At 56.8% G+C, this 56960-nt stretch carries 54 protein-coding genes and 1 tRNA gene (2 of these 55 running past the window's edge); 21 read left to right on the top strand and 34 right to left on the bottom strand.

Features of this window, described 5'->3' with window-relative positions; translation table 11 throughout:
• Positions 1–81 carry the 5' portion of a glutathione S-transferase N-terminal domain-containing protein gene (locus HO274_RS05850; RefSeq protein ID WP_031596405.1) on the bottom strand. The gene continues 528 nt to the left of window position 1, outside the view, so only the first 81 of its 609 coding nucleotides appear in the window; its start codon is at positions 79–81; its stop codon lies off the left edge, out of view.
• Between the two features lie 504 nt (positions 82–585).
• On the opposite strand from HO274_RS05850, the gene HO274_RS05845 reads away from it, so the two are divergent.
• Together HO274_RS05845 and dcm are read left to right on the top strand one after the other, a co-directional pair.
• A complete protein-coding gene (locus tag HO274_RS05845) occupies positions 586–1476 on the top strand; it encodes an NYN domain-containing protein (RefSeq protein ID WP_273122105.1) in 891 nt (296 codons plus the stop codon).
• Between the two features lie 362 nt (positions 1477–1838).
• Positions 1839–3224 (top strand): DNA (cytosine-5-)-methyltransferase, encoded by a 1386-nt coding sequence (gene dcm / locus HO274_RS05840; RefSeq protein ID WP_273122103.1) that lies wholly within the window; start codon positions 1839–1841, stop codon positions 3222–3224.
• Between the two features lie 174 nt (positions 3225–3398).
• Here dcm and purB read toward each other — a convergent pair whose 3' ends face one another.
• The 3 genes from purB to HO274_RS05825 all read right to left on the bottom strand — a co-directional run bounded on the left by purB (position 3399) and on the right by HO274_RS05825 (position 6198).
• Complete coding sequence (gene purB, locus HO274_RS05835; RefSeq protein ID WP_420537394.1) at positions 3399–4769, bottom strand: adenylosuccinate lyase; 1371 nt, start codon at positions 4767–4769, stop codon at positions 3399–3401.
• Positions 4770–4832: 63 nt separating this feature from the next.
• Positions 4833–5960 (bottom strand): tRNA 2-thiouridine(34) synthase MnmA, encoded by a 1128-nt coding sequence (mnmA, locus tag HO274_RS05830; RefSeq protein ID WP_273122099.1) that lies wholly within the window; start codon positions 5958–5960, stop codon positions 4833–4835.
• 16 nt (positions 5961–5976) lie between these two features.
• On the bottom strand, positions 5977–6198 hold the full coding sequence (locus HO274_RS05825; protein ID WP_273122098.1) for a hypothetical protein: 222 nt from the start codon (positions 6196–6198) through the stop codon (positions 5977–5979).
• A 210-nt stretch (positions 6199–6408) separates the two neighbouring features.
• On the opposite strand from HO274_RS05825, the gene icd reads away from it, so the two are divergent.
• Positions 6409–7650: an NADP-dependent isocitrate dehydrogenase gene (gene icd / locus HO274_RS05820; protein WP_031597978.1), complete on the top strand. Its 1242-nt coding sequence runs from the start codon at positions 6409–6411 to the stop codon at positions 7648–7650.
• 168 nt (positions 7651–7818) lie between these two features.
• On the opposite strand, the gene smpB is transcribed toward icd, so the two are convergent.
• Positions 7819–8262 (bottom strand): SsrA-binding protein SmpB, encoded by a 444-nt coding sequence (gene smpB, locus HO274_RS05815; protein WP_031597977.1) that lies wholly within the window; start codon positions 8260–8262, stop codon positions 7819–7821.
• Between the two features lie 48 nt (positions 8263–8310).
• On the opposite strand from smpB, the gene HO274_RS05810 reads away from it, so the two are divergent.
• Together HO274_RS05810 and HO274_RS05805 are read left to right on the top strand one after the other, a co-directional pair.
• Complete coding sequence (locus HO274_RS05810; protein ID WP_273122095.1) at positions 8311–8745, top strand: type II toxin-antitoxin system RatA family toxin; 435 nt, start codon at positions 8311–8313, stop codon at positions 8743–8745.
• Positions 8746–8748: 3 nt separating this feature from the next.
• The gene (locus tag HO274_RS05805) at positions 8749–9018 is read left to right on the top strand and encodes an RnfH family protein (protein ID WP_031597974.1); all 270 of its coding nucleotides are present in this window, start codon (positions 8749–8751) and stop codon (positions 9016–9018) included.
• Here HO274_RS05805 and HO274_RS05800 read toward each other — a convergent pair whose 3' ends face one another.
• Positions 9019–9474 (bottom strand): MarR family winged helix-turn-helix transcriptional regulator, encoded by a 456-nt coding sequence (locus HO274_RS05800; RefSeq protein WP_273122093.1) that lies wholly within the window; start codon positions 9472–9474, stop codon positions 9019–9021. It lies immediately after the preceding gene.
• A gap of 75 nt (positions 9475–9549) precedes the next feature.
• On the opposite strand from HO274_RS05800, the gene HO274_RS05795 reads away from it, so the two are divergent.
• From HO274_RS05795 to mutM, 4 genes are all read left to right on the top strand, one after another.
• A complete protein-coding gene (locus HO274_RS05795; protein ID WP_082783229.1) occupies positions 9550–9771 on the top strand; it encodes a CDGSH iron-sulfur domain-containing protein in 222 nt (73 codons plus the stop codon).
• Positions 9772–9842: 71 nt separating this feature from the next.
• Positions 9843–11297, top strand: coding sequence for a protein adenylyltransferase SelO (locus tag HO274_RS05790; protein ID WP_273122089.1), 1455 nt, complete (start codon positions 9843–9845; stop codon positions 11295–11297).
• A gap of 50 nt (positions 11298–11347) precedes the next feature.
• Positions 11348–12016 (top strand): queuosine precursor transporter, encoded by a 669-nt coding sequence (locus tag HO274_RS05785; RefSeq protein WP_420537393.1) that lies wholly within the window; start codon positions 11348–11350, stop codon positions 12014–12016.
• A gap of 3 nt (positions 12017–12019) precedes the next feature.
• A complete protein-coding gene (gene mutM, locus HO274_RS05780) occupies positions 12020–12859 on the top strand; it encodes a bifunctional DNA-formamidopyrimidine glycosylase/DNA-(apurinic or apyrimidinic site) lyase (RefSeq protein WP_031597966.1) in 840 nt (279 codons plus the stop codon).
• Here mutM and can read toward each other — a convergent pair.
• The 17 genes from can to HO274_RS05695 all read right to left on the bottom strand — a co-directional run bounded on the left by can (position 12825) and on the right by HO274_RS05695 (position 30517).
• Positions 12825–13517: a carbonate dehydratase gene (gene can / locus HO274_RS05775; RefSeq protein WP_273122084.1), complete on the bottom strand. Its 693-nt coding sequence runs from the start codon at positions 13515–13517 to the stop codon at positions 12825–12827. The genes mutM and can overlap by 35 nt on opposite strands.
• A 64-nt stretch (positions 13518–13581) precedes the next feature.
• On the bottom strand, positions 13582–14364 hold the full coding sequence (locus HO274_RS05770) for a phosphatase PAP2 family protein (RefSeq protein WP_273122082.1): 783 nt from the start codon (positions 14362–14364) through the stop codon (positions 13582–13584).
• The gene (locus HO274_RS05765; protein WP_031597962.1) at positions 14361–15917 is read right to left on the bottom strand and encodes an ArnT family glycosyltransferase; all 1557 of its coding nucleotides are present in this window, start codon (positions 15915–15917) and stop codon (positions 14361–14363) included. Before HO274_RS05765 ends, HO274_RS05770 begins: the two co-directional genes overlap by 4 nt.
• Before the next feature lie 19 nt (positions 15918–15936).
• Entirely contained in the window at positions 15937–17232 is a 1296-nt protein-coding gene (locus HO274_RS05760; protein WP_051862500.1) for a DEAD/DEAH box helicase, read from the bottom strand.
• 283 nt (positions 17233–17515) lie between these two features.
• A complete protein-coding gene (locus HO274_RS05755) occupies positions 17516–19159 on the bottom strand; it encodes an AMP-binding protein (protein ID WP_273122079.1) in 1644 nt (547 codons plus the stop codon).
• 134 nt (positions 19160–19293) lie between these two features.
• Positions 19294–19995: a M48 family metallopeptidase gene (locus HO274_RS05750; protein WP_273122077.1), complete on the bottom strand. Its 702-nt coding sequence runs from the start codon at positions 19993–19995 to the stop codon at positions 19294–19296.
• Positions 19992–20753 carry a lysophospholipid acyltransferase family protein gene (locus tag HO274_RS05745; RefSeq protein WP_273122076.1) on the bottom strand — a complete coding sequence of 254 codons (762 nt, stop codon included), beginning with the start codon at positions 20751–20753 and terminating at the stop codon, positions 19992–19994. Before HO274_RS05745 ends, HO274_RS05750 begins: the two co-directional genes overlap by 4 nt.
• A 2-nt stretch (positions 20754–20755) precedes the next feature.
• Positions 20756–21295, bottom strand: a complete 540-nt coding sequence (gene gmhB, locus HO274_RS05740) for a D-glycero-beta-D-manno-heptose 1,7-bisphosphate 7-phosphatase (protein ID WP_031597953.1) — start codon at positions 21293–21295, stop codon at positions 20756–20758.
• 27 nt (positions 21296–21322) lie between these two features.
• Entirely contained in the window at positions 21323–23392 is a 2070-nt protein-coding gene (gene glyS / locus HO274_RS05735; protein ID WP_273122073.1) for a glycine--tRNA ligase subunit beta, read from the bottom strand.
• Positions 23389–24282, bottom strand: a complete 894-nt coding sequence (gene glyQ, locus HO274_RS05730) for a glycine--tRNA ligase subunit alpha (RefSeq protein WP_273122071.1) — start codon at positions 24280–24282, stop codon at positions 23389–23391. Before glyQ ends, glyS begins: the two co-directional genes overlap by 4 nt.
• Positions 24283–24285: 3 nt before the next feature.
• Positions 24286–24786 (bottom strand): disulfide bond formation protein B, encoded by a 501-nt coding sequence (locus HO274_RS05725; RefSeq protein WP_273122069.1) that lies wholly within the window; start codon positions 24784–24786, stop codon positions 24286–24288.
• A complete protein-coding gene (gene lnt / locus HO274_RS05720) occupies positions 24783–26276 on the bottom strand; it encodes an apolipoprotein N-acyltransferase (RefSeq protein WP_273122067.1) in 1494 nt (497 codons plus the stop codon). The genes HO274_RS05725 and lnt overlap by 4 nt, the downstream gene beginning before the upstream one ends.
• Complete coding sequence (locus HO274_RS05715) at positions 26273–27115, bottom strand: HlyC/CorC family transporter (RefSeq protein WP_273122063.1); 843 nt, start codon at positions 27113–27115, stop codon at positions 26273–26275. Before HO274_RS05715 ends, lnt begins: the two co-directional genes overlap by 4 nt.
• Entirely contained in the window at positions 27108–27587 is a 480-nt protein-coding gene (gene ybeY, locus HO274_RS05710; protein WP_273122061.1) for an rRNA maturation RNase YbeY, read from the bottom strand. Before ybeY ends, HO274_RS05715 begins: the two co-directional genes overlap by 8 nt.
• A complete protein-coding gene (locus HO274_RS05705) occupies positions 27580–28551 on the bottom strand; it encodes a PhoH family protein (RefSeq protein WP_062188161.1) in 972 nt (323 codons plus the stop codon). Before HO274_RS05705 ends, ybeY begins: the two co-directional genes overlap by 8 nt.
• Entirely contained in the window at positions 28551–29909 is a 1359-nt protein-coding gene (gene miaB, locus HO274_RS05700; protein WP_273122058.1) for a tRNA (N6-isopentenyl adenosine(37)-C2)-methylthiotransferase MiaB, read from the bottom strand. The genes HO274_RS05705 and miaB overlap by 1 nt, the downstream gene beginning before the upstream one ends.
• A 35-nt stretch (positions 29910–29944) precedes the next feature.
• Positions 29945–30517, bottom strand: coding sequence for a DUF1134 domain-containing protein (locus tag HO274_RS05695; RefSeq protein ID WP_156472661.1), 573 nt, complete (start codon positions 30515–30517; stop codon positions 29945–29947).
• Positions 30518–30623: 106 nt separating this feature from the next.
• On the opposite strand from HO274_RS05695, the gene HO274_RS05690 reads away from it, so the two are divergent.
• Positions 30624–30700: transfer RNA gene (locus tag HO274_RS05690), tRNA-Met, on the top strand.
• Between the two features lie 34 nt (positions 30701–30734).
• Here the strand turns inward: HO274_RS05690 and HO274_RS05685 are convergent.
• Entirely contained in the window at positions 30735–31121 is a 387-nt protein-coding gene (locus HO274_RS05685) for a type II toxin-antitoxin system VapC family toxin (RefSeq protein ID WP_273122056.1), read from the bottom strand.
• The gene (locus tag HO274_RS05680; protein ID WP_273122054.1) at positions 31118–31369 is read right to left on the bottom strand and encodes a type II toxin-antitoxin system Phd/YefM family antitoxin; all 252 of its coding nucleotides are present in this window, start codon (positions 31367–31369) and stop codon (positions 31118–31120) included. The genes HO274_RS05685 and HO274_RS05680 overlap by 4 nt, the downstream gene beginning before the upstream one ends.
• A 203-nt stretch (positions 31370–31572) precedes the next feature.
• On the opposite strand from HO274_RS05680, the gene HO274_RS05675 reads away from it, so the two are divergent.
• Positions 31573–34626, top strand: a complete 3054-nt coding sequence (locus HO274_RS05675) for a PAS domain S-box protein (protein ID WP_273122052.1) — start codon at positions 31573–31575, stop codon at positions 34624–34626.
• Positions 34623–35816 (top strand): EAL domain-containing response regulator, encoded by a 1194-nt coding sequence (locus HO274_RS05670; RefSeq protein WP_062188144.1) that lies wholly within the window; start codon positions 34623–34625, stop codon positions 35814–35816. The genes HO274_RS05675 and HO274_RS05670 overlap by 4 nt, the downstream gene beginning before the upstream one ends.
• Before the next feature lie 51 nt (positions 35817–35867).
• Here the strand turns inward: HO274_RS05670 and HO274_RS05665 are convergent, their stop codons facing one another.
• Positions 35868–36347 carry a ferritin-like domain-containing protein gene (locus HO274_RS05665; RefSeq protein WP_031596038.1) on the bottom strand — a complete coding sequence of 160 codons (480 nt, stop codon included), beginning with the start codon at positions 36345–36347 and terminating at the stop codon, positions 35868–35870.
• Between the two features lie 299 nt (positions 36348–36646).
• On the opposite strand from HO274_RS05665, the gene HO274_RS05660 reads away from it, so the two are divergent.
• From HO274_RS05660 to HO274_RS05650, 3 genes are read left to right on the top strand one after another with little or no spacing between them, the layout of a single operon-like run.
• Complete coding sequence (locus HO274_RS05660) at positions 36647–37990, top strand: chloride channel protein (protein ID WP_273122050.1); 1344 nt, start codon at positions 36647–36649, stop codon at positions 37988–37990.
• Complete coding sequence (locus HO274_RS05655) at positions 37991–39505, top strand: sensor histidine kinase (protein WP_273122048.1); 1515 nt, start codon at positions 37991–37993, stop codon at positions 39503–39505.
• Entirely contained in the window at positions 39502–40125 is a 624-nt protein-coding gene (locus tag HO274_RS05650) for a hypothetical protein (RefSeq protein ID WP_273122046.1), read from the top strand. Before HO274_RS05655 ends, HO274_RS05650 begins: the two co-directional genes overlap by 4 nt.
• Here the strand turns inward: HO274_RS05650 and mdoH are convergent.
• The 3 genes from mdoH to HO274_RS05635 form a co-directional block, all read right to left on the bottom strand.
• Entirely contained in the window at positions 40039–42012 is a 1974-nt protein-coding gene (mdoH, locus tag HO274_RS05645; protein WP_273122045.1) for a glucans biosynthesis glucosyltransferase MdoH, read from the bottom strand. The two genes, HO274_RS05650 and mdoH, sit on opposite strands and share 87 nt — an antisense overlap.
• A 219-nt stretch (positions 42013–42231) precedes the next feature.
• On the bottom strand, positions 42232–43581 hold the full coding sequence (locus HO274_RS05640) for a sigma-54-dependent transcriptional regulator (protein WP_031596043.1): 1350 nt from the start codon (positions 43579–43581) through the stop codon (positions 42232–42234).
• Complete coding sequence (locus tag HO274_RS05635; RefSeq protein WP_273122042.1) at positions 43578–44531, bottom strand: S1/P1 nuclease; 954 nt, start codon at positions 44529–44531, stop codon at positions 43578–43580. Before HO274_RS05635 ends, HO274_RS05640 begins: the two co-directional genes overlap by 4 nt.
• On the opposite strand from HO274_RS05635, the gene grxD reads away from it, so the two are divergent.
• Positions 44530–44838, top strand: coding sequence for a Grx4 family monothiol glutaredoxin (gene grxD, locus HO274_RS05630; protein WP_031596045.1), 309 nt, complete (start codon positions 44530–44532; stop codon positions 44836–44838). The two genes, HO274_RS05635 and grxD, sit on opposite strands and share 2 nt — an antisense overlap.
• A 14-nt stretch (positions 44839–44852) precedes the next feature.
• Here grxD and HO274_RS05625 read toward each other — a convergent pair whose 3' ends face one another.
• From HO274_RS05625 to mltA, 5 genes are all read right to left on the bottom strand, one after another.
• On the bottom strand, positions 44853–45821 hold the full coding sequence (locus HO274_RS05625) for a hypothetical protein (RefSeq protein ID WP_062188147.1): 969 nt from the start codon (positions 45819–45821) through the stop codon (positions 44853–44855).
• A gap of 81 nt (positions 45822–45902) precedes the next feature.
• A complete protein-coding gene (prmC, locus tag HO274_RS05620; protein WP_273122039.1) occupies positions 45903–46730 on the bottom strand; it encodes a peptide chain release factor N(5)-glutamine methyltransferase in 828 nt (275 codons plus the stop codon).
• A 3-nt stretch (positions 46731–46733) separates the two neighbouring features.
• Positions 46734–47822, bottom strand: coding sequence for a peptide chain release factor 1 (gene prfA, locus HO274_RS05615; protein ID WP_273122037.1), 1089 nt, complete (start codon positions 47820–47822; stop codon positions 46734–46736).
• Positions 47819–49087, bottom strand: a complete 1269-nt coding sequence (hemA, locus tag HO274_RS05610) for a glutamyl-tRNA reductase (protein ID WP_273122035.1) — start codon at positions 49085–49087, stop codon at positions 47819–47821. The genes prfA and hemA overlap by 4 nt, the downstream gene beginning before the upstream one ends.
• Before the next feature lie 57 nt (positions 49088–49144).
• Complete coding sequence (gene mltA / locus HO274_RS05605; RefSeq protein WP_273122033.1) at positions 49145–50395, bottom strand: murein transglycosylase A; 1251 nt, start codon at positions 50393–50395, stop codon at positions 49145–49147.
• Between the two features lie 83 nt (positions 50396–50478).
• Between mltA and rpe the strand changes: the two genes are divergently transcribed.
• The 5 genes from rpe to HO274_RS05580 form a co-directional block, all read left to right on the top strand.
• Entirely contained in the window at positions 50479–51138 is a 660-nt protein-coding gene (gene rpe, locus HO274_RS05600) for a ribulose-phosphate 3-epimerase (RefSeq protein ID WP_273122031.1), read from the top strand.
• On the top strand, positions 51135–52610 hold the full coding sequence (gene trpE / locus HO274_RS05595; protein ID WP_273122028.1) for an anthranilate synthase component I: 1476 nt from the start codon (positions 51135–51137) through the stop codon (positions 52608–52610). Before rpe ends, trpE begins: the two co-directional genes overlap by 4 nt.
• 24 nt (positions 52611–52634) lie before the next feature.
• A complete protein-coding gene (locus HO274_RS05590) occupies positions 52635–53579 on the top strand; it encodes an LOG family protein (RefSeq protein ID WP_273122026.1) in 945 nt (314 codons plus the stop codon).
• A 196-nt stretch (positions 53580–53775) separates the two neighbouring features.
• Positions 53776–54795 (top strand): UDP-glucose 4-epimerase GalE, encoded by a 1020-nt coding sequence (galE, locus tag HO274_RS05585; RefSeq protein ID WP_273122024.1) that lies wholly within the window; start codon positions 53776–53778, stop codon positions 54793–54795.
• Positions 54747–56960 carry the 5' portion of a bifunctional glycoside hydrolase/polysaccharide deacetylase family protein gene (locus HO274_RS05580; protein ID WP_273122022.1) on the top strand. It continues 561 nt past the right edge of the window, so the window shows 2214 of its 2775 coding nt (coding positions 1–2214); it begins with the start codon at positions 54747–54749; the stop codon falls past the right edge of the window. The genes galE and HO274_RS05580 overlap by 49 nt, the downstream gene beginning before the upstream one ends.

The raw sequence follows: 56960 nt of genomic DNA, 5'->3' as shown, positions 1-56960 counted from the left end.
TTCAAAATCGATATGTTTTTCAATCAAGACGATGCGCACTTTGCGGACAAAGGGGCTGGTGACGGAACCCAGAAGTTTCATGACAAATGATCCTGTGATGGAAGAGTTGAGGAATTATACACGGTAGTCCTTTCTCCACCGCCTTGATGACCTCTGCGAAACTCAATACCCTCGGCCCAGGAACTTAGTTCTCTGATTTCACAGTCTGTATGATACCGGCCTTGCGCCAAAGGATATGCCATGAGCACTCGTTATAACTCGGCAAAATTCACCGTCCATCAGTGTGCCGGGAATTTGGGTAAGACTGTTTCCAACAGCCAGTTAATTATTGGTGCCAATAAATTAGTGGGTAGGGTACCTCGAAAAACGCAAAAATTTTCGTCACTATATCTACTAACTAATTGATTATCTGATATAATAAAACATGAAGGTAATTTTTATAGGTGTGCTATTGATGCTTCTGGTATCAGGTGCTACAATCCAATCCTCGCTGCTGCGTCCACTACGTTATATGGCGCAGTAGCCTACACAAAGCCCCGAAAGGGGCTTTACTATTTCTTATTCTTAACTCCGAAAGGATACATAATGGACCGTTACGCCATCTTCGTCGATGCCGGCTATTTTTTCGCTGCTGGCGCTCAAGCCGCCTTTGGCGACCACACACCACGCAAACAAGTCACCTTGAAATCGTCAACTGCAATGCTGGTTGCTCTTTGTGCAAAAGCCTCGGCCATAGCAGACAATCTCCCGCTTCTCCGTACCTATTGGTACGATGCAATGCCCGGCCCACGTCTCACCCTGGAACAATCCGAACTCGCCATGCTGACCGGTGTCAAATTGCGGCTTGGTGCCCTAAATAGTGCTGGCGAACAAAAGGGGGTTGATTCCCTGATAGTGACGGACATTATCGATCTGGCACGGAATCGAGCTATCGCCAATGCCGTTGTGGTGACGGGCGATGAGGACTTGCGTATTGCCGTCCATGTAGCTCAGTCATTCGGCGTCCGCGTGCATATTCTCGCTGCTGGCGATCCAGCGAAAAATGTCAGCCCATCCTTGCAGATGGAAGCCGATTCCGTGGACACTCTTGATGGAGACTGGTTCTCCAATCATCTGAAGTTAATTCCCACAGTACGGAAGGCCAGTGCTTCTGCCACTCCGGTTGTTCCTGTCTCTCACATACCTACTACCGATAAGACAACAACTGAAGAAATTGACACGGCAGTTGCCCCAGTTATCAAAGAGATTCTGGAAAACATCGCATCGGAGCAACTGGCACAGTTAATTCAGCACTTCTCGACCCAGAAAATCGTTCCTCCAGAGTATGACCGTTGCCTAGTGGCGAAAACCTCCGCCAACCTCGGCCGTCGGCTCTCCGGAGATGAAATGCGACACCTTCGCGGATTATTTGTGCGTGCGGTAAAAGCCCGTACGGCAACGACTGATTTATCAATCCCACCGACAATCCCGGTTTAAGCAGCGCCGGGATGGGAGACAACACGTGCTATCAGGCATGATCACCGCTTTGATCGCGCAATAATTCAGCCCGCAACAGGCGACATTGCTGGCCGTCTACCTGCACGGTGCGGCTGCAGACAAGTTGGTGCAACAAGGAATCGGGCCGATAGGGTTGACGGCATCAGAAGTAATCGATGAGTCGCGGCAACTATTAAATGGCTGGATTTATGGGGGAACCCCTCAAAGCAACAAATAAGCGCACACAATCCAAGTAACGTTGATGCTGCAAAGGCGAAAAGAGTGGTGTTTGTTGTGTCAAGGGTCAGCCTGTTTGGAGTTATGATAGGCGCTTCAGAGTGTTTGAAAAATAGGACAGTTCAATGAATAACGCTTCATCCTTCAGATTTCTGGATTTGTTCTCCGGGATTGGAGGTTTCCATCACGTTCTGCAGTCTTTAGGAGGGGAGTGTGTGCTGGCGTGTGAAATAGATGAAGATGCGCGCAAGATTTATCGGGAGACCTTTGATCCTGATCAAGAAAAATTTCCTTTCATGAACAACATTCGTCATTTGACTCGCTCTGTCATCGATGACGAAAAAACTCTCCTATCTCCCGAAGATATAAGTCGCTTGGTCCCCGATCATGAGGTGCTTTGTGGCGGTTTCCCCTGCCAACCCTTTTCCAAATCAGGGGAGCAACAAGGAATTAAAGATAAAACCCGAGGAACCTTGTTTTTCGATATCCTCCAGATCATTGAAGCCAAACGTCCTTCCTATCTCTTTTTGGAAAATGTTCGGAATCTGGCGGGTCCCCGTCATGCTGATACTTGGCGGACGGTTGTTTCTTCACTGCGGGACTTGGGTTATGTGGTGGCTTCAGATCCCCTCATCTTCAGTCCCCACCTGTTACCCCCGGAATTGGGAGGGGCGCCGCAGGTGAGAGAGCGTGTCTTTGTTCTGGGGGTCCGAAAAGATAAGGAAAAAGGACAAATCGATAATCTGGTCCGGTTTAATCTGGAAATGCAGGGGAAGAGGTTATGGAACCCGGATCTATGGCAGATCGCGGAGTATCTTGAGGACGATGAATGCATTGACAAGATTGAAGATTTTGAAATAAGCCGGAACGAGGAAATGTATTTGGACGCATGGAACTATTTCGTAGAAACCATTGAACAGGATCTGTTGCCTGGTTTTCCAATTTGGGCGTTTGCGTTTCAGCCAGAACCACAATTGACTGCGGAGATGGCCTCTTGGGAAGTGGATTTCCGGATCAAGAATTCGCGGTTTTATGTCGAAAACAAGGATTTTATCGATGCGTGGAAACAAATGAAATGGGGAACAGCGCAATTGACCGTGCCAGAGTTCCCGGTTTCACGGCAGAAGTTCGAATGGCAGGCCAGGAAAAAGCATCCGGGGCGGAAAGGGCGTACCTTGAAAGACTTGGTGATCCAGTTTCGTCCCAGTGGGATCCGGGTCAAGCCGCCCACCTATTTGCCTGCGTTGGTGGCGATTACCCAGACTTCGGTGGTGGGGCCTATGTTGAGAAAGCATGCAACGGCTTATCGTAAATTGACGGTGGTGGAAGCCGGTCGGTTGCAGGGAATGCCGGATAACCTATACCAAAATGGGATCGTTTCTTTGCAAGCCGCTTATAAACAGTTGGGGAATGCGGTAAATGTCGGTACGATCCAGAGGGTGGCGGGGATTTTGTTGGGAGTTTATCCGGCGGTATTTGACAGCGAACCTCAATTGGCTTTGCTTTTTTGATTGGGGGCTACCCGCTCGTTTCATTTCTGTGATGCACTGCTTGCCGTCCCATTCAAACGGGATGCAAGTTAAGACTTCGGATAGTATCTCGATATCTTTTTGTATTTCATCAGCAGCCGACATAAAACTTCCCCATCCGGTCAGACCGGTCTGTTAATGATGGAACGGAGTTAATCAGGTGTATTGCTGGGTCAGCGTGGCGGCCAGTCCGGTATAAGTGGCGGGGGTCAGGGCCAGCAGGCGCGCCTTGTCATCCTCCGGCAGGTTCAGTTCCTGCACGAATTTCTGCATGATTTCACGGGTAATGGCCTGTCCACGGGTCATTTCCTTGAGGCGATCATAGGCATTGCTCATGCCATGTTTGCGCATGACTGTTTGAACAGCTTCGGCCAGAACTTCCCAGGCATGATCCAGATCATCGTTCAAGCGTGTGGTATCGATGGCGAGTTTTTTCAGACCCTTCTGGCAGGACAGGTAACCAAGCAAACTGTGGCCCAGTCCTACCCCCAGGTTGCGTAATACGGTGGAATCGGTCAGGTCCCGTTGCCAGCGAGAAATAGGCAACTTCTCGACGAGATGGCCCAGAATGGCATTGGCCAGTCCTAGATTGCCTTCGGAATTCTCGAAATCGATGGGGTTGACCTTGTGCGGCATGGTGGAGGACCCCACTTCTCCCGCCTTGAGTTGCTGGCGGAAGTAACCCAGAGAAATGTAGCCCCAGAGGTCGCGGTTCAGGTCGATGAGGATGGTGTTGAGCAAGGTAAATCCCTGCATCAGTTCGGCCAGAGAATCATGAGGCTCGATCTGGGTGGTGTACGGGTTGAACGAGATCCCCAGGGATTCGACGAAGGCACAAGCCACGCCAGGCCAGTCTATGGCCGGGTAGGCGCTGAGGTGGGCATTGTAATTGCCCACCGCCCCGTTGAATTTTCCGAGCAGGGAAATATGCTCGAGCCGGGTACGTTGGCGTTGCAGGCGCGCCACCACATTGATCAATTCCTTGCCCACCGTGGTGGGGGTGGCTGTTTGGCCGTGGGTACGGGCCAGCATGGGTTGGTGGGCATGGGTCTTGGCCATCCCTTCCAGATGCGCGATCAATTCATCCAGAGTGGGAAACAGAACGCTACGGCAGGCATCGGTCAGCATGAGCGCGTGCGACAGATTATTGATGTCCTCCGAGGTACAACCAAAATGGATGAACTCGGCGCAGGTCATGACTTCCGGGTTGCCGGACAGGCGTTCGCGCATCCAGTATTCCAGGGCTTTGACATCATGATTGGTGCGTATCTCGATGGCTTTGATCTGTGCCGCATCGCTTTCGGAAAAGTTCTCCACCAGGGCATTCAACTGGTGTTGGCTTTCCACCGAAAAAGGGAGGATTTCCGTGATTTCAGGGAGATGGGATAAATGGAGGAGCCAAGCCACTTCAACTTTCAGGCGAAAATGGATCAGACCATATTCGCTGAAGTACGGGCGCAGTGGGTCCAGTTGCACACCGTAACGACCATCCAAAGGAGACAAAGCGGTCAGAGGAGTAGGGGCCATGGCATCGATCCGCAAAAAGGCCGATTTTACCAGAACGAAGGTCAAGCATTTGTTCCATTTTGATCACACGCCGTTGGGATGACCCAGAATGATTCCGCCGCCGAGACAGGTCTCTCCCTGATAGAGAACAGCCGATTGTCCGGGGGTGATTGCCCACTGGGGATCATCGAAATGGAGGTTGGCAACGGTATTCTCGCTGGAATACGTCAGATGACAGGGCGCATCCTTTTGACGATAGCGGTTTTTTGCGCTGTAGGTGCCGGGAGAAGGCGGTGTGCCAGAAATCCAGGAAAGTTGTCCGGAACTCAGGCCATGGCCATGGAGCAGGGGGTGGTCATGCCCTTGAACCACGATCAGGCGGTTGTTTTCCAGGTCTTTGGCAGCCACGAACCACGGTTCTCCAGGGCCTCCGATACCCAGACCCTGACGTTGTCCCAGGGTATAGAAAGCCAAACCCTGATGGCAGCCAACGATTTTGCCTTCGGGCGTTTCCATGGAGCCTGGCTGGCGGGGCAGGTAACGTTCCAGAAATTCCCGGAAGGGTCGTTCTCCGATGAAGCAGATGCCTGTGCTGTCCTTTTTGGTGGCGGTTCCCAAGCCGGCTTTTTGAGCCAGAGCACGGACTTCGTGTTTGGGCAGATGACCTACCGGGAAAAGGGTGTGGGCCAGTTGAGACTGGTTGAGACGGTACAGGAAATAACTTTGGTCCTTGCCGGGATCGAGTCCGCGCAGGAGTTGGATCTTTCCATTTTTTTCCTGGACGCGGGCATAATGGCCCGTGGCAATCTTGTCCGCCCCGAGATTCAAGGCATGGTCCAAAAATGCCTTGAACTTGATTTCCGAATTACACAGGATGTCCGGATTGGGCGTGCGCCCTGCCTGATACTCCTCAAGGAAATAAGAAAAAACCCGCTCTCGATATTCTGCGGAAAAGTTGACCACTTCGATGTCGATCTTCAACACCTCGGCCACTGCCACGGCATCCACCAAATCAGCGCGGGCGGTGCATTCGGGGTCATCTTCCCAGTTTTTCATGAACAGACCGATGACCTCATAGCCTTGCTCCTTCAGTAACAGAGCGCTGACAGAAGAATCCACTCCGCCAGAAAGGCCAACGATGACACGGGGTTTGGACATGGTTTGGGAACTCGAAGAAATGAAAAAAGGCAGAGGCGACCCCCTGCCTTTCATGCTGGGTGATTCAATCTCAGTTGGTCGGTGCGGTTTTCTTGGCGTGCTTTTTATGATGATGGTGTTTTTTCTTGCCATGGGTTGCTGGTGCAGGTTTTCCCGCAGCGGACGTGGTGGCGGGTGCCGGGGCTGCCATGGGAGCGGGAGCGGGTTGGCTGGGTGCCGCATCGGCAGCCATGACTTCGACGGTTGCCAGGGTCATGAGGCCGGTCAGGGTGGCAAGGATGATTTTCTTCATGGGTTTTCCTTAAAAAAGTCAGTAATAACAGGTCGGGAGATTGAACGGCTGTGACTTCCCTTGTTTACTCTAACGCAAGAGAGGGGGAAATCGTTGACTGCGGAATAAATTGAGGGTGAGGGGTTTTTACGAATGGGAGATAAGGGCCGTATAATTGGGGGGAAGTTCTTTTACCAACACCCGGTTCGGGTTTTTTTGTTGAGGTCCCTTATGTATCAGCACATCGCGGTCCCCGTGACAGGGGAAAAAATTCTTGTCGATTCCCATGGTGGGCTCGACGTTCCAGACCAACCCATCATTCCCTTCATTGAGGGGGATGGCATCGGAGTGGATATCACCCCCGTCATGAAGAACGTGGTGGATGCGGTGGTGGCGAAGTGTTACGCCGGTGGACGCAAGATTTCCTGGATGGAAGTGTATGCCGGGGAGAAATCGGTGCGGATGTATGGTCCGGATGTCTGGTTGCCGGAAGAAACCTTGCAGGTCTTGCGTGATTACGTCGTATCCATCAAGGGACCGCTGACCACGCCGGTGGGCGGAGGAATCCGCTCCATCAATGTGGCTATGCGCCAGCAACTCGACCTGTATGTATGTCTGCGACCGGTACGCTGGTTTACCGGCGTGCCCAGTCCGGTGCGCGAACCCCATAAGACCGACATGGTGATTTTTCGGGAAAATTCGGAGGATATTTATGCTGGCATTGAATGGCCGGCGGAATCCCCCGAGGCACGCAAACTGATTGCCTTCCTGCAGCAGGAAATGAACGTAACGTCCATTCGTTTTCCCGAGACTTCCGGCATTGGGATCAAGGCCGTTTCCCGGGAAGGGACGGAGCGGTTGGTGCGCAAGGCCGTTCAATATGCCATGGACAATCAACGTCGTTCAGTGACCCTGGTGCATAAGGGGAATATCATGAAGTACACTGAAGGGGCGTTCAAAAGTTGGGGGTATGACCTGTGCCGCCGGGAGTTTGGTGCTGAATTACTGGAAGGTGGACCCTGGATGCGCTTGCCCAATGGCATCGTCATCAAGGATGTGATTGCCGATGCTTTCCTGCAGCAAATTCTCCTGCGTCCCGCCGAATACGATGTCATTGCCACGCTCAACCTGAACGGAGATTACATCTCTGATGCCCTAGCGGCCCAGGTAGGGGGCATCGGTATTGCTCCAGGTGCCAATCTGTCCGATACGGTGGCCCTGTTTGAAGCCACCCACGGGACGGCCCCCAAGTATGCGGGCAAGGATTATGTGAACCCCGGTTCCCTGATTTTGTCCGCAGAGATGATGTTGCGCCATATGGGGTGGGTGGAAGCGGCAGACGCCCTGATTCACACCATGGAAAAAACCATCAAGGCCAAAACCGTGACTTACGATTTTGCACGCCTGATGGAGGGTGCCCAACAGGTTTCCTGTTCGGGGTTCGGTGCGGCGCTGATCGCTAATTTGGCGTAAATAAAAGGTATTGACAGGGTATCCGGGGTAAAGATAGCATGGTCTCATGCTAGAGACCATCACCATTGTTCTTTTTCTTGCTGCAGTTGCCTTTGTGATGTTCACCTGAGGCGGGGGAGTGGCGTTGAAACCGGTCACCCTCCGCTGTCGCCTTTCAAAGATGTTTTCTCAGCGTTGCTTCAGCCAGCGCTGCTTTTCCCGTTCCCAGTCTTTTTCTTTCTCTGCTTCGCGCTTGTCATGTTGCTTTTTACCCTTGGCCAACCCGATTTCGACCTTGATTCGTCCCTTGTTGTAATGCAGGTTGACGGGAATCAGCGTATAGCCCGCCCGTTCCACCTTGCCGATGAGTTTGGCGATTTCCTCGGCGTGCAAGAGCAACTTGCGGGTTCGGGTCGGGTCTGGATGAATATGGGTAGAAGCCGTGGGCAAGGGGCTGATGTGGGCCCCCAACAGATACAACTCGCCCTCCAGGATCACCACATAGGCTTCCTTGATTTGCCCTCTGCCAGCGCGGATGGCCTTGACCTCCCATCCTTCCAGGACAATGCCCGCCTCATGGCGTTCTTCAATGAAATAGTCGTGAAAGGCTTTGCGGTTGTCGATCAGGCTCATGATGGGGTATCTTGTGCGGAATCCTGCATTTTACCCTAGGGTGGCTCTGTGACGCGTGTAGAAAAGTCAGTATTGGTGATGTATTCCGTTGAAAAGATGTATGGGTTGGTGGAAGACATCCCTCAATACCCCCAGTTCCTGCCTTGGTGCGGTGCTGCCGAGGTCCATGAACGGGAGGGACATCAAACGGTTGCGACCTTGCATATCAATTTTCACGGGATTCGTCAGAGTTTTACGACGCGTAATCAGGGTACGCCCCACCAATCCATGGTTATGGTGCTGGAGAAGGGGCCCTTTCAGCACTTGCAGGGGGAGTTTAAATTCATTCCGCTGGGAACAGAAGCTTGCCGCATCCAGTTCGTTCTGGAATGGCGCTTTGCCAGTTTTTTACTGGAAAAATTGGTCGGACCGGTTTTTCATACCATTGCCAATACGATGGTCGATGCCTTCGTCAAGCGTGCGGACGACCTGTATGGAGGGTGAACCATGGAAGTCACGGTGGTCTATGCGTTGCCTGAACACCAGTTCATCCGGAAAGTGAAGGTTACTGACAGGGCGCTCGTCGCAGAGGCCTTGGCGGTGTCAGGTGTGCTGGAAGCGTATCCGGACATCGATTGGGCGCGGGAGGCTATTGGGGTATGGGGACGGGTCCGCAGTTTGACCACCCCGTTGCGCCCGGGAGATCGCGTGGAAATTTACCGGCCTCGCCAGGTGGACCCCAAGGTCCAACGCCGTGCCCGATTGAAACCTTCTTGATCAGTCAGAGGGCGGAGCAGACTGTTTTTCCAGGCTGTGGCGCAACAGTTCGAGATGTTGGCGCAGGGTCTCCAGGGGCCCCGGGCCCAACTGAGCGAAGACGGGTTCCAGGTGGGTCAGATGAGCTGAAAATACCTGAACAAACAGATCTTCGCCAGCAGGGCTCAATCGGACCAGAGTGCTGCGTCCGTCGGTGGGGTGGGAAATCCTGGAAATCAGGCCCTTTTGCTCCAGGCGGTCGAGTACGCCCGTCAGGGTTCCCTTGACCATCAGGGTTTTTTGACCGATATCCCGACAACTCATGCCCTGGGTGTTACCCAGGGTGGCAATGACATCGAACTGAGGTGAGGTCAGTCCCAGCCTTCGGATATGGGCGCTCGAAAAGGCATCAAAAGCCTGATAAGTGCGCACCAATTCGCGCAATGTAGGGAGAAATTCAAAACCAGTGGTTGGCATAAAGGGGGTTGCGTATTTAGTACGAATGCGTACAATATAGTTTCCGAAAACCCCACCATTGTATAGGAGAAAATCATGCCTCACGCAGTGCAAGTCAAGCAAGGTCAGGAATATTGGTTCTGTGTTTGTGGAAAGAGCCCCGATGGGTTGTGTAATGGTTCCCATGAAGGGTCTGGAAAAAGCCCCCGCCAATTCATTGCCGAACAGGATGAAACCTTATACATCTGTGGCTGTGGCCAGTCTTTCAACAGCCCCTTCTGTGATGGAACCCATAAAACCCTGGCGCCGATCCTCTGACCCATCACTCAGTTCGGGCACTTCGGTGCCTGATAGTTTATTTTAAGTCTAAATCGCGTTAGAATCATGGTATGGACACGACGCTTTCCCCCCGGGATTTTTTTCAACCCCCCCTTTGGCATGACTGGGGAGAGGGTTTCGTTCACCAAACGCGCTGTGAAGGTTTGCCTGACCCTCAGTGGGGATTATGGAATTCAACGCTGGCGCAGGAACTGGGTTTGCCCGAAAATCCTACGCCGGAAGCCAGTGCCTTCTTCTCTGGAAATGGTCCACAAGTGCCTTGGTGCAGTGCTTATGCCGGACATCAATTTGGTCAGTGGGCAGGGTTGCTGGGCGATGGACGAGCCCATACTCTGGGACGGGTTCCGTCTGGAAATCAGGAAATTCAACTCAAGGGCGCAGGTGTGACGCCCTATTCACGGCGTGGAGATGGGCGCGCTGTGCTGCGTTCTTCCCTGCGTGAATATCTGGGGTCGGAGGCCATGGCGGGATTGGGAATTCCCACTACCCGTGCTCTGGCCCTGATGACTTCCTCTCTGCCTGTTTGGCGTGAAACCCGGGAAACTGCTGCCATTTTGGCACGGGTGGCCCCCAGTTTTTTGCGTTTCGGTCATGTGGAACACCTGGCCTGGAATGATTTTCCCGCTGAATTGCAGCGATTGCTCGATTTATTGATGACGTTTCATTATCCTTCGGCCAGAGCCCAGTCCAACCCAGTATTGAGTGTATTGGAGGGGGTGGTGAAACGCACCGCTCACCTCATGGCATCCTGGCAGTCGGTGGGATTTTGCCATGGGGTCATGAATACCGATAACATGTCTCTGCTGGGGCTCACGCTTGACTATGGACCCTTTGCTTTTCTGGACCGTTTTGATCCGCATTTCATCGTCAATCATTCCGATCAGGAGGGGCGTTATGCCTATGACCAACAACCCTGGATCGGAGCCTGGAATTGTGCGGCCCTGGGCAGTGCGTTGAGTGCGTTGATCAACGATGCGGAAGGCATACAGACCGTGCTGGGACGGTACAGCGCGCAATTTTCCAACGCCCTGCTGAACCGTTTTCGCAGCAAATTGGGATGGCGGAAACCGTTGCCGGAAGACCAGTCTCTGGTGAAATCCCTGCGTGCTCTCCTACACCAAAATCAGGTGGATTTTACCCGTTTCTTTCGCTTTCTGGCCCAGGATGAAGTACAGGCGGAACCCGCCCGTCTGGAACACGAGGAGGAATTTCAAGGCCCCTCTGCCTGGACTGAATGGGTAGGGGCCTATCGGGAACGATGTGCGCGGGAAGAAAGTGCCGCATGGGTACGGGCACAGGGGATGCGCACCATCAACCCCAAATATGTTTTGCGCACCTATCTGGCAGAATTGGCAATTCGTCAGGCCCAACAGGGAGACTTTGCAATGGCCCGCAACCTGGAAAGCGTTCTGCGTACCCCCTGCGATGAGCATCCCGAATTTTCTGCCTGGGCGCTTGCGCCCCCGGACTGGTCCGGAGCATTGACCCTGAGTTGCTCCTCGTGACCGTCCCAACCGTGGGACAGGAGAGACACTACCGCTATTATGATCTGATCATGGCGGCTTTTATTTGCATCCTGTTGTGTACCAACCTGATTGGGGCAGCCAAACAAACGACGCTCAGCGTGCCGGGTCTCAGGACTTTCACCGTGGGTGCGGGGGTTCTCTTCTTTCCTATTTCCTATTTTTTCGGGGATGTTCTCACCGAGGTCTATGGCTATGCACGGGATCGCCGGGTGGTTTGGGCGGGATTTACGGCTCTGGCCTTCGCTGCTCTCATGGCCTGGGTGATTGTCTCTCTACCCCCCGCGCATAATGCCTTCATGGCAACCTTTCAGGGGCAACTGGAAGGGGTATTCGGCAATACCTGGCGGATTGCCGCCGGTTCCATGCTGGCCTACTGGTGTGGCAGTTTTTCCAATAGTTATGTACTGGCGCGTCTTAAAGTGAAGACCCGCGGACGATGGTTGTGGATGCGCGCCATCGTTTCGACGGCGGTGGGGGAAGGCCTGGATTCACTGCTTTTTTACGGGATTGCTTTTTACGGAATATGGGAAACACGGGATTTGATCGAGGTGGCGATTCTGGAGTATGGCATCAAGGTATTTTGGGAAGCCCTGGCCACTCCCCTCACCTATGCTTTGGTGAATTTCCTCAAACGGGTGGAACAGGAAGATTTTTATGATGACCACACCCATTTCAATCCTTTTTCCATTGAGCCTTGACGCATGCCGGAATTGCCTGAAGTCGAAGTGACCCGTCAGGCGCTCAGCCCCCATGTAACCGGTCAAATCTGGGTGGGCGCGGTGATTCGGGAGAGCCGCCTGCGTCATCCTGTTCCTCAGGAGTTGGCAAGCTCCGACCCCCAGCAGGTTCTGCAGGTGCGACGACGGGGAAAATATCTGGTGCTGGAAATGAGCCACGGGGCGCTCATCGTTCATCTGGGCATGAGTGGCACCCTGCGCTACCTGACCCAGGCGGTGCCCGCGCAACGGCATGAGCATGTGGACCTGTTATTTGCGGATGGGAGTCTGGTGCGCTATCGTGATCCCCGCCGGTTTGGCGCACTGCTTTGGGTTCCCCGTCCTCCCGAAGTCTCTGGAGCGCCTTTCTGGCAGACCCACCCCTGTTTTTCCAGAATGGGGTTGGAACCTCTGGAAGCTGGGTTTGACGGGGCCTGGTTTTATCGCGTCACGCGCGGTCTGAAGGGCGCCATCAAACCCCTGTTGCTGGAGGGGCGACTGGTGGTGGGTGCTGGCAATATCTATGCCTGCGAAAGTCTCTTTCTGGCCGGCATCGACCCGCGTCGCGCAGCGGGACGGATTGGCCTGGAGCGCTACCATCGTCTGGCACAAGCGGTGCGTCAGGTTCTGGAACAGGCTATTCAGGCGGGGGGAAGTACCCTGCGTGATTTTGTGGGGGCTCTGGGGGAAGGCGGATATTTTCAGCATCAACATCAGGTTTATGGTCGTACGGGACAACCCTGTGCGCGCTGTGCAACCCCCATCGTTCAGATTCGTCAGGGACAACGCTCTACTTGGTATTGTCCACGCTGTCAGCGCTTCTGATCCGTGCCGAGATGAGTTGCAGGGTGGCGGCGTAGCGGATTCGCACGTCTTGGGGAGAGGAGACGGTAAAGCCGAGGTCGTGCAGTTGACCATTGTCCAACCCATAGACCCAGGCATGGACGGTGACAGGTTGCTGGCGTTCCCAGGCATCCTGGACCACGGTGGTCTGGCAGACAGTGAGGGCCTGTTCCATGGCATTTAATTCGCACAGGCGGTCATGACGCAGGTCGGCAGGGTACTGTTCGATGAGGGCCTCGTGCTTCTCATGCACATCCCGGACGTGCCGTAACCAGTTGTCGGCAATTCCGACGCGTTTCCCGGTCAAGGCCGCCCGCACACCCGAGCAGCCATAGTGACCCACCACCATGATATGACGCACCTTCAACTGGTCCACGGCAAACTGCAGCACCGATAGGGAATTGAGGTCGCTGTGCACCATGACATTGGCCACATTACGGTGGACGAAGACTTCTCCGGGGGCCAGTCCGGTGATCTGATTGGCCGGGACACGGGAGTCGGAACAACCGATCCACAGGTATTCAGGTGCCTGTTGGGTGGCCAGTGCCTTGAAAAAGTCGGGGTCCTCGGCCAGCATGGAGTCCACCCAAAGGCGGTTGTTATCGAAGAGGTGTTGCAGGGGATGGAGAGAAACCGTCATGCGTTGAAATCCTTCTTTGAATCAGGGCGACCCACGGCCCATAAGGTACCGAAGTATACCCTGATTAGTCCAGGGTTTTTTCCGGAGAGGACGAGGCGTGGAATCCTGCACGCCCTCCGAGGATCAGCATGGTCAATGCAAATGCTTTTTCAGACCAAAAGACGCCCGGCAGACCCTCGGACCTTCGGAACAGGGCAAAGGCTGCGAGCATGAGTAACACCAATAACGGTAGCCAGCGCCCTTGGATCGTGCCCCAGGTCCAGCGTTGTGCCCAGGCCAGTCCGGCGAGGGCGCAGAGCCATCCCCCGGCTGCCCCCACCAGCACATCCAGGGGCCAGTGTACTCCCAGGGCAATACGGGAGGCACCCACGGCCAATCCCATGAGAATCAGAGTCCAGCGCATACCTGATGCGCGGAGTGGGAGACCATGGATGAGAAGGGCAACCAGGGTGAAGATGGCGGTGGTATGTCCCGAGGGGAAGGACCCATGCAACAGGCGGGGGCCAATAACCGTCACCGTTAAAACAGCGGGGGGGCGCGGCGCATCTATCCAATGCTTCAAGCCATGGGAAAAGAGGAAGGCCAGCAAGGAGGCCAACAGGGCAGCCCACAACAAATCCGGGCGGCGTCGCCACCAGGGAAACAGAATCAGAGGGAGCAGCGCAGAGTCCCCCAGCGCCGTCCAGTGGGTCCACATCAGGGGGGGCAGGAAAGAGAAAAGCCGATGCAATACCTCGAATAGGGGCAAGTTGGTGCAGGTTAGCGCGACTTCGACGGCCAGTCCCAGACACACCAGGGGGAAGGTCCAACGCCAAAGCGTTCGAGAAGAGAAGAGCGGAGGAGTCATTGGGGTAGGATTTGAACCAGATAGAGACCTCCCATGGCGTGCAGGACGACATAGGGGGGGAGTTCGGAAAGGTGGTCTGCCCGGATAAAAACCCAGTCTCCGGCATGGGCAGGTCGATTGATGGTGGCTTTGCCACTGTACACGGCAAAACTGGGCATCCGATCGTCTGCAACGATGGGTACCGGGTGATGACGGGCCCACTGGGCCAGAACGCGCACCGGGGTTTGTTGCAGACGGGCGGCCACCGGCATGAACACCGTGGTCAGCATCAGGGTACTCATCACGCCGGTGACCCCAAGAGCCAGGCTACGCGTAGAAAGATCGGTGGGTATCGGGCGTACCCGAAGGATCACGAATCCCAGAAGGACGCAGAGCATCACCAGGCTAGCCACGCTTGCCCACCACCCGCCGGTAAAAATGTCCGGACCCTGCAGAAACAGGGCGCGCAGGTAAGGATTGGCGGTGGACTGAGCCTGATACTGGACCACGAAGGGTAAACTGACGACCAGAGCGGGCATGATGAGCCACGGGAGCCAGAGGCTCCAGGAATGTTTGAGGGAATGGCGGTATTGGGCCATGAGCAGGAAAAGTGGGGGTAATCCGATCAGCAGATAATGTGGCAATTTGGTATGCGCCAGGGAAAACAGGATGAAAACCGTGACAAACCAAAGCAACAGGAACTGGGTCAGGGGAGTAGCGCGATCGCGCCAGCCTTCCCCCAGGGATTTCAATAACAGAGGGGTGTGCGGCCAGGCAATCACCAGCAGTACAGGCAGGTAATACAGAATGCTTCCCCCGTGCCCTTGCAAGGTGCCGGTGAGACGTCCGAGGTTTTCCCGCCACAAAAAGTAATCGATGAAGCGGGCCCCCATCAAGCGGTATTGAAGGACATACCAGGGCAAGGCCAGCGCACAAAAAATGAGCCATCCCCAGCCATTGAAGGCGCTCCGAAACCAGCGTCTCCATTCTTTCTGGAATCCGTAGAACAAGAAACTGGTGAGTGCGGGGACCACCACGGCCACTGGCCCCTTGGCCAGAAACCCCAGAGCCATCCACAGCCAGGTACGCCGTTCAGCCCAGGGATCCTGGGTTTTCCAGGCCAGATAGATGTCCAGTTGAGCCAGGGTGATGAGGAGACAGAGAACGCCGTCCATTGCCGCGGCGTGGGCCGATACCGTGACGCCCAGAGAGGTGGCGCAGAGCAGGGTGGCCAGTGCACCGGCCTCAGGCCCCCAGTGTTGGCGAGCAAAGCGACCCAGAACGAGCATCCAGAGCAGACAAGCCAGCAGTGAAGGAAAACGGAAAACCCAGGCATGGACACCGAGGACCTTGACCAACGGGGCCTCGAGCCAAAAAGCCAGGATGGGTTTTTCAAAAAAAGGTTGGCCGTTCAGGGTGGGTGTAACAAAGTCGCCGCTGTGAGCCATTTCCACAGCGACTTCTCCGTACTCCCCTTCATCCTCGTCAAACAGGGGTAACTGGACCAAGGCCAACCAGGTGGTCAATAGCGCCAGTACCCACAAGCCCTTCAGTCTGCGCACCAAGTCAGACATGAACCACCTTTAGAGAGTTTTAGCCAGCCCGTTTGCGAATGGGTGCCTTGGTTTGGCGTTGCTCCGACCAAGGGGTATGGGCCTCGCGGTGCTGGGGTCGATCCTGCGCCGGGTTACTACGACCCTTGCCACCGGAGGGACCAGGGCGGGCGGCAGACCGGGAGGGCGGGCGAATCGGCATGCGCGGTTCGAATCCGGCGATGGTATGAACATCGATGGATTTTCCAGTGAAACGTTCAATGCGCTGCAGTTGCTGCAAATCGCGACTGCTGGCCAGGGAAATGGCGATTCCCTTGTTACCGGCACGGCCGGTACGGCCTATCCGGTGGACGTAGTCCTCCGCCACTTTGGGCAAGTCATAGTTGATGACATGACTGATGCCGGGAACATCGATGCCGCGCGCAGCGACATCGGTGGCTACCAGAACGCGCAAACGTCCATGGCGCAAGCCGTCCAGGGTGCGGTTACGGGCACCTTGATGCATGTCACCGTGGAGTGCGGCCGCAGAGTGGCCCTGTCCGCTCAGGTCATCGGCCAGCAGATCGGCATCGCGTTTGGTGGCAGTGAAAATAATGGCCTGGTTGAGATCGACATCGGCCAGCAGATGGGCCAGCAGACGATTCTTGTGGGCCAGATTGTCCACGTAGTGGAGGCGCTGATCGATGTTTTCATGGGCGGCTTTGAGGGAAGTGGCCTCGATGCGTACGGGTTCCCGCAGGAGGGTTTCAGCCAAACGCGCAATGGGTTTGTCGAAGGTGGCAGAAAACATCAGTGTTTGACGGGTGATCGGGGTGGCGCTGGCGATGCGTTTGACATCGTCGATGAATCCCATGTCGAGCATGCGATCGGCTTCATCCAAGACCAACATTTCAACTTGGGATAAATCGACCCGCCGACTGTCCATCTGGTCGAGCAAACGTCCCGGCGTTGCCACTAAAATGTCATAGGGGCGAGCCAGATTGCGGTTCTGCACCGGATAGGGGGTTCCTCCCAGCAAGGTCACGGTGCGAACCTGTTTCAGGTTTTTGCCGTAGATTTTGGCGGCTTCGGTGATTTGGCTGGCCAATTCGCGGGTGGGGGAAAGGATCAGCAGGCGTGGGCCTTTCCCGCTCAAGGGGCGGGTGGCCAGACGATGCAGGGCCGGCAACATGAAGGCGGCAGTTTTGCCTGATCCGGTGCGTGAGGTGACCATCAGGTCGGAGCCCGTCAGCAAGGCCGGAATGGCCTGAGCCTGCACAGGCGTGGGTACGGTATAGCCGGCTTCGGTAACAGCGCTGAGCAGGCGGGGGTCCAGATTTAAGTGTTCAAACAACATGGGGGTGGTCAATGTACGAATCCTCGAGGGCGAAGCGACAGGTAAAGGGAACCCGGGAGGGTTCACACGAGCCTCAGATGAATAAAACAGCGGAGAACCGCCGGCGTAAGTCACTAACCGGCAAAAGACATTCAGAAATGAATGGATAAGGTCAGGGACACTGCACTACCTGTCGCATGCAGTGCCGGCATGATAACAGAAAGCGAAAAAAAATGAAAGGCATTAAAGTAAGCCGTGTGAAAGAGCCTGTTTTCCCTGGGGAGAACTGCGTCACCCAGGCGGGTTAAGCCGTTGCCTTGAGGGCACGGCGCAGAACCTTTCCCACGGTGGAATGGGGCAATTCGGTACGAAATTCGATGTGGCGAGGAATCTTGTAACCCGTCAATTCCTGGTGGCACCAGGCAAGGAGTGCCTGTTCTGTCAGGTTGGGGTCGCGGCGCACCACAAACACCGTAATGGCTTCACCCGAATGGACATCCTCGACGCCGATGGCGGCGACTTCGGCAATCCCGGGATGATGGGAGAGAATTTCTTCGATTTCGTTGGGGTAGACATTGAATCCAGAGACTTTGATCATATCCTTTTTGCGGTCCAACAGGGTCAGTGTGCCCGTCGGGTTCCAATGCCCGATATCGCCGCTACGAAAATAACCATCGGGCCAAAAGGCCTGGCTGGTTTCTTCTGGTTGTTGCCAGTAGCCAGACATTACCTGAGGTCCGCGGATACAGACTTCACCGCTGGCTGCGGGGGGAACTTCATTGCCCTCGTCATTGCGTAGAGAAATCTCAGTGTACGGTAAAGGTTGCCCCACGCTTCCGTCAAAAGTTTGAACGTCAAAGGGGTTCAGACAGACCCCCGGCGAAGTTTCGGTCAATCCATAGGCCTGGTTGATGCAACATCCTGTGACGATTTGCCAATGGTGAGCCACTTCGTGCTTGACGGCCATGCCTCCGCCCAAGGTGGATTTTAGATGAGAGAAATCCAGATGGGCAAAGGCTGGATTGGACAGCAAAGCATCAAACAGGGTATTGACCCCGGTAAAGATACTCATGGGGTAGGGTTTCAGGGCGCGAACCAGTCCAGGGATATCGCGGGGGTTGGGAATCAGCAGGTTGGTGGCGCCTAATTTCCAAAACAGCAGACAATTGGCCGTCAGGGCAAAGATATGATAGAGCGGCAAGGCCGTGACGACCTTTTCCTGTCCAGGGACCAGGTGCTGACCATGCCAAATCCCCACTTGGCCCAGATTGGCCATAATGTTGTGATGACTGAGCATGGCCCCTTTTGCGCGCCCGGTGGTTCCGCCGGTGTATTGCAAAAAAGCCAGATGTTCCGGCGTCAGTGAAGGGCAGGTGAAAGGTCGGTTTTTCCCCTGTTCCAAAACAGTTGGGAAAGAAAATACCGCATCCATATGCCAGGCCGGAATGGCTTTTTTCCAGTAGCGCAGAACAAGATTTATGACGGTACCCCGTAGCCCCATCAGATCCCCCACCTGGGTTACGATGACGTGGCGCAGACTGGGGACACGAGCCTGAGCCACCGTATGGGCAAAATTTTCCAGAACCACGAGATATTCGGCCTCGGCATCGCGCAACTGGAACTCCAGTTCCCGGGGTGTATAAAGCGGATTGCAATTGACCACCACCCCGCCAGCGCGCAGTATTCCATACACCACAACAGGATACTGGGGCAAATTGGGCAACATGACGGCCACCCGCGTTCCAACGGTCAAGCCCTGATCCTGTAACCAACTGGCGAAATGCAAGGCCCACCCTTCGATCATTTCGTAGGAGAAGGTTTGCCCCAGACAGTGAAAGGCATCGTGCTGCGCAAAGGTACGACAGGCCTGCCCCAGCATGCGGTCCAGGGTTTCCAGGGAAGCGGACTCGAAGCAAGATTCTGAGGGGAAGAGTGAAGATGTTTCCATGAAATGATGACTCGTTCCCTTGGCTTCACAGAGTTGAAAGTAGACCTCCAAAGGTTATCATCGCATGCTTTGAGTGTGCTGTCAAAAAACCTCGAAATTTTTGATTAAATTGATAATAATCAGTTTGTTATGGATTAGAAGGCATGGTACAGGAAACCCCGTTCCCGTAACGTGCGGTGCGCTTCGGCGTGATTGGGATACAGGCATTGCAGGGTTTCCCGGAATGTCGGGCCATGATTCATATGCCGCAGATGGGCTACTTCGTGGGCAATGACGTAATCCATTTCTGCCAGACTGGCCTTGAGCAAACGCCAGTTGAGGCGGATCATTCCGCGCGCATGGCAACTACCCCAGCGACGGCGGGCATTGGACAGGGCAACGGCGGGCAGGGGCACGCCCAACTGTCCGGCGTAATGCGCGACACGGGGCAAAAAGAAAGGCAGGGCCTGGGCTTGGTACCAGCGTTGGAGGGCTACCGTGATGTCGCCTCGACCAGGGTTGAGGTACAACACTTCGCCTTCAAGGCGGGTGGGACCGGAATCCAGGGACAGGCGCACAGTGCGTCCCAGATAAGGGAGTAAGGCGCCTTCCCGAGGGACGACGCGCAACGCTGATTTTTGGCAGCACTCGGTCCATTTGGTGCGAATCCAGGCGGCACGGGTCTGGATCAATGTTTCCAGTTGCGCGCCGGGTAGGTTGGGGGGGGCAAACACCGTCAACCCCTGCTCGTCGATTTTGAGACCAATGGTCCGGCGACGCGGACTTCTCACCAGTCGGTAAGGGAGGGTCTGTCCGGCGCAGGTGAGCAGGGGTTGGGGCAGGGCAGGCTGGTTCATCGGATAACAGAACCCCTCTTGTTGTGCTTTCGTCGCCAGGGGTGGGCGGGTTGGTGGCTCCAACGTTCCAGTTCGGCTTCGATCCAGGCTTCGGCTTCCTGATTGACTTCGATCCCTTCCCGTCCCTCGGTGGAGAGGACGGGGCCCAGGGACAGATGAATGGTACCCGGATATTTGCCCAGCATTCCTTTTTGCCATAATCGACCTGCATCATGGGCCAGGGGGACCACGGGAACGCCTGCCTGCACAGCCAGCAAGCCGCCGCCAGGGGCATAGCGACCCCGATAACCGTAGGGAACCCGGGTCCCCTCCGGAAAAATAATCACGATCAGCCCCCGGCTCAGGCGTTCCCGTCCCTGACTGAGTACTTGCTGGAAAGCTTCGCGCCGTTGCTCGCGGTCGATGGCGATGGGTTCGAGCAGTCTCATTCCCCATCCGAAAAAAGGAATGGAGAGTATTTCCTGTTTCAATACGAAAACATGCGGGGGGAGGAAAGCCGGAAAAAAAATCGTCTCCCAGGTTGATTGATGTTTGGCCACCAGAACGAAGGGGCCGCTGGGCAAGTGCTCCCAGCCGCTGATTTCATGGTGAATGCCACAAATCCAGCGGGCCAGGACCAGCATCAGACGCGACCAGGCTCCTGCAAAATAACGGGGTCCGCGCACGCCGAAAGGCGCAGACAGGATCATGAGCAGGGCGTACACGGGGGTAGCCAATCCTTGGGCCAGGACGAAAATCAACGCGCGCAGGATGCGCATGATCAATGTTTGGCCAGCAGGGTGCGCACGGCCTCCTGAAGGTTTTCATGAATCAGGGTTCCGGGCGGCAAGTTGCCCGTCTCGAGAGTTTTTTGGCCTTTGCCCGTGAGCACCAGGATCGGCTGGGCCCCGGCCCGTTCTGCAGCCACCAGGTCGCGCAGAGAATCGCCGATGGCGGGAACGCCCTGGAGCGAGGTGTTGTAACGTTGTCCAATCTCTTCAAATAGTCCGGGTGCCGGCTTGCGACAATGGCATCGCGATTCACGGGCATGGGGGCAAAAGAAAATGGCTTCGATCAATCCGCCCTGCTGAGCCAGGGCATCGATCATCTTCTGGTGAATGGCATTGAGAGTCGTCAGATCGAATAGTCCGCGCGCGATGCCTGACTGATTGGTCGCGATCACAACTTGATAACCGGCATGGTTGAGGCGGGCGATGGCCGCCAGACTGCCAGGTATGGGATGCCATTCTTCCGGGCTTTTGATGAAGCGGTCGCTATCGGCATTGATAACGCCATCACGATCGAGGATGATGAGAGACATGGTCGTAGGGTTCCTTGCCAGGGGGCTTCAACTACTCAGGCAGGACAGGTCGCCTACCTGATTCATGAGCGATTCCAGGTCTTGCAACAGGGCCAGGCGTGCTGCTCGCAGTCCGGGGTCCTCACACATTACCATGAGGTCGGTAAAAAACCGGTCCACGGGGGCATGCAACTCTGCCAGCGCGCTCAGGGCGGAGGAAAAGTCGGCCTGGCGCAGGAAAGTGTCCATGCGGGGTTGCAGGGCCTGCAGTTTTTCCTGCAAGTCGAGTTCCGCCGGTTCGCGCAGGGGCGCGGGGGGGACAGACTGTGTCGAGCCAGACTTTTTGAGCAGGTTGCGAATGCGTTTATGGGCTGCACTCAGGCCGATGGCTTCAGGGCAGGTGCGGAAAGAGGCGAGCGCCTGGAGGTGCGCGGGCAACCGGTCCAGACGAGCGGGTAAGGGGGAAACCACCGCTTCCACCAAGGCCTGATCGAATCCCTGGTCGCGCAACAGACCGCGCAAACGATCCTGAATGAAGGTGGGCAGAGAGTTCAATGCCGTGCTGTCCAGTACGCCCTGAGGGAATGTGGCCTCGGTCCAGGCGAGGAGCGCAGGCAGTTCCAGTGCAGGCGCCTTGTCCATCAGCAGACGCAGGATCCCCAGGGTGGCGCGGCGTAATCCATAAGGATCCCGGTCCCCTGTGGGAATTTGGCCGATGCCGTAAATGCCCACCAGGGTTTCCAGTTTATCGGCCAGGGCCATGACCGTGCCCAGGGGGGTGGTGGGTAAGTCATCTCCGGCAAAACGGGGACGGTAGTGGGCCTCGATGGCCAATGCCACCTCTTCTGTTTCCTGATCGTGGCGGGCATAGTCCCGTCCCATGAAGCCTTGCAGTTCGGGGAATTCTCCCACCATGTCCGTGCTCAGGTCGGCCTTCAGCAACTGCGCTGCCCGGCGGGCTTGCATGCCGGACAAATGCAGGGTGCTGGCCATCCTTTCGGCCAGTTGGGATAGACGTTCGACCCGTGCGCCCAAACTGCCCAGACGCTGGTGGTAAACCACCTGATCCAGATGGGCGCGCCGCTCGCTCAGGGGGGTCTTGCGATCCTGCTGGTAGAAGAAACGGGCATCTGCCAGGCGCGCGCGCAAGACGCGCTCATTGCCTTGGATGATGGCCCCTGGCGTGGCTGTTTCCAGATTGCTGACCAGCAGGAAGCGAGGCTGCAACTGATTCTGGGTATTGCCCAGAGGAAAATACTTTTGGTGTTGTTGCATGGAAAGAATCAGGCATTCCTGAGGAATTTCCAGGAAAGCAGGGTCAAACCGCCCTTCCAGGATCGTGGGCCATTCCACCAGTGCTGTCACTTCGTCGAGCAGTTCTGGTCCGGCCAGTACGTGGTGGGGCAGAGCCAGGGCGTTCAAGGCCTGCTGGATACGCTGACGTCGTTCGGCAAAGGAGGCGATTACCTTGCCTTCCCGTTCCAGAAGTGTGGCATAGGATGCAGCGTGGTCGAGGGTGAGCAGACCTGCGCCCAGAAAACGATGCCCCAGGGTCTGGCGAGTGCTGGAGAGTCCAAACAGATTCAAAGAGATCAATTGATCTCCGTGCAGAACCATCAGTCCATGGACCGGGCGGACAAATTCGGAGTCACCCGAGCCCCAGCGCATCACCTTGGCCACGGGCAGTTGGCGCAGGGCCTGGTCGAGCAGGGCAGGAAGCACTTCCCCCAGAGGGATACCACGGTGCAAGGAATGGTGAACATAGTATTCCAGTCCCTTGTCATCCCTGCGCAGTTCCAGAGCATCCACGGTGACGCCACAGGATCGGGCAAATCCCTGCAGGGCCGGGGTGGCCGTGCCATCTGCCGTTTGTCCGGCTTTGCGACTGGGCCCCTTGCGTTCCACCAGACGCTCGGGTTGTACGCCAGCCACGTCCTCGATCAACATCGCCAGACGGCGTGGCGTTGCGAAGATCTGGACGGCAGCCTGCGCCGGGGCAAGGTGTTGGGCCACCAATCCCTGATGTACGCTCTGAGCAAAACTGGTGGACAACTTCAGCAGGGATTTAGGCGGCAGTTCTTCGGTGCGCAGTTCGATCAGCAAAGGTGCGGAGATCATTTGGATTCTCCGGTTTGCTGCGCGCCCAGCAGGGGAAAGCCGAGGGCTGCCCGGGTGTCGTAGTAAGCCTGGGCCACCTGTCGTGACAGGGTGCGGATGCGCCCGATATAACCGGCCCGTTCCGTGACTGAAATGGCGCCACGGGCATCCAGCAGGTTGAAGGTGTGCGAACATTTGAGGGCCATGTCATAGGCGGGTAGGGGTAAGCCCGCCTCGATCAGACGTTTGGACTCCCGTTCAAAACCCGCAAACTGTTCAAACAGCCAGGCGGGGTTGCTGGCCTCAAAGTTGTAACGGGACTGTTCCACTTCATTTTGATGGTAGATATCTCCGTACCGCAAGCCTTCCGTCCAGATCAGGTCGTAGACGTTGTCGCAGCCTTGCAGGTACATGGCGAGGCGTTCCGTTCCATAGGTGATTTCACCCAGTACGGGGGCGCAGGTCAATCCCCCCACTTCCTGAAAATAGGTGAACTGGGTGACTTCCATGCCGTTGAGCCAGACTTCCCAGCCCAGTCCCCAGGCGCCCAAGGTAGGGTTTTCCCAATCGTCTTCCACAAAACGGATGTCATTGTTTTGGGGATCGATGCCCAGAGCAATGAGAGAATTCAGGTAAAGGGACTGGATATCATCCGGAGAGGGTTTCAAGACCACCTGAAACTGGTAATAATGTTGCAAACGGTTGGGGTTTTCACCATAACGCCCATCCTTGGGGCGCCGCGAGGGCTGAACGAAAGCGGCTTTCCAGGGTTCGGGGCCGAGCGCGCGCAGGAAAGTGGCGGGATGGGAAGTGCCCGCACCCACTTCCATGTCAAAGGGTTGCAGCAGGGCACAGCCCTGGTCGTTCCAGTAGTGTTGCAAGCGCAGCAGCATGGCTTGGAAGGTGAGCATGGGTCAGAATCGTTGGTTCAGGGGTTGCAGGGAAATCCATACTCCGAGGACGATGAACCAGAGCAGAGACCATTCGGAAATGGCCAGACCCGCAAAGGTCCAGCCCACGCTGGCACATTCGCCTGAACCTTTGAGGACGATGGCCAGTGCGTTGAAGAAAGGATGGGCTTTGATGATGTAATTCAGACCGGGGCCACAACTGGGAACCTGATTGGGGGGGAGATGCTGCAGCCAAACCTGGCGCGCTGCGATGGCCGCACCCGTAAGGGCCAGGGCTCCCCCCAGGCGTGCATAGGCGCGCACGAAAAACCCCTGGGTAGGATTATGAATAGCCGCCACCAGAAAAATGACGCCCAGTCCCATCATCAGGACGCGCTGAAGGATGCATAAAGGACAGGGTTCTTCCCCCAGACCATGTTGCAGATAGAGGGCAAAAAAGATCAGACCGCTGGCTGCCATAAAACCAAAACCATGGCAGAGGCGGCGCGAAAGTGGAAGATTCATCGCAAGGGTCGCCAACGTAAGGAAAGAATCAGGGCAAGAGCGCAAAGCGCAAGGATACCGTAATTCCCCACCAGCACGAAAGGTGTCACGCCGCCATAGCCGGAAATATTCCCGCCGAGGTTGAAAATTTCCCCACGGGGGGCCCGTTCCAGAATCTCTCCATGGGCACCGATCAGGGCGGTGACGCCCGTATTGGTCACGCGCAGCATGGGGCGCCCTGTTTCCAGGGCACGAGTCTGGGCCATTTGAAGGTGTTGTTCGGGGCCGATGGACGAACCGAACCAGGCATCATTGGTGAAATTGGCCAACAGGGTGGCCTGGGGCAAGGCCTGACGGATTTCATCGCCAAAGGCATCTTCATAGCAAATATCCACTCCCACCCACTGCCCCCCCACGCGCAAGGGCGGTTGATTGGGATTTCCGCGCTGCTGGTCGTCCAGGGGAATATTCAGAACGGAATGGATCAGGGGGGCCAGCAGATCACTCCAGGGGATGAACTCGCCAAAGGGAACGAGGTGGACCTTGTGGTAGGCCTGCATGGGGGAGTGACCGAAACTGAAGACGCTGTTGTAATACTGGCCACGCTCCGGTTCGGAAAACAGACCCACCAGAATGTCGCTGTTGTTTTCATAGCCAAAGGTTTCGAGCGCTTCGCTATATCCTTCCGGCATTCGCTGGCGCAGGTAGGGCAAGGCACTTTCGGGCAGGAGAATCAGGCGTCCGGTGCTGTTGAAGAGCAGAGTGTTGTAGCGTTGCACGATCAGCCCCCGGCTTTCAGCCACGAACTTCATGTCCTGAGGGATATTTCCCTGTAACAGATTGACGGCGATGGGCTGACCCAGGGGGTGAACCCAGGGCAGTCGTTGGAGTGCCAGTCCGCTGGCAAGGAGTATCCCCAGGGCGAGGAGCGAGACGAGGGAGGAACGATGGTGCCGTAGGGAAAGGAGGGCGAGCGTCAGCAGTCCTGCCCCAAGAACAGTGGCTGCCGAGGCGCCAAATACGCCGAGCAGAGGCGTAAACCCGGCCAGCGGGCCCTTGGGGGTGGCGGCATAGCCCAGGGATAACCAGGGAAATCCGCTCAGAAACCAACTGCGTACCCATTCGGAGAGCGTCCAGAGTGCCGGGGTAACCAGCAGCCAGCGACTGGTGGGACGGTCGTGGAAGCGCCAACTCCAGCGTCCCACCAACGCAGGGAAAAGTGCGAGGCAGGCGCTGAAGAGGAAAATGAGGAGGTAGGCCAAGGACAGAGGCATGCCACCAAATTCGTGCAAACTGATTTCAATCCAGTGAATTCCGGCTCCAAAAAAACCCAGACCCCAAAACCATCCAATCCAGCCAGCACTCCGGCCATGATGGCAACCATGCCAAAGCAATCCCAAAATCGAGAGGGACAGGAGGGGGGCGGGCCAAACATGGTAAGGCGCAAAACCGGTGACCGCCAGGGATCCGGCCAGGAGGGCAAAAAAGCCGGCCCAGAGTTTTCCTTTCATGAAGACGGGGAATCCGGATCCAGTTTCGTCACCGAGACGGAATGGAGGCGGCGGCTGTCGGCACGCAGGATTTTGACCTTGAGCCCGGCAAAGATGATCTGTTCTCCGCGCTTGGGCATGCGTCCGAACTGATTCAGGACCAGTCCCCCGAGGGTTTCGACGCCATTGCCATGGAGATGTGTGCCCATGAAACTATTAAAATCTTCCAGTTCGGTGGTGGCTTTGACGCGAAACTGGGCTTCTCCTTCCGGAACGATATTGTCCTCGGTTTCGTCAAAATCGTATTCATCCTCGATGTCGCCCACGATCTGTTCCAGCACGTCTTCGATGGTGACCAGTCCCGAGACCCCCCCGTATTCGTCCACCACCATCGCCATGTGGTTACGGTTGGTGCGAAATTCGCGCAGCAGGACATTGAGGCGTTTGGATCCGGGCACGAAAATGGCAGGACGCAGCATGTCGCGGATCTGAAAAGGCAACCCGGCGGTGAAGCGCAGCATGTCCTTGGCCAGCAAAATGCCCACCACATTATCCTTGTTGCCTTCGATGGCGGGAAAACGGGAATGCGTGGTTTCGATGAGGAACGGAATGATCTGTTCCGGAGAGGATTGGAGATCGATGACGTCCATCTGGGCCCGGGGAATCATGACGTCCCGAACCTGCATGTCGGCCACCCCCAGAACGCCCTCCATCATGCTCAAGGCATCGGTATCGAGCAGATTTCGTTCCAATGCCTGATGCAAAATGGCGATGAGTTCTTCGCGGTTCTCGGGTTCATGGTGCAACCAGTGAGTCAGACGCTCGAGCAGCGAGGGTTTGTGGGGGGGTTCTTCAACCATGGGCAGGACGGTCCAGATAAGGATTGGGAATGGAAAGTTGGGTCAATAAGTCGATTTCGAGGGTTTCCATGAGGGTGGCCTCCGTCTCGTTTTCGTGATCATACCCCTGCAAATGGAGCATTCCGTGAATGAGCAGATGGGCATAATGATTCAAGAGTGGTTTATGTTGCTGCCGGGCTTCAGCCTTGACCACGGGAGCACAGAGTACCAGGTCTCCGTGCAGACGCGTGGAGACGCGCGGGTTCTCGTCGGGATAGGAGAACGTCAGAACATTGGTGGGATAATCCTTGTGACGAAAGGTTTGATTCAGGGATCGTCCCTCCGGGCGGTCCACCAGACGCACGGTGATCATGGCGGAACGGCGCAGTGCATGACGCAGCCACTGGCGGATTTGCCCTTCGGAAGGTTGGAGGGATGAGCGACTGGCGCGCTGAACCGTCAGGTGGAGGTGGAAGCGGTGTGGCTCAGCCATGGGAGGAGTTCTGGGTTTCATAGGCATTGACGATACGTTGAACCAGAGGATGGCGAACCACATCCTCAGTCTGGAAGATGGTAAAAGCAACGCCTTCCACCCGCTGCAAGACATTTCGGGCATCGATCAGTCCGCTTTTCTGGGTGCGGTGCAAGTCGATCTGGGTAACATCGCCGGTGATGACGGCGCGGGTACCAAAACCAATGCGGGTGAGAAACATTTTCATCTGCTTTGGCGTCGTATTTTGTGCCTCGTCCAGAATGATGAAACTGTGGTTGAGGGTGCGCCCCCGCATATAGGCGAGGGGCGCCACTTCAATGACACCGCGCTCGAAGAGACGACCGACCCGCTCATGACCCAGGAGGTCATAGAGCGCATCGTACAGGGGGCGCAGGTAGGGATCGATCTTCTGGTGAAGATCGCCCGGCAGAAAGCCCAGGCGTTCCCCTGCTTCCACGGCCGGCCGCACCAGGATGATGCGTTTGACTTCTTCCCGTTCCAGGGCATCCACGGCGGCTGCCACGGCCAGATAGGTTTTACCCGTGCCGGCAGGTCCTACGCCGAAGCACAGGATATGTTCGCGCATTTGTTGCAGGTACTGGATTTGGCGGGGGGACCGGGCTTCCACCTGACCACGGCGGGTTTGCAGTATCTGTTTGGTGGGGGCCAGAGCCGGTTCTTCGGCCTGTTGTAAACGTAAATGGGTTAGTTTTCGGAACAGAAGGGCGGGATCCAGGGGCACGGTGGCCTCCTGGTACAACGTATCCAACACCGCTCTGGCCCGCTCCAGGTCCTGGGGAAGGCCGGTCAGGGTAAAGACATCCCCCCGTCGGTGCAGGCCGATGTCCAGATGGCGGGCCATAAGCGCCAGATTTTCATCGAGTACCCCACATAGATTGGACAATCGAACATTGTCCAGAGGCGTGGGGATGAATTCGCATTGTTCGGGGACAGGGGCAGGCATCAGAGCAAGTCAACCAACTCGCCGCGCAGGGTGTGAGGGGCGGCGGCCGTGATGCGCACGTCCACGAAATGCCCTATCAGTCGCTCTCCCCCGGGAAAGTTCACAACGCGGTTGTTATCCGTTCGTCCCCTCAACTCCATTGTATGACGGCGCGCATGCCCATCCACCAGAATGCGCTGACGAGTACCTACCATGGCAGTGCTGATTTTGAAGGCTTGGGCATCGGTTTGAGCCAGCAGAGCCTGGAGTCGTGTCCGTTTGACCTCCAGGGGAACGGTATCCGGTCGGTCGGCTGCCGGGGTGCCGGGGCGAGGGCTATACATGAAGCCATAACTGCCATCAAACTCCACCTCTTCGATCAATTGAAGGGTTGCGGCAAAATCCTCATCGGTTTCGCCGGGAAAACCGATGATGAAGTCACTGGTCAGTGACAAACCGGGTTTGGCCTGACGCAGGGCGGCCACGGTTTCCTTGTAGGATTCCACGGTATAGCCCCGTTTCATGGCCGCCAGAATGCGGTTGGAACCCGACTGAACGGGCAGATGGATCTGGCTGGCCAGTTTGGGCAGCCGTCCGTGGGCAGCAATCAGGGTAGAGGTCACTTCCAGCGGGTGGCTGGTGGTGTAGCGGACTCGTTCGATTCCTTCGAGGGCACAGACCTCAGTCAAGAGGTGTGCGAAGTCCAGATCCGCACCGGAGTTTTGCAGGTGCAGCCAGGCATTGACATTTTGTCCAAGCAAGGTGACTTCCCGAACCCCCTGGCGAGACAGAAGACGAATTTCCTCCAGAACGGCTTCGAGCGGACGAGAAAACTCTTCTCCGCGCGTATAGGGCACGACGCAAAAACTGCAATACTTGCTACACCCTTCCATGATGGAAACGAAAGCCGTGGGGCCTTCAACCCGGGCAGGGGGCAAGGCATCGAATTTTTCGATTTCCGGAAAAGAAATGTCCAGTTGGTGCTGTCCGGAGCGCTGGCGCTGGCGCATCAGTTCGGGTAGGCGATGGAGGGTTTGAGGCCCGAACACGACGTCCACATAGGGAGCGCGATCCAGCAAAGCCTGCCCTTCCTGGCTGGCCACACATCCCCCCACGGCAATGACCACATTGGGTTGGGCCAATTTGAATTCGTTGGCTCGGCCCAGTTCGGAAAAAAACTTTTCCTCGGCTTTTTCCCGTACCGAACAGGTATTGAAAATGATCAGGTCGGCGCTCGCCATGTCCTCAGTAGGTTCCATGGCATGGGATTGTTGGAGCAACGCAAGTATTTTCTCCGAGTCATAAACATTCATCTGACAGCCGAAGGTCTTGATATGGACCTTTCGGCTCGGAGGTGTGAGCGAGACAGTGGAATTCATTGAAACGGCGACGTGACCTATGGAAAAGAGAGAGTTCAGAACGGGTTCCAGGTTTTTTCCGGGGTGTAATGCATGTAACCGACACTGGCACCTTCACGCAGACCCACGCCCAGTCGGATCGGGGCCAGGATGATATCGCCCCGTTGCTGGTAGTTGATGCCGGCGCCACCGACAAAATAGAGACTGCCATCGACTCCAGGGTAGCGCTGGAAAATGGCGTTGGCAGAGGGCAGATGATAGACCAGAACGAACACCTTGGTGGCATCCCCTCCCAGGTCAAAGCCAACGGACGGACCGGTCCAGTAGACTTTGCGCGCAACTCCGTCCTTCATGATCAGGTCGCCATCTCCGTAACGCAGCCCGACAGCGATGGCACCGGCCACCTCTTCCCCCTTGATGTAGCCATTGGGGCGTCCCTTCTCACGAAAGGCTTTTTCAATCAACTTGGCCAATCCTTCTGTGGTTTGGCCAAAAAACTGGGTGGCATCCTTGACGATAGAGTCCTGATCGAAAGTTTCTTCTCCCTGTGGAGGTGCTGCACTGACCAGCATGGGAAAACAACAACTGAGTAGTACGAACCAGAGACGAACCAGAAAGCGGTTGATCATGGGGCCTATCCTTGGATGTTATGAAGAGACAGGGATCATCATACCAAAAAATATTGAATCAGGGGCTTGAGTAAAGTCCGGTCAGGAGTTAAAATGCTCCGCTTGTGGCGAATTAGCTCAGCCGGTTAGAGCGACGGAATCATAATCCGCAGGTCCGGGGTTCGAATCCCTGATTCGCCACCATATGCCACTTCTTGCTGCCCATCTCCAGTCCTGATCAAATTTTTATAATGGTGTCGCTATAGAGTGCCATCAGAGGGTCGTGAGTCATCAGGCGCATGGGTTCGACAAGCGCTTGGGCCACAAGGATGCGGTCAAACGGGTCTTGATGGTGAGCGGGTAACTCTTCAACGGCTAACGCGTGTTCTGCTTCGACCGGCAGGAATCGATAACCCGAATCTTGAAAATAACCCAGGGCATTGCGACCAGAAACCGGCATATCTCCACGAGCCAAAGAATGCTTGATCGCAATCTCCCAGACACTCGCAACGCTGACCCAAACGATTGTTTTGGGCGATTTGATCAAGTCCCGCGCTTTCTGTGACAGTTTTGGGCTGTCCGTGATTGCCCACAGGGCAACATGGGTATCCAGGAGCAGGTTCAAGACTTACCCACATCACCCGTGAATAATCGGGCCACTTCATCGTTGTGCGCGTCGATACTGTCAGGTACCTCAAACAAACCCCTGGCCACACCAAGGCGCTGACCCATCGGTGCCATACCCATCGGCACTAACATGGCAGCAGGACGACCATTGCGGGCAATGATGATTTCACGTTCCCGGCCCTGCTCGATGTCTTCTACCAGACGAGACAGGGAAGATTTGGCTTGCAGCATGTTAATGGTTTGCATGATTTCTTCCTGTTAAATACGCTGTTAGTCTAGTCTAGTCTGGCTAATTACGGGAGTCAAATTTTTCCCGCGATTTTTGCCTCTGTGATAAAACTCCAGGTAAATTTTTTTGACGGAAATATTCCGCCGTCCAGTTAACGATTACAATGCTGCAACGTGGTGGCTAAATTTTTTTTGCAAGAGATTCAAAGGAGAATAATTCTTTGAAAACTACTTCTAAAATAGCGGTCTGGTTTGGCAGTGCAGGTCTGTTGATTGTGCTGGTGGCGCTGCTGTCGTTTTGGTTGTTCAGACAGAGCGAAGATGCGGATCGATGGCAGAGACACACTTTTCTGGTATTGGACAAGGCGAATGTGTTGCTTTCCAGCCTGAAAGATACGGAGGCGGGTCAGCGCGGCTACCTGCTGACGGGGGATAAAGCCTTTCTGGCACCGTATCTGGCAGTGCGTGACCGTATCCCCTCCCAGTTGGCGGAATTGCGCCGACTCGCTCAGGATAATCCGGCCCAGGAACGCCGGTTGGATGTGCTGGCCCCCCTGGTCGAGGCAAAGTTGCGGGAGTTGAGGCAAGTTTTGGCGTTATATGGCGACCAACACGCCGAAGACGCACTAAAAATATTGCGTAGCGGTTCGGGCAAGCAGTTGATGGACGAAATTCGCGCCGGGTTGAGCGACTTCAACCAGCAGGAAAATGAATTGCTGGAACAGCGCACGATTCGATTTCACAGGTATCTGAGTCTGTTGTTGGTGTCGATTTCTCTTGCCAGTCTGTTGGCGATGGGGCTGGCCTTGCTCTCCGCCTACATCGTGTCTCGCGAAACGCGTTTGCGACTTCAGGTCAAGGAAGAGGCAAACCAGGCATTGAGCGAGGCTCATGAGGTTTTACGCGTCAGCGAAGAAAATCTGTCCGTCACGCTCAACTCCATCGGCGACGGGGTGCTGGCCACGGACGCCGAAGGTCGGGTGACGCGCCTGAATACCGTTGCAGAGCGGCTGATCGGCTGGTCTCAAGCGGAAGCCGCCGGTCGACCGGCGGAAGACGTTTTTCACATCCTCAACCAGAAGACCCGTCAGCCTGCCTTTCTTCCGGTGGCGGAAACCTTGGCGCAAGGCGTCATTTATGGTTTGGCCAACGATACCCTGTTGATTGCCCGCGATGGCAGCGAGTGCGCCATTGCCGATAGTTGTGCTCCTATTCGCAATCGTGCAGGTGAGGTGATTGGAACGGTGCTGGTGTTTCGCGATGTGAGCAGGGAATACGCAACCCAGACCGCACTGAGCGACAGCGCCACGCGCATTCGGACAATTCTGAATACGGTGGTGGATGCCATCATCACCATCGATGAGCGGGGTATCGTCGAGACGGTGAACCTGGCGGCAAAATTTCTGTTCGGCTATGAGATCGCCGAAATCGTCGGACAGAACATCAGCATGTTGATGCCGGAACCCTATCGCAGTCACCATGATGACTACATCGAGTACTATCTGGCCACAGGGGAGGCGCACATCATTGGCACCGGGCGCGAGGTCGTGGGACAGCGCAAGGATGGCAGTGTTTTTCCGATGTATCTGGCCGTGAGCGAGATGCAACTGGAAGGTGAGCGCCACTTCATCGGCGTCGTGCATGACATCACCGAGCGCAAACAGGCCGAACAAAAACTTTTCGTTGCGAAAGAGGCCGCAGAACTGGCCAATCGCGCGAAGGATTCGTTCCTTGCCACCATGAGCCATGAAATCCGCACGCCGCTCACGGGAATGTTGGGCATGCTGGAGGTGCTTTCACTGACCCCCCTCGATCACGATCAGGACCAGACTTTGAGGGCGGTGTGGGATTCTGGGCGGAGTTTGCTGCGCATCGTCAATGATATCCTGGACTGGTCGAAGATCGAGGCGGGAAAATTGACGCTCTCACCTCAATCCATCTCGATCCCCCGGTTGCTGCAAGAGGTTGTCAACACTTATTCACGGGTGGCCAGTTCCAAGTCCCTGCTGCTGTGGCAACATGCCGATGCCCGGCTTGCTGCGGCGCATATCGTCGACTCGTTGCGCCTCTCCCAGGTGCTCAACAACTTCGTCAGCAATGCGCTCAGATTCACCCAGTCTGGAGAGATCGAACTGCGTGCCGAACTTCTCGAGCAACTTGACAGCGGTGAGCGCATACGCTTTTCGGTCAAGGACACCGGCATCGGTATCGCCCAGGAAGTCCAGCAGCACCTGTTTCAACGCTACCGTCAGGAGAGTGCCGATACTGCCCGTATGTACGGCGGGACGGGATTGGGGTTGTCGATTTGCCGCCGTCTGACGGATTTGATGGATGGTCAACTGGAACTGGTGAGCGAACCGGGTCGGGGTTCCACCTTCAGCGTGACCTTCAGCCTGCCGGTTTCTGCGACGCCGGGGGATATGGGGGTGATTGCCTTGTCCGAAGTGACACGAAAGCATGTTCAACCGCTTCTGCAGGGCGGCGCGGATGCGCCGCTGGTGTTGGCGGTGGATGATCATCCGATCAACCGCGATCTGTTGGCGCGTCAGATCAAGTTGCTCGGTTTGCGCGCTGAAACCGCAGAGAATGGGCAAGTCGCACTGTCTCTGTGGCAAGAGGGGCGCTTTGCGTTGGTGATCACCGACTGTCACATGCCGGAAATGGACGGGTATGCGCTTACGCAGGAAATACGTCGGATCGAGACCAGGAAAAGACTGCCGCATACGCCCATTATCGCCTGGACGGCCAATGCCCTTGCCGAAGAAAAGGAACACTGCCAGAACGCCGGCATGGATGCGTTGCTGGTTAAACCTGCAGATCTGTCGCAATTGAAAGAGATGCTGAAAAAATGGTTGCACATCGCTGAGACGGACAATCCTCAAACTACAACTTCGCCGCAAACCGGGAACGGCAAAGAGACGACTCCCTGCCCCATCGATTATGCAGCGTTCAGTGGAGTGGTGCCGGAGCGTGCCGATCAAATCCGGGTGCTGCGCGATTTTCAGGCACATCTTTGCGCCGACCGTGTCCATCTGGGCAAAATTCTGGAACGGGGGGATCACGTCAACGGTGAGCGCACGGCCCATCGCATGAAAGGGTCGAGCCGGATGGTGGGGGCAACGGACATCGCCACCGCTTGCGCTGTCATCGAGCAAGCGATGCGGGATGGAAAACTGGCCGATGCGCGCTCGGCCATGACCGGACTGGATGCGGCCATCAAAGAACTGAAAGAACATTGCATGGAATTGAAGGATTCGAACGGGGAAAACGAATGACTGCGAGTGAATTGAATTTTCTGGTGGTGGAAGACGATGATTTTCAGCGCCGAATGGTCGTTACCATGCTGCACTCTCTGGGGGCCGCCGAGGTGCGTGAAGCCGGTAATGGCAGGCAGGCGCTCGAGATGCTGCATGCGGTGCACACCCGGCCAGTGGACATCGTGCTTTGCGACATGGACATGCCGGAAATGGATGGTATGGCATTCCTGCGCCATTTGGGGCAGGAAAATAATGCGGCTGCGGTCATCATCCTCAGCATGTTGGACCGGGTATTGCTGGTTTCGGTGGAAAAGATGTCCGAAGCCTACGGGGTCAAATTGCTGGGGGCGGTGGAAAAACCCCTCACGCGGGTTCAACTCGAGGCGTTGATCCTCCGTTACGAGCGGGGCAGCAGGGCGCAACGACCCCATGGCACCGTACAGGTGTTTACTTTGGAGGAAATCCGGCAGGGAATGAAGGCAAAACAGTTCGAACCCTATTTCCAGCCCAAAGTGGACATGAAAACAGGACGGTTGATGGGAGCAGAGGCGCTGGCACGCTGGATTCATCCCGAGTATGGCGTGATCACTCCCTATGCCTTTATCCCGCTTCTGGAGAAGGCAAAGGAGATGGACGAACTGACTTTCATGATGTTGGAAAAGTCGGTGGCTGCCTGCCGTTCCCTACAGGATAAAGGCCATTCATTGGTCATTTCGATCAATTTATCCCTGACCTCCCTCACCGACATCACCCTGGCCGACCGGATTACGCAAGGGGTGCTCGATGCGGGGGTGGATCCTCGCGCCATCGTTCTTGAAATCACCGAGTCGGCTGCCATGACCGATGTGGCCCACGCCCTGGAAAATCTGGCGCGTTTGCGCATGCACGGCTTTGGTCTTTCCATCGATGATTTTGGTACGGGTTATTCCAGCATGCAGCAACTGATGCGGATTGCCTTCAGCGAATTGAAAATCGACCAGTCTTTTGTGAAGGACATTGCCAGCAACGAATCATTGCGCATTGTGGTGGAATCCAGCATTGGCATGGCGCGCAAACTGCGGGTCAAGAGCGTTGCCGAGGGCGTGGAGACCCAACAGGATTGGGAAATATTGAAAACTCTGAATTGCGATATCGCACAGGGCTATTTCATCGCCAAACCAATGAATCTCGACGCGTTCATGGACCATTGCGCAGTGGGTGACCAGTAATCATCCTGTCCTTGAAGTGTCTTAAAAGGGCGACAAACAGGGATAAATGCCTCAGTGATCGATCGGTAATGGCTTGCCGGCGGCATGAAGCGCAACCCATTTCTCCAGTTCGGCTACATGTTGAGATTCCTCCTTGGCAAACTCTCGCGCAAGCATCAGAATTTCAGGGTCCGTGGTCGTCTCCACGATGCTGGTGTAGTACTCCAGTCCTGCCCGTTCGGCGTCTAGCGCAATTTCCAGGGCTTGTCCCCGACCTATTTGCGGATCCGTGGCCCAAATTGCTGCGGTCTCCGGGCTTTCGATGTCGGGCCAGTGAAAACTTCCCGGAACAATGGTGGGGATATCGCGAAATCCTGCCCGTGCCCGTGCATCGCTCAAGTGCAAACGGGAGTACCCGGCCAGTCGTCGAAACAGCATCCCGACTTCCTTGTTGCCGACGGACGCCATGGCGTCCGCCAGTTGGTCAAAACGAAGAACGGCTTCTTCTTCGAGCTTGATGGAGTAAGCTAAAAATTCTTCAACGGAATTCACGGGTGATGTTCTCTCTTTGATAGGGGTCCATGGACAAATAAGGCATTGCTTGGATTTGGGAGATTGAAGGGGGTATCACAACCTTGTAGGGTTATCGACAAAATTGATTCATTGGAAGTGACCCCCCTGATTTTTTTCATCCTGCAGGGGATTAAAGCAATTATCATGCCATAAACAAGCGGTCATCGAGGAGCGTTATGGTGTTGCAGAAGGATTTTCCCATACTTCTCCCGGATATTGACGAGGAAAAACCAGAAGGTATTTCTCTGGGGGAAGTAAACCTAGGTTAGACTCCGGCCATGCCGTTATTTCTTCATCTGAAGCGCTCTCTCAACCCATGGCGTCGGGCGCGCTGGCGTTTGCGTCTCGTTCTGTGGGGCTTTGCGGCCCTGTCGGGTTTGGCGGTGGCGGGGTTTGCCAAGGGAGCTGACCTGGCCCTGGCGTTCTTTTTTGCTCTGGATCGACACTGGTTCTGGTTACCCTTGATCTGGACCCCTTTCATCGGCATGGTGTCCGTGGCTCTGACTCAAAAAGTATTTCCTGGCATACAGGGAAGTGGCATTCCGCAAGTGATCGCTGCCACCCGTTTGGTTGCCCAGGGGAAACCCGTTCATCATCTGGTGTCTCTGCGAATTGCCGTGGGAAAGGTATTGGTGGGATTACTGGCCTTGACCGGCGGTTTTTCCGCAGGGCGCGAGGGGCCTTCCGTGCAGGTGTCGGCGTCGCTGGTCTTTCTGGCGCGTCGCTATCTGCCCCGTTCCCGAGTTCTGCGCCCCAGCGATCTGATTCTGGCAGGCGGTGCCGCCGGGGTGGCGGCGGCTTTCAACACGCCTCTGGCCGGGGTGGTTTTTGCCATCGAAGAGTTGGGGCGTCGACTGGAAACCCGCACCAGTGGTGTATTGCTCGGAGTGATCATCGTTTCCGGATTGACTTCCATTGCCCTCTTGGGAAACTACAATTATTTCGGGCGCATTACTCTTCACGGTCTGGATTACCATATCATGGGTCCCGTGCTGGTGAGTGGAGTGGTTTGCGGCTTGCTGGGCGGGCTTTTCAGCCGCCTGTTGTTGTGGCCGCAACAGGGGCAGGCCTGGGGGCTATGGCGCTGGCGTCAGGAAAATCCCATTGTATTTGCCGGGATCTGTGGGGTATTGATCGCCGTGCTGGGCCTGCTGACTCATGGGCTTTCCTTTGGAAGTGGTTATACCCTTGCCCTGCCCCTGGTGAATGGAGGGGTTCAGAGCGTGCCCTGGTACGCTTCGCCCGCCCGTTTTCTGGCCACCGTGATCAGTTACTATTCGGGGATTCCCGGCGGGATCTTTGCGCCTGCCCTGGCGGTGGGCAGCACCCTGGGGGCAACCCTGGCCCCCGCCCTGGGCAGCCACGACCTGATTCCCTGGGTGACCCTGTGTATGGCCGGTTTTCTGGCGGCCGTCACCCAAGCACCGATCACGGCAGCCCTGATCGTGATCGAGATGGTGGACGGGCATCGCATGGCCCTGCCTCTCCTGGCGGTGACCTTTCTGGCGCGCGCTATCAGTGCTTATTTCGGACCGGAACTCTACCAACAACTGGCCCTGCGCTTTGCCGAGGATCGGCGCGACAGCGGGATTCGTCCTGCGGATTTCCGGAAGGAGGCCTAGGTGCGCTGGTTACGTTTCAGGCGGTTGGTGTCCCATGCCCCGTTCCCTTTCTCGTTCAAACAGTTGTTGGGGGCTTCCTTTGCCGGGATCCTGATCCTGCTGGGGGGGGCGCTGGTGCGTGCCCTGGTGGCGGTGGATACGTTGAGTCGAGACAGTCGGGACTTTCCGGCCAAGGCCTTGCAACGTTCTGGTCAGGTGCGCGAGTTACAGGAAACCACCGTTGCCCTGGAACGTCAGGTACGCCAATACCTGGTGTTGCATGATCCTTCCCTGCGTCTGGATATCCGTCATAGCTGGATGCAAAGTCTGGCTGTACTGAAGGAACTGGATCATGCAGGTCCGGCGGATCTCGTTCCCCTGACTCAGCAATGGCGCGCACTGGCGGATGCCAATATTCCTCCCTTGCTTGAAGAACACAGTGAACGAATGAGTATCCCCACCGCACACCTGGATGCGGTATTTCATCAGTTGGGACAACTGGACCAACAACTGGATAGTGTGCTGCAAACCCGTCTGGCCGAACAGGATCAAACCTTGTTGCAGGAGTTTGAACGCCAAAGGCAAGTCTTGATCAACATGGGAGTCACGGCTTCTTCGCTGGCCCTGGTACTGGCTCTGGGTTTGGGGGCATGGTTGTCACGGTCCTTTGCTCAGTTGGACCGCGCCATTCGCCAGTTGGGACGGTCTCAGAAGGTTCCCCTGAAACCGTTGGGAGGGCCGACGGATATTCGTCAATTGGGGGAACGGGTGCGTTGGGTGCAACAACGACTGGCGGATCTGGAATCGGATAAACTTCAGTTCATGCGGCATATTTCTCATGAGTTGAAGACGCCCCTGGCCAATCTTCGGGAAGGAGTGGCCCTGCTCGAAGAGCAGGTGCCGGGTCCGGTGAATGAAGCACAACGGGAAATCCTGGTGATCTTGCGGGAAAACTCTCTGGCGCTGCAACACCAGATCGAAGGTCTACTGCAGTACAATGCGGCAGCATCGGGCGCTCAGTATCTGCAAAAGCGCTGGGTGGATGTGCGCGTTCTCCTGGAACATCTGGTAACACGCCAGCGTTTGCAGATTCAGGCCAAGTCATTGCAGGTTCGAATCGAGGGAACCTTGGCGCGGGTCTGGCTGGATCCGGATAAATGGGAAACCGTGGCGGGGAACCTGCTGATCAATGCCATTCGTTTCTCTCCGGTGTCCGGGTTGATCCGCTTGACCCTTTCGGAAGGGAGCGAGGGGTGGAAGATGATGATCCAGGATCAGGGCCCCGGCGTCGATCCTCAGGATGCACTGCACATCTTTGATCCCTTTTATCAAGGTAAACGTCAACCTGCGGGCGCGCGCAAGGGCAGTGGGGTGGGACTTTCCATTGTCCGTGCATTGGTTCAGGCCCATGGCGGAGGAGTCTCGCTCATTCCTCAGGATAACGGAGTCGGCGGGGCTTTTTTTTGTGTGGAAATGCCTCGTGATACCGGCGAAACAGGTGGTCAACGAAGCAAAGGAAGCAAGGATCGGGCATGAAAATGGAATTTTGGGTCAAAAGACAGGAGAAAAAGATTCCTGTGGTGTTGGGAATGATGGGGGTAACGTTTCTGGTGGGTTGTGCGACGCCTGCGCCCCATCCCGTGATTTCACCCCCCCCTGCGCCCTCCCTGTCTTCCGGGGTGGATGAGGTGAAGCGCCTCCCTGATGTGATCCCTGCCGACGGCGAGGATATGGTCATGGCTCTGGATCAACTGGATCAGGATATGACCCTGTCTCCCGAGGTACGCAGTGAAATCCTGTCCAGTCTGGTGGCGCAACCCGCACCGGAAACGTCCCAGGACCGGTTACGGCGGGCTCAATTGCTGCTGTTGCAACATCAGGCAGGAACTACCCAGCAGGCCGTGATCCTGTTGCAGACCTTGGTGGGTGAAGAGGAAAAAGGGGATCACGCGGAACTGCTTCCTTTGACTCATTGGTTGAAGCAATGGGCGGACACCCAGGCGCTGCTGGAACTCCAGACGGATCAACTGACCCGTCAGTCCCAGGAGTTGCAGGGAAGGGCCGATAATCTAGCGCGACAGATTCAGGAACTGCGCGCGATCGAGCGCAATTTGAGTTCCCGTCCCGGACCGGACAAAGCGGGCACTCACCCCTGAAGGAAGCGGTTGCAGGCCTGCATAGTGCCATGCGCGACGAAGAACCGAGGGAATGCGACGTTCTTCCGGGATATCCAGCAAGGAAAGCCCGCGCATCTTGAGAAAACGGGTGGAATGACTGGTGGCAATGGCCAGAGGGGCTGCCAGCAACCAGGGCAGGGCAATGGGGAGCAGGTCCACCATCAGGGTCGGTCCGCGCAGCGAGGCCAATGCCAGGCCGCCGGTCGCAATCAGGAACAGGCCGCGGTAATGTTGCCAGGTGCTGCGCCAGGCCAGGGTAGAGGCTTCCCGTGCGGGGGATTTCCATTCCAGTCTGAATCCGGTCAGGGCGGTAAGCACGAAGAGTGTATGAGCAACCATGCGCAGGGGGGCTTGCAACAGGGAGAGGGTGGCTTCGGTGAAGGCGCTGGCCAGGAGGGTGGAAGTTCCCCCGAATTTGGCCTGTTCGCCCCGTTTGAAAAGGGCCAGCAGGGCCAGCAGGCGTGGAATGAAAAGCATGCTCAAGGTCACGGGCCAGAGTGCGGGCAGGAGAGGAGTATGGGGGTTGAGCGCGGTCAGACTCAGACTGACCAGAATGTACGCCATCCAGAGGGGAGCCGAGGCGTAGGCCAGCACGCCGGTGAGGAGCATGGCGCGATGCACCGCATGAAATCCGGGTTCCCAGAGCAGGCGGAAGTTTTTGAGATTGCCCTGGCACCAGCGTCGATCCCGTTGCAGCTCTTCCAGAAGGTGGGCGGGTTGCTGTTCGTAACTGCCTTCGAGGCCGGGGACGATCCAGGTGTGGTAGCCTGCACGGCGCAGGAGTGCCGCCTCCACAAAATCATGGGAGAGAATTTCTCCGCTCAAATTGCCCTTGCCGGGCAACAGGGCCAGTCCGCAGTGACGCATGAAAGGTGCGATCCGCAGGATGGCATTGTGTCCCCAGTAATGGGATTCCCCCAGTTGCCAGTATTGCATGCCTGCCGTAAATAATTGACCGGTGACTCGCCCCGCAAATTGTTGGCTACGCGCGTGAACCGTGTCCAGTCCCACGGAGCGAGGCAAGGTCTGAATGATGCCGGCGCTCGGGTTCCGTTCCATCAGGCCCACCAGGCTGGTGAGAGCGCTTCCGGTCATCACGCTGTCGGCGTCCAATACGACCATGTACCGATAATCCTTGCCCCAACGCCGGCAAAAGTCCGCCACATTGCCGGCTTTCTTCCGTCCCCGCCGTGCGCGGACCCGGTAAAACAGGTTGAGGCGATGACCCAGTTGGTCGTGCAATTCCCTCCAGGCGGCTTGTTCTTCGGCCAGAATAGCAGGATCGCTACTGTCGGACAGGACGAACACATCGAACAGCGTGGTGTCCCGGGTAGCTGCCAGAGATTCGCAGGTGGCACGCAACCCGGCAAAGACGCTACGTACCTGTTCGTGACAGATGGGCATGATGAGCGCGGTGCGGGCACCGGGGTCCAGGGGCAGGTCAGCATGGGAGGAGGGCACGGCCAGGGCGTGGGGATCGGGGTGCAACTGCACCCAGAATCCCAGCACGGCCGTCAGGAAACCGGCGCTGACCCAGGCAAATAACAGGACGAAGAGGGTCCATTGGGTCCATCCGAGCAAGGCTCCCAGACCCTGGAGGTTCTGGGGCCACTGGCTCCATCCGGCCAGTACTGAAGAAAAAAGAATCCCTGCGCCCAGAGCGCGGCGCCGAAGAGTCGCTGCCGTTTCCCAGGCCTGCAGGGGGGCCTCTGCGCGGTTCCTGCGGGGGGGGTGCAGAAGTGCGCGGAGGGACTGCAGAAACCCGTTCCAGAACCCGGACCACGGTCGGGAGATCATGGATCCCCGGTTGAGTGGGGGGGCCTGAAGATCAGGACGTGTCAGCGGTATGAGGTCGTAAGGATTCATGCTGGTAACTGAAGCAATGATTGTGCCAATATCTTTAAGTATTTCTCAATTATATGAAATAAAACAATATTTATTATTTTTAAGGAAGAGTGGAGGGGGTTTTTCTGGGGTATTTGGCGCTGGCTTCGGGTTTCCTCCCGGAAGTTGTCGTCGTTAGCCGACAGGTTCCGGGGAGATTTATTTAACCTGTTGATAGTTAAGCATTTGATCCTGTCGCTATCAAGAGACAGGGCGAAAGCTGTCGGGCGTCAGTCCGTACTTTTGCAGCAGGCGATAGAACTCAGTTCGGTTGCGTTGCGCCAGTCGTGCAGCATCGGCCACCTGACCCTCGGTTAGTTTGAGCAGTCCGATCAGATATTCCCGTTCAAAGCGTTCACGGGCTTCGGTCAAGCTGAGGATTTCCACCGTGGGCAGGCGCAGGGCCCGATGAACCAGAGACAGGGGGATGATGGGAGTGGTGGAGAGCGCGCAGACCTGTTCGATGACATTATGCAGTTGACGGATATTGCCCGGCCAGGGCGCTGCGGACAAGGCGGTCAGCGCCTCGGAAGAAAATCCGTTGAGGTGCTTGCCGTATTTTTTCCCAAGCCGGGTCAGAAAATGCTTGGCCAGCAGGGGAATGTCTTCCCGTCTCTCGCGCAGGGCCGGGAGGATGAGTTCGACGACATTCAAACGGTAGTAGAGGTCTTCCCGGAACTGATCGGCGGCGATGGATGCCTCCAGGTTCTGGTGGGTGGCAGAGAGAACCCGCACATCCACGGCATGATGGACATTCGATCCCACGGGGCGGACCATGCGTTCTTCCAGAACTCGCAACAATTTGGCCTGCAGGTTGAGGGGCATGTCGCCGATTTCATCAAGGAAAAGGGTGCCACCCTGGGCAGCGCGAAAGAGGCCTTGGTGGGCCTGGACGGCACCGGTAAAGGCCCCTTTTTCGTGCCCGAACAATTCGGATTCGAGCAAGGCTTCCGGAATTGCGCTGCAGTTCAATGCGATGAACGGGTGCGCCGCACGTACACTGGCACGGTGCAGGGCACGGGCCAGCAATTCTTTCCCCGTCCCGCTTTCGCCCCGAATCAATACGCTGGCATCGGAGCGGGCCACCAGTTGGGCCTCGTTCAGAAGTTCGGCCATGCGCTGCGAACGGCTGAGGATTTCCGCGCGCCAATCTTCGCCCGGGCGATGGGGTTCCGGTGGTGGAGTGGACAGGTCCAGGGCAGATTGCACTTTGGCCAGCAGAAGCGCTGCATCGAAGGGCTTGGTGAGATAGCCGAAAACGCCCTTGGCGGTGGCCTCCACTGCATCCGGAATCGTGCCGTGCGCGGTGAGCAGGATCACCGGCAGGGTAGGATCACGGCCATGGATTTCATCGAACAGGCGGAGTCCATCCATGCCAGGAAGCTGGACATCGCTCAGGACGACCCCGGGGCGTTCCGTGGCCAGTCGTGTCAGGGCTTCTTCGGCACTGGCCGCACTGACGACCCGGTAACCCGCCGCACGCAGGCGCAAAGAGAGCAAATGGAGGAGATCCGCGTCGTCGTCCACCAGCAGGATGGTCGGATTGCTCATAGACAGTCATTCAGGGTTTTGGCCAGGCGAATCCCCGCTTCTTCCAGTTGCAAGGCGATCATTGCCATGGCCTGATGGGCATAGGCATCGGTCAGTGCGTAATGGCCCTTTTCATCCGGGGCCGGCAAGGGGTCGTAGGCCTGGCTGCGGGCGGTGGCGAAGGATTCCATTGCCCAGGCGCGGGGCGTTCCCCGTTGCCATTCCTGCAGGTTATCCGGGGTGATCCGGGCGCTCAAGCGTTGGGCCAGACGGGCAGGATCAGGATCCATCTGTTCAATGAACACCGTATCCCAGTAATGATGCAGGCTCCCTGCGTGGAGGTGATCCCACTTGACCCTGATTTCATTGCCGCCACGGTCATGGTCATCGATGGCATGCAAGGGTTGATGCAGGTCTCCAATCAAATGAATCAGAAATTTGAGGGCCAACACGGCCTCGGGACGATCGGCAGGCTGAAATCCGCTCCGTTTGTAGCGGGCCAGTTCGGCGCTGAATTGTTCGATTTTAGCCACGATGCAGGCCCGTTCAGGGCCCGCAGAGGCCAGGGTATTCTGGCTCGGCAGTGGAAAATCCTGGCAGGCCTGCATCAGGTCAGGATGGTGGCGATCGATATCTACGAAGTGCCATGCGCGGGAATGCTGAAACGTGACGGTGCGCCCGGAACCGGGGGCCTCTCGCAAACGATCGGCCCAACTGGCCACGGAAACGGGATCATGGGCGGTCAGTGGATCCTCGTCGCTGGCCAGCAGTGCCTGTAGTCGGGCCTTTTGGGCGGGCGCCATGAAGTTCAGGGCAATGGAAGCCACCACTTCATGACCCTCCTCGCCCCAGGCCCAGGCGGAGGAAGAAACCCCCAGACAAAGCAGGATTGGAATCATTCCAATATAATAGGAGAAGCCAGGCCCGAAACGGTTCGTCCACCGGGTATTCATTCCTACAGGAGTCATCATGTCCATTCAAGAAATCATCGATCAACAAGTCAAAGGTCACACCGTCGTATTGTATATGAAGGGCAGTCCCGATTTTCCACAATGTGGGTTTTCCGCCAAGGCTGTCAGTCTGCTCCGCCAATCTGGGGTGCAGGACTTTTTCTCGGTGGACGTACTGCAAAACCCCGAGATTCGTCAGGGCATCAAATCCTATGCCAACTGGCCGACCATTCCCCAATTATATGTAAAGGGTGAGTTCGTCGGGGGATCGGATATCATGGACGAGTTGTTCCAGAGCGGAGAACTGAAGTCCCTTATGGCAGGTTGATCGTTGGGGGGAACTCAGTCGGGAACGGTTAGCGGGACCAGCAGACCCGGGCAGGTGCCGCTTTGGCGGAAGGCCTCCAGGCGCCGGATGAAGGATTGGGTAGTTTTTGGCATGGGCGTGCGGGCACGTGAAATGTCGTTCAAAATTGCCCAACCTTGCGCCACCAGTTGCAATCCGTGCTCCTGGTGGCGCACCCGTTCGATATCCTCTGCAGAGGCCGAGGGCGGACGATAATGAATGAGGTTTTCTCCTGCAACCACGAATTCCGGCCAGACCGTGAAGATCAGATCGTCGGTTTGAAGGGTTTCCACCTTGCGGTGGGCGGCATCGATGGCGCACCGGATGAGGGGTACAATCGCCGCAAAATCCCCATCCTCTTCAAAGCAACAGGTCAAAGCAGCGCCGATATGGTCCACATCGCGCAGGGTGGACGCAATTTTGAGATAACGGCTTTCAAAAAAGTCTTCCACCGGAATGGAGAATGCATGCAGGGGTTCGCCCCAGAGTTCGTCGATGCCTTCCTCGCCACTCCGATGCAGTACCAGACGGCCTAGGGTCAAGGCTTCCTGCAAACAGTTCCCGCATTCCCGCAGCAGGGCATTGTCTGAACGAATTTCCACGCCCAGCTCCTGGATTTCCACCAATTTGGCGATGATGTCCGAGGCTCGATTGAACAGGGCGCCCGCCAGCATGGCGCCATTGACTCGTTTGAGGGCGGGATCCAGGGCCGTTTCATAGGCATGGCGGGCCTGCTGCAGACGTACGCCGGAGATATTGATGCCATGCTCGACGTGGTTGAAAAGGCGCCGGGTCAACGCGGTGATCAGGTGGCGCTTGGCACTCAGCGTATTGGCCGGGGGTTGGTAGTAACGGATCCAGTAACCTTCGTAATATACCCGTTCCACGCCCTCGATGATTTTGCGTGTGCCCGGGAGCAGGGAAACCCGGCGGGTATCCGGAGAGGAGTTCGCTGGCCTGTCCATGAAAGTACCTTTCCTGAGGGTGATGAGGGAAGTCGGCATTCTAACGCTGGCCGTATCAAAAAGGGAATGACCTTCCCGTTCTCATGACCTTTGGCCTCCGGTCAGGCGCTCCAACCCGGCCAGATCGGTTCGGGTTGTGACTTGGGTAAACCCGGCTCGAAGGAAACGGGACCGGCAAAACTCGCCTTGATCGAAGCCATGCTCCACCCGCAATTTTCCTCCTGGTTTTAGCCAGAGAGGGGCCTGGGCAATGATGTGCGCCAGATCTTCCGTGCCGCTGGGGCCGGCGGTCAGGGCCTGACGGGGTTCAAAGCGCAGGTCTCCCTGGTCCAGGTGGGGGTCGGCGGCGGCAATGTAAGGCGGATTGGACAGGATCAGGTCAAAGGTTTCTCCCTTGGGCAAGGCCTCAAACCAATCTCCAAGATACCAGTTCAGAACCGGACCCGAAGAAGGAAGCAGACGGGCAGCATTTTCTTTGGCCAGGGCCAGGGCAGCAGCGGAATGGTCTGTGGCGCTGACTTGCCAGTGTGGGCGGTGGTATTGCAAGGACAGGGCGAGTGCGCCACTCCCGGTGCCCAGGTCGAGGCAGTGCAGGGATGCCGGGGGGGCGGAGGTTTCCAGTGCCCAGTCCACCAATCCTTCGGTTTCGGGCCGGGGAATCAGGACGGCGGGGGTGGTCAGGAAAGAAAGACCATAAAACTCCCGTTCTCCCAGCAGGTAGGCCATGGGTTCCCCCCGTTGGCGGCGTGCCTGCAGGGCCTGGAAATGGGCGATTTCTTCTTCGCCGAGACAGCGTTCGGGCGCACTGATCAGAGTGGTGAGGGAGCACTGCAACACCGCCTGGAGGAGCAGACGCACCTCGAGACGGGGCAGGGATCCTTCGAGTAGCAGGCTGGCCACGCTGACCATGGGTTATTCGGAGGGTTCTGCCAAGCCGGCCAGTAAATCTGCCTGATGTTCGGTCATCAGGGTTTCGGTCAACTCAAACAGGTCGCCGTCCATCAGGGCTTCGATTTTGTAGAGGGTCAGATTGATGCGGTGATCGGTAATGCGCCCCTGGGGAAAGTTGTAGGTACGGATGCGTTCGGACCGGTCGCCACTGCCGATCAGGGAGCGGCGAGTGGCAGCGACCTGGGCATGCTGTTCCCGTTCCTGTTTGTCCCGCAACCGTGCGGCCAGCACGGCCAGAGCCTGAGCCTTGTTCTTGTGCTGGCTGCGGCCGTCCTGGCATTCCACCACCAGCCCGGTGGGCAGATGGGTGATGCGTACCGCCGAATCGGTCTTGTTGATGTGTTGCCCCCCCGCTCCGCTGGCCCGGAACGTGTCGATGCGCAAGTCTGCGGGATTGAGGGCGATTTCCCCCACTTCATCGGCTTCCGGCAGAACGGCGACGGTACAGGCCGAGGTATGGATGCGTCCCTGGGTTTCGGTGGCAGGGACCCGTTGAACGCGGTGCCCTCCCGACTCGAATTTGAAGCGCGAATAGGCACCCGCTCCCTCGATGCGAAAGATGATTTCCTTGAACCCTCCCATTTCTCCGGGATTGTGGGAAATGATCTCGGTGCGCCAGCCCAGTCGTTCGGAAAATCGGGAATACATGCGAAACAGATCACCGGCAAACAGTGCAGATTCATCGCCGCCGGTGCCGGCCCGGATTTCCAGAAAGATATTCCGCCCATCGTTGGGGTCGCGCGGCAACAGGGCTGTTTGAATGGCTGCTTCCAACTGTTCGAGACGGCGTTTGCCCTGTTCGGTTTCTTCGTCGGCAAAATGACGCCATTCGGGATCTTCCTGTCCCAGCGTGGCGGCAGCTTCCATATCCGCGAGGGTATGCCGGTAGGCATCGTACAGTTCCACCACCGGTACCAGTTCGGAGCGTTCGCGCGTCAATTTTCGGTACTGGTCCAGTTGTTGTGTGACATCCGGGGCCTGGAGGCAGTGATCCAGTTCGATCAGGCGCGTGCGCAGGGTTTCCAGGCGGTGCAGCAATGAATCTTTCACGCGGGGTTCTCGGGAAATAAATGACGAATGGCATCCACCAGTGACTGGCGGGTAGAGCCGCGCGTCTGGTTGAGGGCTTGAACCGGATGATGGAGCCACTTGTTCATCAAACTTTGGGATAACTGTTCCATGACCTTGGTGGGTTCGTCTCCCCGGTTCAGGGCGCGCAGTGCCTTTTCCAGTTCCAGTTGGCGGTAGTGCTCCGCCTGTTCGCGCAGGGAACGGATGGTGGGCACCACGCTGCGGGCCGCAATCCAGCCCAGGAAGTCTTCCACATGCCGGGTAATGATGGATTCGGCCTCCTCCACGGCCAACTGGCGCGAATTCTTGTTTTCCTGGGTGACCTTGCCCAGATCATCCACCGTATACAGGAAGACATCCTCCAGGCGCGCGACTTCAGGTTCGATGTCGCGGGGGACGGCCAGATCGATCATGACCATGGGGCGATGTTTGCGTTCCCGCAGCGCCCGTTCCACCATGCCCTTGCCGATCAGGGGCAGGTGACTGGCAGTGGAAGACACGATCACATCGTGCTGGGCGAGGGCCAGGGGAAGTTCGCTCAGGGGGAGGTAACGCCCTCCGAGTTGTTGGGCCAGGGCCTGACCCCGTTCGGGGGAACGGTTGGCGATGGTGACGGCACGGGGATGGCGTGCCAGAAAATAGGTCGCCACCAGTTCGATCATCTCCCCCGCACCGATGAACAGAACCTGTTGCTCGTTCATGGGACCCAGTACGTCGGCGCTCAATTTGAGCGCCGCTGCAGCCAGGGAGACGGTCCGTTCCCCAATGCCGGTTTGACTGCGCACCGCCTTGGCCACGGAGAAGGTGCTTTGAAACATTTTATTGAGCAGAGGGCCCAGGGTTCCGGCCTCATCGGCCAGGCGGACCGCCTGTTTGACCTGTCCCAAAATCTGGGTTTCACCCAATACCATGGAATCCAGGCCGGAAGCCACACGAAAAGCATGATGGGCAGCGGCACTGCCGTCGAGGTGGTACAAATATTGGGACAGGTCGAAACCCGTCAACTCATGATGATCCGCCAGCCAGTCGGCCACCGTTTCCGGATGGGGGGTTTTGCAATAAATTTCCGTGCGGTTGCAGGTGGACAGGATTACCGCTTCCTCGGCGGGGGTGGCATAGAGCAAGGCACTCAGGGCCGGTTGCAGGCGTTCCTGCGGGAAGGCTACTCGTTCGCGTACTGCCACCGGTGCGGTCTGGTGGTTCAGGCCGAAGGCATGGAGTTGATGAGCAGAGGAATCAGACAAGGGCGTTCCCGGAATCCTGATAGTAACCGTGCATTATAACTGTTCCCGACTTTCTGGTCAGTGCGCCGCAGGCGGTTGCACGCCGTGCGGATAAAGTAACCAAAGTTGCCCTGCCTGTTTCATGTGTCCGGCCGCTTCTTCGGCTTCGACTCCAAAGCCCCAGAAAAAATCTGCGCGGACCGCACCACGAATGGCGCCTCCTGTGTCCTGGGCCATCATCAGTCGATCCAGGGGCTGGTTTCGGCCTGGCCAGGTGGTGCTCAGAAAGACGGGCGCGCCCAGGGGAATAACCTGGGTATCCACCGCCAGGCTGGCCTGACCGGTCAGAGGAACGCCCAGGGTTCCCAGGGGGCCGGGCAGGTCCGGCGGAAGCAGACGAAAAAAAACGAAACTGGGGTTTTGGTTCAGCACGGCCTGGAGATCCTGGGGGTGTGACCGCGCCCAGGCTTCAATGCCCTGCATCGAAGCCTGGGCCAGGGATAATTGTCCCTGTTCCATCAGATAGCGGGCAATGGAACGAAACGGATGGCCATTTTGATCCGCATACCCCACATGCAGCCGTCGTCCGTCTCGCAACTGGACCACCCCGGACCCCTGAATCTGGAGGAAGAACAATTTGACCGGGTTGTCGACCCAGAGAAGTTCGTGACCGGTCAGAGGCCCATCCTCGAGGTCGATCTCGGCGCGGGAGAAATACGGGACCACCCGGTTGCCCACCAGTCGTCCGCGCAGGTGCCGTCCCTTGAGGTCGGGGGCCAGGTCGCCCAGATCGATGGTCAACAGGTCTGGCGGTGGGCCATAGAGAGGAAAGCGGTAGACCGCAGTACGCGTCAGACTGCCCTGCAGAAGGGGTTCGTAATAACCGGTGATCAGACCCTGAGGGGATTCGTCCGGGTTGAGGATCTGCCAGGGGTCAAAGGAATGTTCGAAGAACCGACGCATGGTGAGGGCATCGAAGGGGCCCAGGGCAGTGGCCTGTTGGCAGAGGGAGGTCCAGGGTGCATCCTGGGACAGGCGGGTGCAACTTTCCAGAAAGGCATTCCAGGTGGCCGGACTGAGCCCACTGTCCCAGTGGGGTAACTGGCTGAAATCCGTACGGACCAGGTGTCCTGGCGGGGGCGGCGCAAGGTTTTCCACCGGGGTTGAGACGGTTTTTACCGGTTGGGGGCAGGCCGGAGAGACGGGCGCGCAGACACCGAGCCGGAGCGCGGAGGCGGCAGATTGTGGGGCAGGAGGCGGGGTGGCACAGCCTGCCAGCAGGAACGGAACCAGAATACAGGCAGAAATCAGAAGGCGCGTCATGCGCATAGCGTACCATTACCGGGCTTCGGCCTGTTAGAATGTCATTACTTTAATCCGTTTCCGTGAATCAAATTCCAAGGAGTTCCGTCATGACCTTTCGCATTGCCCCCAGTATTCTCTCCGCCGACTTTGCCCGTTTGGGGGAGGAGATATCCCAGGTGATGGCCGCCGGTGCAGACATCGTTCATTTTGATGTCATGGATAACCACTATGTACCCAACCTGACCATCGGCCCCCTGGTGTGTTCGGCCATCCGACCCTATACCCAGGCGCCCATCGATGTCCATCTGATGGTCAAGCCGGTGGACCGCATCATTCCGGACTTTGCCAAAGCGGGGGCCAATATCATCAGTTTTCATCCGGAGGCTTCGGAGCATGTGGACCGCACCCTGCAATTGATTCGTGATCAGGGGTGCAAGGCGGGTCTGGTGTTCAATCCGGCGACTCCGCTCAATTATCTGGATCATGTCATGGACAAGGTGGATCTGATTCTGATCATGTCAGTCAACCCAGGTTTTGGCGGGCAATCCTTCATTCCTTCGGCGCTCGATAAATTGCGCGAAGCGCGTCAGCGCATTACCGTCAGCGGACGGGATATCTGGCTCGAAGTCGACGGTGGGGTCAAGGTGGACAACATTCGCGCCGTGGCCGAGGCAGGCGCGGACACCTTTGTGGCGGGTTCGGCCATTTTCAACACCAAAGATTACAAGGCCACCATCGATGCGATGCGTGCCGAACTGGCCCGATGACTGAAACGGCATTTGCGGAAGGAGGGGAAGCCGGATTTAACCTGATTCCCCTGGTACGGACGGTTCCTGCCGATCTCGAAACCCCGCTGGCGGTTTACGCCAAATTGGCGAACCGTCCTTTCTCGTTCCTGCTGGAGTCGGTACAGGGGGGGGAACGTTTCGGTCGTTTCTCCTTCGTGGGATTGCCCGCCCGAACCCGTTTGCAGGTAACCGGTTACCGGGTGGAAGTAATCACGGAGGGGGTCGTGGTGGAAACCGTGGAATGTCCGGATCCGCTGGTTTTCATTCAGGACTTCATCGATCGGTACAAGGCCGCACCTGCGCCGGATCTGCCCCGCTTCCACGGGGGCGTGGCCGGATATTTTGGTTACGATATCGTACGTTATATCGAACCTCGCCTGTCCGGCGGCTGGAAACCCGATGACGTTGGCGTGCCCGACATTCTGCTGTTATTGACCACGGAACTGGCAGTCATCGATAACCTGTCCGGACTCCTGCATCTCATCGTGTATGTGGATCCCGGTCTCCCGGAGGCACGGGTGCGGGGAGAAGCACGTTTGGCGGAATTGCAGGAAGCCTTGCGGGCGGGGGTCCGTTTGCCGGAACCTGCGCCGGATAACCTGATGACTCCCTTGTCGGATATGTCTCCGGACCAGCATCGGCACATGGTGGAGCGGGCCAAGGCTTATATCGAGGCGGGGGATGTCATGCAGGTGGTACTCAGCCGGCGGATGTGCCAATCCTTCGAGACTTCGGCGCTGTCCCTGTATCGCTCATTGCGTCGATTGAATCCCTCGCCTTACCTGTTCTACTACGATTTTGGAGAGTTTCAGGTGGTGGGTGCCTCGCCTGAAATTCTGGTCCGTCTGTGTGCCGGCGAGGTGACGGTTCGTCCCATTGCAGGGACGCGTCCGCGCGGCAAGGATTCCGTGGAAGATGAAGTTCTGGCCCGGGAACTCCTGCAGGACCCCAAGGAAATTGCTGAACATCTCATGCTCATGGATCTGGGGCGCAACGATGTGGGTCGGATTGCCCAGACGGGTTCGGTGAAGGTGACCGAACACATGACCATTGAACGTTATTCCCATGTCATGCACATCGTTTCCAATGTGGTGGGACGTCTGCGTCCGGGAATGCGGGCGCTGGATGTGTTGCGCGCCACCTTCCCGGCGGGCACCTTGTCCGGTGCCCCCAAGGTTCGGGCCATGGAAATCATCGACGAACTGGAATCCACGCGCCGGGGGATTTATGGCGGTGCAGTGGGATATCTGGGGTTTGATGGCAACATGGACATGGCCATTGCCATTCGTACGGCAGTCATTGCCCGGGGACAACTCTGGGTTCAATCCGGCGGCGGCATCGTGGCGGATTCGGACCCCGCTGCGGAGTGGCAGGAAACGGTCAACAAGGCCCGTGCCGTGGTGCGGGCGGCTGAACTGGTACAGTCGGGAGAATTTGATTCTCACCGTTGATCCATAACCCTCAGGAGACCCTGGATGAAACGCCCTTATCCGCATATTCCCTCCCCTCCCGATCCTCTGCGCCGTAAGCAAGCCCTGCCCTGGTCCCACCCCAAAAGAGATCCTGGGGATCTTCAACTGGAACAACGCCTGAAAGCGATCCTCGAACATTCTTCCTATCGGGAACCGGACGAGGATACGGACTTCATCCAGTCCGAATCTGCGCGCGGCGTACGGCTTCAACTGGATTACGCCAAGGCAGAACAGGGCATGCGCGGCCAAGGCATCGAGCGGTGTATCGTGGTGTTTGGCAGCACCCGTCTGCGTGAACCCGCCGTGGCGGGAGACGAGTTGAAACGGATCATGGCGCAATGCTTGCAGGCGCCGGACGATCCCCAATTGGAACGGGAACGACGTTTGGCCGAAAATCGTCTGTCCCTTGCGCGCTATTATGAGGTGGGGCGGGAATTGGGGCGACTGGTGGGGAAGGTCGGAAACGATGCGGGGGGGGGCCGTCTGGTGGTGATGACCGGGGGGGGGCCCGGCGCCATGGAAGCGGCCAATCGCGGTGCCTTTGAGGAGGGGGCGCCTTCCATCGGGTTGAACATAACGCTGCCGCGTGAACAATTTCCCAATCCGTATATCACGCCGGGATTGTGTTTTCAGTTCCATTATTTTTCCATGCGGAAACTTCATTTCATGAAACGTGCGGTGGCTATTGTGGCGCTGCCCGGCGGTTATGGGACGCTGGACGAGTTGTTTGGCGCTCTGACCCTGATTCAGACCCGCAAGGTGGCGCCGATTCCGGTCGTCCTCGTGGGCGAAGCCTACTGGCGTCGAGTGTTCGACGCAGAATACATGCTGGATCAGGGGCATATCGATGCGGAAGATCTGGACCTGTATTGGTACGCGGAGACCGCTGCTGAGGCCTGGGAAGGCATTCAACTTTGGCATCGGGAAAATGGCAGTGCATTGATTTGAAAAAATATGCTAAATTTAAAAAGAACTTTGCCGATAAGGAATTAGAGATGGGAGTTTTACAAATTTTTTTTGCTTTATGACAATATGAAACAGCAGTTATTGATTACCATGCGTCTTGGTATTTCGGAACGGACGGCTGTTTCTTAGAAAAATATCATGAGCAATTCATGATGGGGGAGAAGTAGGGGGAGTAGGGTTGAATAACAAAAAAAATGTGCTTGTAGCAGGTGGTGCGGGTTATATCGGCAGTCATGTAGTGACGGTGCTCCTTAAGGCGGGTTTTTCCGTGGTGGTGCTGGATAACTTTTCAAACAGCGATCCTTCGGTATTGCAACGCCTGGAAAAAATCACTGGTCAGACCGTTCCCTTCGTTCATGCGGATCTGCGTACCTGCGATACGGTGGTCTCCACGTTGCGCAACTACCGCATCAACTCGGTGATTCATCTGGCGGGGCTCAAGGCCGTGGGCGAATCGGTGGCCAAACCCATCGAGTACTATGGTTGCAACATTCAAGGTACCCTCAGTTTACTGGAGGCGATGCAGACCTGCGGGGTGCATGAGTTGGTTTTTAGTTCCAGTGCCACTGTTTATGGGGATCCTCAAACTCTGCCCCTCGATGAAACTCATCCAACGAGCGCCACCAACCCCTATGGACGCAGCAAATTACACATCGAGGAAATGTTGCACGATGTGGCCCGGGCGTCAGAGAAATGGAAAATCGTCTGTTTGCGCTATTTCAATCCGGTGGGAGCTCATCCCTCGGCATTGATCGGAGAAGACCCGGCGGGAATTCCCAATAACCTGATGCCTTTTGTGGCGCAGGTGGCCTCCGGCAAACGTCCTCTTCTGAGAATCTTTGGCAATGACTATCCAACGCCGGACGGTACGGGGGTGAGGGACTATATCCATGTCATGGATCTGGCGGAGGGGCATCGGTCTGCACTGGATTTCGTGGCGACCCAGCCCGGTTGGCAGGCCATCAATCTGGGAAGCGGACGGGGACATAGCGTGCTGGAAATGGTCGCCGCCTTTGAAAAGGCCAGTGGCCGGTCGATACCCTACCAGATCGTGGACCGTCGCCCTGGGGATATTGCCTCCTGCATCGCTGATCCCGCACGGGCCCTGCGCGTATTGCACTGGAAGACGACGCGGAGTCTGGAGGACATGTGCACCAGTACCTGGGCCTGGCAACGATATCGGGAAGTCGGGGTGTGACTTTGGTAAGGGTTTGGGGACTATGGGCCTGCCTGTGGGCAGGCTCGATGCTTGGGGGGGGGGTTCTCGCCGCCGAGGGGGAGGCATCGCCCAATGTGGCGTTTTATCTGGGGACCGATGCGCCTCTGGATCTGCTCCAGGCCTTCGATGAGGTAATCGTCGATCCGGCGGTATTTGCCTTGCCCTCGTCAGAACGGTATCCTCATACCCGCTGGGCGGCCCGTGTGGAAATCACGCAGAAAGACTATCAGGGCACCCCTGCCGCCTGGTTGGAAAAAACGCTTGCGCCGTTATGGGGGAAAGGGTTTCGTGACTTCTATCTGACCGATAAGGAAAGGGGCGGAGACTCGGTTTTTTCTGCTCCGCCCAGTACCGAAGACCGCTGGCTTTCCCTGGCCCTGACCGAAGTTCATGGCGAATTCAAGGATGCGCGGATATTCTTGCGGAATCATCCACCGGTAGCCGACGCCCATGGGGATCTTTTGGCCGGATGGGTGGTGGAATCGATCTTTCAGCCCTATGATGCCCTGCAGGGTTGGTTTCTAACCGTGGATCCCCACCGTCTGGATGAGCAGTTGAGCCAGTTGCATCATTGGCAGGAAAAATACCCTGGGGTCCCGTTGATCGACCTTGAACTGGCTCAGACGTATGACAGGGAAAGTCAGCAGGCCCTGGCCCGGAAGTCTGCCCAGGCCGGTTTGATTCCTTATGTGACCAGCCCGGACGAAAACATCGTGGGCATCGGGAAACTGAGGGTGATGCCCAGAAAGATTCTGGTGGTTCAATCGCTGGATCCGGGGACGGCCATCGAGGAAGGAACGGGGTCCAAGATCCTGTCTCTGCCCCTGGACTATCTGGGCTATGACGTTCGGTATGTAAACGTCAACGAGGGGCTGCCGGAAGACATTACGCCCGATCGTTACGCCGGCATCGCAGTTTTTCTGGATAAGGATGTGGCGGATCAGGACAAATGGCGCCTATGGTTTCTGAAGGAGGTACACCGTCACGTTCCGGTGGCGGTATTTGATCGCTTCGGTTTCGACATCGATATTGAGACCGCACAGGTTCTGGATCTCAAGGTACTGCCCAGCGGGTATCTGCCCGGGGCCACCGCCAGGATTCTTCATACTGCTCCCATGATCGGTTTCGAACACGCGCCGCAGGTCGAGATACAGGATGCCGTGGGGCTGGCCATCGGCCCCACAGGGCAATCCCTGGCACAGATCCAGGTGGGCGACACGATCATGGATATGGCGGCCACCCTGCCCTGGGGAGGCTATGCCCTGGCTCCGTTTTCCCTGGAGTATGTGGGAGAGTTGAATCGGAACTATTGGGTCATTGATCCCCTTAAATTCCTGCGCCAATCCTTGTCGTTGCCGGCGATGCCGGTACCCGATACCACTTCGGAGAATGGGCGACGCCTGTTTTTCGTCCAGGTGGACGGGGATGGATTTCCTTCCCGGGCAGAATTTCCTGGTTATGATTATGGGGCGGATGCCCTGTATGACCAGATTTTCAAAAAATATCCCATTCCCATGACGGTTTCCGTTGTGGAGGGGGAAATTGGTCCCACGGGGAAATATCCTGCCCTGTCCCCCAGACTGGAATCCATTGCGCGCAAGATTTTTGCCCTGCCCAATATTGAAATCGGTTCTCACACCTATAGCCATCCTCTCGACTGGATTTTGGCCGATCCCAAGTATGGGCAGCAGAAGGAACAGTTATCCATGCAGATTCCGGGCTATACCTTCGATCTCAAACGAGAGATCGAGGGTTCCATCGAGTATATCAATGGCCGGTTGGCTCCACCGGGGAAAAAAGTCCGGGTTCTACAATGGTCGGGGGCGGCAAACCCCACAGCGGCCGCTTTGGAAGAGGCATGGAAGGCGGGCGTGTATAACATCAACGGGGGGGACACCCTGCCTGTCAAGCCCGATGGTTCCTGGACAGACATCAGTGGGGCCGGAATCGCGAAGGGGAAGGGCGATCAGAATTACCAGATCTATGCGGCGGAAATGAACGAGAACATCTACACGAACGATTGGACGCGACCCTTCTATGGCATGGTGCGGGTTCTGGAAACCTACGAAATCACCGAGTTTCCGCTGAGAATCAAACCGGTGGATATCTATTTCCACTTTTATTCCGGCACCAAGTTGGCTTCC

The organism is Ferrovum myxofaciens, assembly GCF_013181415.1.
In the GTDB taxonomy this organism is placed as follows: Bacteria; Pseudomonadota; Gammaproteobacteria; order Burkholderiales; family Ferrovaceae; genus Ferrovum; species Ferrovum myxofaciens.
The sequence above is the reverse complement of the archived record's forward strand: the minus strand, read 5'-3'. Positions and strand labels throughout refer to the sequence as shown.

Bases quoted from the DNA above. Each gene is read 5' to 3' on its own strand.
- HO274_RS05845 (WP_273122105.1), top strand. From the start codon at position 586: ATGGACCGTTACGCCATCTTCGTCGATGCCGGCTATTTTTTCGCTGCT.
- dcm (WP_273122103.1), top strand. From the start codon at position 1,839: ATGAATAACGCTTCATCCTTCAGATTTCTGGATTTGTTCTCCGGGATT.
- purB (WP_420537394.1), bottom strand. From the start codon at position 4,769: ATGGCCCCTACTCCTCTGACCGCTTTGTCTCCTTTGGATGGTCGTTAC.
- mnmA (WP_273122099.1), bottom strand. From the start codon at position 5,960: ATGAAAGGCAGGGGGTCGCCTCTGCCTTTTTTCATTTCTTCGAGTTCC.
- HO274_RS05825 (WP_273122098.1), bottom strand. From the start codon at position 6,198: ATGAAGAAAATCATCCTTGCCACCCTGACCGGCCTCATGACCCTGGCA.
- icd (WP_031597978.1), top strand. From the start codon at position 6,409: ATGTATCAGCACATCGCGGTCCCCGTGACAGGGGAAAAAATTCTTGTC.
- smpB (WP_031597977.1), bottom strand. From the start codon at position 8,262: ATGAGCCTGATCGACAACCGCAAAGCCTTTCACGACTATTTCATTGAA.
- HO274_RS05805 (WP_031597974.1), top strand. From the start codon at position 8,749: ATGGAAGTCACGGTGGTCTATGCGTTGCCTGAACACCAGTTCATCCGG.
- HO274_RS05800 (WP_273122093.1), bottom strand. From the start codon at position 9,474: ATGCCAACCACTGGTTTTGAATTTCTCCCTACATTGCGCGAATTGGTG.
- HO274_RS05795 (WP_082783229.1), top strand. From the start codon at position 9,550: ATGCCTCACGCAGTGCAAGTCAAGCAAGGTCAGGAATATTGGTTCTGT.
- HO274_RS05790 (WP_273122089.1), top strand. From the start codon at position 9,843: ATGGACACGACGCTTTCCCCCCGGGATTTTTTTCAACCCCCCCTTTGG.
- HO274_RS05785 (WP_420537393.1), top strand. From the start codon at position 11,348: ATGGCGGCTTTTATTTGCATCCTGTTGTGTACCAACCTGATTGGGGCA.
- mutM (WP_031597966.1), top strand. From the start codon at position 12,020: ATGCCGGAATTGCCTGAAGTCGAAGTGACCCGTCAGGCGCTCAGCCCC.
- can (WP_273122084.1), bottom strand. From the start codon at position 13,517: ATGACGGTTTCTCTCCATCCCCTGCAACACCTCTTCGATAACAACCGC.
- HO274_RS05770 (WP_273122082.1), bottom strand. From the start codon at position 14,364: ATGACTCCTCCGCTCTTCTCTTCTCGAACGCTTTGGCGTTGGACCTTC.
- HO274_RS05765 (WP_031597962.1), bottom strand. From the start codon at position 15,917: ATGTCTGACTTGGTGCGCAGACTGAAGGGCTTGTGGGTACTGGCGCTA.
- HO274_RS05760 (WP_051862500.1), bottom strand. From the start codon at position 17,232: ATGTTGTTTGAACACTTAAATCTGGACCCCCGCCTGCTCAGCGCTGTT.
- HO274_RS05755 (WP_273122079.1), bottom strand. From the start codon at position 19,159: ATGGAAACATCTTCACTCTTCCCCTCAGAATCTTGCTTCGAGTCCGCT.
- HO274_RS05750 (WP_273122077.1), bottom strand. From the start codon at position 19,995: ATGAACCAGCCTGCCCTGCCCCAACCCCTGCTCACCTGCGCCGGACAG.
- HO274_RS05745 (WP_273122076.1), bottom strand. From the start codon at position 20,753: ATGCGCATCCTGCGCGCGTTGATTTTCGTCCTGGCCCAAGGATTGGCT.
- gmhB (WP_031597953.1), bottom strand. From the start codon at position 21,295: ATGTCTCTCATCATCCTCGATCGTGATGGCGTTATCAATGCCGATAGC.
- glyS (WP_273122073.1), bottom strand. From the start codon at position 23,392: ATGATCTCCGCACCTTTGCTGATCGAACTGCGCACCGAAGAACTGCCG.
- glyQ (WP_273122071.1), bottom strand. From the start codon at position 24,282: ATGCTCACCTTCCAAGCCATGCTGCTGCGCTTGCAACACTACTGGAAC.
- HO274_RS05725 (WP_273122069.1), bottom strand. From the start codon at position 24,786: ATGAATCTTCCACTTTCGCGCCGCCTCTGCCATGGTTTTGGTTTTATG.
- lnt (WP_273122067.1), bottom strand. From the start codon at position 26,276: ATGAAAGGAAAACTCTGGGCCGGCTTTTTTGCCCTCCTGGCCGGATCC.
- HO274_RS05715 (WP_273122063.1), bottom strand. From the start codon at position 27,115: ATGGTTGAAGAACCCCCCCACAAACCCTCGCTGCTCGAGCGTCTGACT.
- ybeY (WP_273122061.1), bottom strand. From the start codon at position 27,587: ATGGCTGAGCCACACCGCTTCCACCTCCACCTGACGGTTCAGCGCGCC.
- HO274_RS05705 (WP_062188161.1), bottom strand. From the start codon at position 28,551: ATGCCTGCCCCTGTCCCCGAACAATGCGAATTCATCCCCACGCCTCTG.
- miaB (WP_273122058.1), bottom strand. From the start codon at position 29,909: ATGAATTCCACTGTCTCGCTCACACCTCCGAGCCGAAAGGTCCATATC.
- HO274_RS05695 (WP_156472661.1), bottom strand. From the start codon at position 30,517: ATGATCAACCGCTTTCTGGTTCGTCTCTGGTTCGTACTACTCAGTTGT.
- HO274_RS05680 (WP_273122054.1), bottom strand. From the start codon at position 31,369: ATGCAAACCATTAACATGCTGCAAGCCAAATCTTCCCTGTCTCGTCTG.
- HO274_RS05670 (WP_062188144.1), top strand. From the start codon at position 34,623: ATGACTGCGAGTGAATTGAATTTTCTGGTGGTGGAAGACGATGATTTT.
- HO274_RS05660 (WP_273122050.1), top strand. From the start codon at position 36,647: ATGCCGTTATTTCTTCATCTGAAGCGCTCTCTCAACCCATGGCGTCGG.
- HO274_RS05650 (WP_273122046.1), top strand. From the start codon at position 39,502: ATGAAAATGGAATTTTGGGTCAAAAGACAGGAGAAAAAGATTCCTGTG.
- mdoH (WP_273122045.1), bottom strand. From the start codon at position 42,012: ATGAATCCTTACGACCTCATACCGCTGACACGTCCTGATCTTCAGGCC.
- HO274_RS05640 (WP_031596043.1), bottom strand. From the start codon at position 43,581: ATGAGCAATCCGACCATCCTGCTGGTGGACGACGACGCGGATCTCCTC.
- grxD (WP_031596045.1), top strand. From the start codon at position 44,530: ATGTCCATTCAAGAAATCATCGATCAACAAGTCAAAGGTCACACCGTC.
- HO274_RS05635 (WP_273122042.1), bottom strand. From the start codon at position 44,531: ATGATGACTCCTGTAGGAATGAATACCCGGTGGACGAACCGTTTCGGG.
- HO274_RS05625 (WP_062188147.1), bottom strand. From the start codon at position 45,821: ATGGACAGGCCAGCGAACTCCTCTCCGGATACCCGCCGGGTTTCCCTG.
- prmC (WP_273122039.1), bottom strand. From the start codon at position 46,730: ATGGTCAGCGTGGCCAGCCTGCTACTCGAAGGATCCCTGCCCCGTCTC.
- mltA (WP_273122033.1), bottom strand. From the start codon at position 50,395: ATGCGCATGACGCGCCTTCTGATTTCTGCCTGTATTCTGGTTCCGTTC.
- rpe (WP_273122031.1), top strand. From the start codon at position 50,479: ATGACCTTTCGCATTGCCCCCAGTATTCTCTCCGCCGACTTTGCCCGT.
- trpE (WP_273122028.1), top strand. From the start codon at position 51,135: ATGACTGAAACGGCATTTGCGGAAGGAGGGGAAGCCGGATTTAACCTG.
- HO274_RS05590 (WP_273122026.1), top strand. From the start codon at position 52,635: ATGAAACGCCCTTATCCGCATATTCCCTCCCCTCCCGATCCTCTGCGC.